The organism is Ensifer sp., from assembly GCF_035999135.1.
Lineage (GTDB): Bacteria > Pseudomonadota > Alphaproteobacteria > Rhizobiales > Rhizobiaceae > Ensifer.
On record NZ_DASYGZ010000144.1, the window covers coordinates 113927 to 170272 of the forward strand.

General features: G+C 63.5%; 55 protein-coding genes and 1 pseudogene (2 of these 56 only partly in view). 31 read left to right on the forward strand and 25 right to left on the reverse strand.

Features of this window, described 5'->3' with window-relative positions:
* From VGO12_RS17860 to VGO12_RS17885, 6 genes are all read right to left on the reverse strand, one after another.
* Positions 1 to 141 carry the beginning of an IucA/IucC family protein gene (locus VGO12_RS17860; RefSeq protein ID WP_327514082.1) on the reverse strand. The gene continues 1554 nt to the left of window position 1, outside the view, so the window shows 141 of its 1695 coding nt (coding positions 1-141); its start codon is at positions 139 to 141; its stop codon lies beyond the left edge, outside the window.
* A gap of 194 nt (positions 142 to 335) precedes the next feature.
* Complete coding sequence (locus VGO12_RS17865) at positions 336 to 626, reverse strand: DUF2218 domain-containing protein (protein ID WP_327514083.1); 291 nt, start codon at positions 624 to 626, stop codon at positions 336 to 338.
* A 152-nt stretch (positions 627 to 778) separates the two neighbouring features.
* The gene (locus tag VGO12_RS17870; RefSeq protein ID WP_327514084.1) at positions 779 to 3061 is read right to left on the reverse strand and encodes a TonB-dependent receptor domain-containing protein; all 2283 of its coding nucleotides are present in this window, start codon (positions 3059 to 3061) and stop codon (positions 779 to 781) included.
* 137 nt (positions 3062 to 3198) lie between these two features.
* Positions 3199 to 4212: a FecR family protein gene (locus VGO12_RS17875; RefSeq protein ID WP_327514085.1), complete on the reverse strand. Its 1014-nt coding sequence runs from the start codon at positions 4210 to 4212 to the stop codon at positions 3199 to 3201.
* A gap of 103 nt (positions 4213 to 4315) precedes the next feature.
* A complete protein-coding gene (locus VGO12_RS17880) occupies positions 4316 to 4834 on the reverse strand; it encodes an RNA polymerase sigma factor (RefSeq protein WP_327514086.1) in 519 nt (172 codons plus the stop codon).
* A gap of 139 nt (positions 4835 to 4973) precedes the next feature.
* Positions 4974 to 5933 (reverse strand): LysR family transcriptional regulator, encoded by a 960-nt coding sequence (locus VGO12_RS17885; protein WP_327514087.1) that lies wholly within the window; start codon positions 5931 to 5933, stop codon positions 4974 to 4976.
* Between the two features lie 96 nt (positions 5934 to 6029).
* Here VGO12_RS17885 and VGO12_RS17890 point away from each other — a divergent pair, with 96 nt between their 5' ends.
* Entirely contained in the window at positions 6030 to 7445 is a 1416-nt protein-coding gene (locus tag VGO12_RS17890; protein WP_327514088.1) for an aldehyde dehydrogenase family protein, read from the forward strand.
* Between the two features lie 103 nt (positions 7446 to 7548).
* On the opposite strand, the gene VGO12_RS17895 is transcribed toward VGO12_RS17890, so the two are convergent.
* On the reverse strand, positions 7549 to 8517 hold the full coding sequence (locus VGO12_RS17895) for a TerC family protein (RefSeq protein WP_414650743.1): 969 nt from the start codon (positions 8515 to 8517) through the stop codon (positions 7549 to 7551).
* 220 nt (positions 8518 to 8737) lie between these two features.
* On the opposite strand from VGO12_RS17895, the gene VGO12_RS17900 reads away from it, so the two are divergent.
* From VGO12_RS17900 to VGO12_RS17910, 3 genes are all read left to right on the forward strand, one after another.
* A complete protein-coding gene (locus VGO12_RS17900) occupies positions 8738 to 9145 on the forward strand; it encodes a GNAT family N-acetyltransferase (protein WP_327514090.1) in 408 nt (135 codons plus the stop codon).
* Positions 9146 to 9274: 129 nt separating this feature from the next.
* A complete protein-coding gene (gene yghU / locus VGO12_RS17905; protein ID WP_327514091.1) occupies positions 9275 to 10189 on the forward strand; it encodes a glutathione-dependent disulfide-bond oxidoreductase in 915 nt (304 codons plus the stop codon).
* A 10-nt stretch (positions 10190 to 10199) separates the two neighbouring features.
* The gene (locus tag VGO12_RS17910) at positions 10200 to 10577 is read left to right on the forward strand and encodes a hypothetical protein (RefSeq protein ID WP_327514092.1); all 378 of its coding nucleotides are present in this window, start codon (positions 10200 to 10202) and stop codon (positions 10575 to 10577) included.
* Between the two features lie 128 nt (positions 10578 to 10705).
* Here VGO12_RS17910 and VGO12_RS17915 read toward each other — a convergent pair whose 3' ends face one another.
* Both VGO12_RS17915 and VGO12_RS17920 read right to left on the reverse strand, forming a co-directional pair.
* Positions 10706 to 11443 carry a glutathione S-transferase family protein gene (locus VGO12_RS17915; RefSeq protein WP_327514093.1) on the reverse strand — a complete coding sequence of 246 codons (738 nt, stop codon included), beginning with the start codon at positions 11441 to 11443 and terminating at the stop codon, positions 10706 to 10708.
* A 142-nt stretch (positions 11444 to 11585) separates the two neighbouring features.
* Entirely contained in the window at positions 11586 to 12344 is a 759-nt protein-coding gene (locus tag VGO12_RS17920; protein WP_327514094.1) for an SDR family oxidoreductase, read from the reverse strand.
* A 238-nt stretch (positions 12345 to 12582) separates the two neighbouring features.
* Between VGO12_RS17920 and VGO12_RS17925 the strand changes: the two genes are divergently transcribed.
* Positions 12583 to 13056, forward strand: a complete 474-nt coding sequence (locus tag VGO12_RS17925) for a VOC family protein (RefSeq protein WP_327514095.1) — start codon at positions 12583 to 12585, stop codon at positions 13054 to 13056.
* A gap of 96 nt (positions 13057 to 13152) precedes the next feature.
* Here the strand turns inward: VGO12_RS17925 and VGO12_RS17930 are convergent.
* Positions 13153 to 13785: pseudogene (locus tag VGO12_RS17930) on the reverse strand (type 1 glutamine amidotransferase domain-containing protein); the annotation flags it as partial.
* Between VGO12_RS17930 and VGO12_RS17935 the strand changes: the two are divergent.
* A complete protein-coding gene (locus VGO12_RS17935) occupies positions 13764 to 14666 on the forward strand; it encodes a LysR family transcriptional regulator (protein ID WP_327514096.1) in 903 nt (300 codons plus the stop codon). The pseudogene VGO12_RS17930 and the gene VGO12_RS17935 sit on opposite strands and share 22 nt — an antisense overlap.
* A gap of 56 nt (positions 14667 to 14722) precedes the next feature.
* On the opposite strand, the gene VGO12_RS17940 is transcribed toward VGO12_RS17935, so the two are convergent.
* Entirely contained in the window at positions 14723 to 15364 is a 642-nt protein-coding gene (locus VGO12_RS17940; protein WP_327514097.1) for an HD domain-containing protein, read from the reverse strand.
* 108 nt (positions 15365 to 15472) lie between these two features.
* On the opposite strand from VGO12_RS17940, the gene VGO12_RS17945 reads away from it, so the two are divergent.
* Complete coding sequence (locus VGO12_RS17945; protein ID WP_327514098.1) at positions 15473 to 16459, forward strand: GlxA family transcriptional regulator; 987 nt, start codon at positions 15473 to 15475, stop codon at positions 16457 to 16459.
* A 17-nt stretch (positions 16460 to 16476) separates the two neighbouring features.
* Here VGO12_RS17945 and VGO12_RS17950 read toward each other — a convergent pair whose 3' ends face one another.
* From VGO12_RS17950 to VGO12_RS17965, 4 genes are all read right to left on the reverse strand, one after another.
* Positions 16477 to 16692, reverse strand: coding sequence for a hypothetical protein (locus VGO12_RS17950; protein WP_327514099.1), 216 nt, complete (start codon positions 16690 to 16692; stop codon positions 16477 to 16479).
* Positions 16693 to 16738: 46 nt separating this feature from the next.
* Positions 16739 to 17149, reverse strand: a complete 411-nt coding sequence (locus tag VGO12_RS17955) for an SRPBCC domain-containing protein (RefSeq protein WP_327514100.1) — start codon at positions 17147 to 17149, stop codon at positions 16739 to 16741.
* Positions 17146 to 17469, reverse strand: a complete 324-nt coding sequence (locus VGO12_RS17960) for a metalloregulator ArsR/SmtB family transcription factor (protein WP_327514101.1) — start codon at positions 17467 to 17469, stop codon at positions 17146 to 17148. The genes VGO12_RS17955 and VGO12_RS17960 overlap by 4 nt, the downstream gene beginning before the upstream one ends.
* Positions 17470 to 17630: 161 nt before the next feature.
* On the reverse strand, positions 17631 to 18146 hold the full coding sequence (locus tag VGO12_RS17965; protein ID WP_327514102.1) for a flavin reductase family protein: 516 nt from the start codon (positions 18144 to 18146) through the stop codon (positions 17631 to 17633).
* A 347-nt stretch (positions 18147 to 18493) separates the two neighbouring features.
* On the opposite strand from VGO12_RS17965, the gene VGO12_RS17970 reads away from it, so the two are divergent.
* Positions 18494 to 19690, forward strand: a complete 1197-nt coding sequence (locus tag VGO12_RS17970; RefSeq protein WP_327514103.1) for an aromatic ring-hydroxylating dioxygenase subunit alpha — start codon at positions 18494 to 18496, stop codon at positions 19688 to 19690.
* Positions 19691 to 19800: 110 nt separating this feature from the next.
* Here the strand turns inward: VGO12_RS17970 and VGO12_RS17975 are convergent, their stop codons facing one another.
* Complete coding sequence (locus tag VGO12_RS17975) at positions 19801 to 21213, reverse strand: aminotransferase (RefSeq protein WP_327514104.1); 1413 nt, start codon at positions 21211 to 21213, stop codon at positions 19801 to 19803.
* A gap of 182 nt (positions 21214 to 21395) precedes the next feature.
* Between VGO12_RS17975 and VGO12_RS17980 the strand changes: the two genes are divergently transcribed.
* From VGO12_RS17980 to VGO12_RS17990, 3 genes are read left to right on the forward strand one after another with little or no spacing between them, the layout of a single operon-like run.
* A complete protein-coding gene (locus VGO12_RS17980; RefSeq protein ID WP_327514105.1) occupies positions 21396 to 22382 on the forward strand; it encodes an ABC transporter permease in 987 nt (328 codons plus the stop codon).
* The gene (locus tag VGO12_RS17985; RefSeq protein ID WP_327514106.1) at positions 22379 to 23203 is read left to right on the forward strand and encodes an ABC transporter permease; all 825 of its coding nucleotides are present in this window, start codon (positions 22379 to 22381) and stop codon (positions 23201 to 23203) included. Before VGO12_RS17980 ends, VGO12_RS17985 begins: the two co-directional genes overlap by 4 nt.
* A 7-nt stretch (positions 23204 to 23210) precedes the next feature.
* Entirely contained in the window at positions 23211 to 24284 is a 1074-nt protein-coding gene (locus tag VGO12_RS17990; RefSeq protein WP_327514217.1) for an ABC transporter ATP-binding protein, read from the forward strand.
* Positions 24285 to 24332: 48 nt separating this feature from the next.
* On the opposite strand, the gene VGO12_RS17995 is transcribed toward VGO12_RS17990, so the two are convergent.
* Genes VGO12_RS17995 through VGO12_RS18005 form a run of 3 tightly spaced genes read right to left on the reverse strand, consistent with a single transcriptional unit; the run spans position 24333 to position 26966 of the window.
* Positions 24333 to 25415: an extracellular solute-binding protein gene (locus VGO12_RS17995; protein WP_327514107.1), complete on the reverse strand. Its 1083-nt coding sequence runs from the start codon at positions 25413 to 25415 to the stop codon at positions 24333 to 24335.
* A gap of 41 nt (positions 25416 to 25456) precedes the next feature.
* On the reverse strand, positions 25457 to 26116 hold the full coding sequence (locus VGO12_RS18000) for a TetR/AcrR family transcriptional regulator (protein ID WP_327514218.1): 660 nt from the start codon (positions 26114 to 26116) through the stop codon (positions 25457 to 25459).
* Between the two features lie 40 nt (positions 26117 to 26156).
* Positions 26157 to 26966: a class I SAM-dependent methyltransferase gene (locus VGO12_RS18005; protein ID WP_327514108.1), complete on the reverse strand. Its 810-nt coding sequence runs from the start codon at positions 26964 to 26966 to the stop codon at positions 26157 to 26159.
* Positions 26967 to 27111: 145 nt separating this feature from the next.
* On the opposite strand from VGO12_RS18005, the gene VGO12_RS18010 reads away from it, so the two are divergent.
* Genes VGO12_RS18010 through VGO12_RS18025 form a run of 4 tightly spaced genes read left to right on the forward strand, consistent with a single transcriptional unit; the run spans position 27112 to position 31768 of the window.
* Positions 27112 to 28734 (forward strand): NAD(P)/FAD-dependent oxidoreductase, encoded by a 1623-nt coding sequence (locus tag VGO12_RS18010; protein ID WP_327514109.1) that lies wholly within the window; start codon positions 27112 to 27114, stop codon positions 28732 to 28734.
* Complete coding sequence (locus VGO12_RS18015; RefSeq protein WP_327514110.1) at positions 28721 to 30271, forward strand: NAD(P)/FAD-dependent oxidoreductase; 1551 nt, start codon at positions 28721 to 28723, stop codon at positions 30269 to 30271. The genes VGO12_RS18010 and VGO12_RS18015 overlap by 14 nt, the downstream gene beginning before the upstream one ends.
* A complete protein-coding gene (locus VGO12_RS18020) occupies positions 30271 to 31494 on the forward strand; it encodes an aminomethyltransferase family protein (protein WP_327514111.1) in 1224 nt (407 codons plus the stop codon). Before VGO12_RS18015 ends, VGO12_RS18020 begins: the two co-directional genes overlap by 1 nt.
* 10 nt (positions 31495 to 31504) lie before the next feature.
* Positions 31505 to 31768, forward strand: coding sequence for a hypothetical protein (locus tag VGO12_RS18025; protein ID WP_327514112.1), 264 nt, complete (start codon positions 31505 to 31507; stop codon positions 31766 to 31768).
* Between the two features lie 27 nt (positions 31769 to 31795).
* Here the strand turns inward: VGO12_RS18025 and VGO12_RS18030 are convergent, their stop codons facing one another.
* Positions 31796 to 32338 (reverse strand): invasion associated locus B family protein, encoded by a 543-nt coding sequence (locus VGO12_RS18030; RefSeq protein WP_327514113.1) that lies wholly within the window; start codon positions 32336 to 32338, stop codon positions 31796 to 31798.
* Positions 32338 to 35370: an autotransporter domain-containing protein gene (locus VGO12_RS18035; RefSeq protein ID WP_327514114.1), complete on the reverse strand. Its 3033-nt coding sequence runs from the start codon at positions 35368 to 35370 to the stop codon at positions 32338 to 32340. The genes VGO12_RS18030 and VGO12_RS18035 overlap by 1 nt, the downstream gene beginning before the upstream one ends.
* Positions 35371 to 35411: 41 nt before the next feature.
* On the opposite strand from VGO12_RS18035, the gene VGO12_RS18040 reads away from it, so the two are divergent.
* The 4 genes from VGO12_RS18040 to VGO12_RS18055 all read left to right on the forward strand — a co-directional run bounded on the left by VGO12_RS18040 (position 35412) and on the right by VGO12_RS18055 (position 38759).
* A complete protein-coding gene (locus tag VGO12_RS18040) occupies positions 35412 to 35819 on the forward strand; it encodes a hypothetical protein (protein ID WP_327514115.1) in 408 nt (135 codons plus the stop codon).
* On the forward strand, positions 35801 to 36715 hold the full coding sequence (locus tag VGO12_RS18045) for a sensor histidine kinase (protein WP_327514116.1): 915 nt from the start codon (positions 35801 to 35803) through the stop codon (positions 36713 to 36715). Before VGO12_RS18040 ends, VGO12_RS18045 begins: the two co-directional genes overlap by 19 nt.
* 149 nt (positions 36716 to 36864) lie before the next feature.
* On the forward strand, positions 36865 to 37959 hold the full coding sequence (locus VGO12_RS18050) for a sensor histidine kinase (protein ID WP_327514117.1): 1095 nt from the start codon (positions 36865 to 36867) through the stop codon (positions 37957 to 37959).
* A complete protein-coding gene (locus VGO12_RS18055) occupies positions 37956 to 38759 on the forward strand; it encodes a LytTR family DNA-binding domain-containing protein (RefSeq protein WP_327514118.1) in 804 nt (267 codons plus the stop codon). The genes VGO12_RS18050 and VGO12_RS18055 overlap by 4 nt, the downstream gene beginning before the upstream one ends.
* Positions 38760 to 38788: 29 nt before the next feature.
* Here the strand turns inward: VGO12_RS18055 and VGO12_RS18060 are convergent, their stop codons facing one another.
* Positions 38789 to 39682 (reverse strand): LysR family transcriptional regulator, encoded by an 894-nt coding sequence (locus VGO12_RS18060; protein WP_327514119.1) that lies wholly within the window; start codon positions 39680 to 39682, stop codon positions 38789 to 38791.
* Positions 39683 to 39827: 145 nt separating this feature from the next.
* Between VGO12_RS18060 and VGO12_RS18065 the strand changes: the two genes are divergently transcribed.
* The 3 genes from VGO12_RS18065 to VGO12_RS18075 all read left to right on the forward strand — a co-directional run bounded on the left by VGO12_RS18065 (position 39828) and on the right by VGO12_RS18075 (position 43855).
* Positions 39828 to 40439, forward strand: coding sequence for a glutathione S-transferase (locus VGO12_RS18065; protein ID WP_327514120.1), 612 nt, complete (start codon positions 39828 to 39830; stop codon positions 40437 to 40439).
* A gap of 60 nt (positions 40440 to 40499) precedes the next feature.
* Positions 40500 to 42566 (forward strand): pyridoxamine 5'-phosphate oxidase family protein, encoded by a 2067-nt coding sequence (locus tag VGO12_RS18070; RefSeq protein ID WP_327514121.1) that lies wholly within the window; start codon positions 40500 to 40502, stop codon positions 42564 to 42566.
* 68 nt (positions 42567 to 42634) lie between these two features.
* Entirely contained in the window at positions 42635 to 43855 is a 1221-nt protein-coding gene (locus VGO12_RS18075; protein ID WP_327514122.1) for an adenylate/guanylate cyclase domain-containing protein, read from the forward strand.
* An 11-nt stretch (positions 43856 to 43866) separates the two neighbouring features.
* Here VGO12_RS18075 and VGO12_RS18080 read toward each other — a convergent pair whose 3' ends face one another.
* Entirely contained in the window at positions 43867 to 44295 is a 429-nt protein-coding gene (locus tag VGO12_RS18080; protein WP_327514123.1) for a DUF6074 family protein, read from the reverse strand.
* A gap of 207 nt (positions 44296 to 44502) precedes the next feature.
* Between VGO12_RS18080 and VGO12_RS18085 the strand changes: the two genes are divergently transcribed.
* The 3 genes from VGO12_RS18085 to VGO12_RS18095 all read left to right on the forward strand — a co-directional run bounded on the left by VGO12_RS18085 (position 44503) and on the right by VGO12_RS18095 (position 48753).
* Entirely contained in the window at positions 44503 to 46221 is a 1719-nt protein-coding gene (locus VGO12_RS18085; RefSeq protein ID WP_327514124.1) for an ABC transporter ATP-binding protein, read from the forward strand.
* A gap of 99 nt (positions 46222 to 46320) precedes the next feature.
* Positions 46321 to 47898, forward strand: a complete 1578-nt coding sequence (locus tag VGO12_RS18090; RefSeq protein ID WP_327514125.1) for a D-aminopeptidase — start codon at positions 46321 to 46323, stop codon at positions 47896 to 47898.
* 63 nt (positions 47899 to 47961) lie between these two features.
* Positions 47962 to 48753 (forward strand): pseudouridine synthase, encoded by a 792-nt coding sequence (locus tag VGO12_RS18095; protein WP_327514126.1) that lies wholly within the window; start codon positions 47962 to 47964, stop codon positions 48751 to 48753.
* Between the two features lie 24 nt (positions 48754 to 48777).
* Here VGO12_RS18095 and VGO12_RS18100 read toward each other — a convergent pair whose 3' ends face one another.
* A complete protein-coding gene (locus VGO12_RS18100; RefSeq protein WP_327514127.1) occupies positions 48778 to 50631 on the reverse strand; it encodes an ABC transporter ATP-binding protein in 1854 nt (617 codons plus the stop codon).
* Positions 50632 to 51020: 389 nt separating this feature from the next.
* On the opposite strand from VGO12_RS18100, the gene VGO12_RS18105 reads away from it, so the two are divergent.
* The 6 genes from VGO12_RS18105 (at position 51021) to VGO12_RS18130 (ending at position 55858) form a co-directional block, all read left to right on the forward strand.
* The gene (locus VGO12_RS18105; RefSeq protein WP_327514128.1) at positions 51021 to 51998 is read left to right on the forward strand and encodes a tripartite tricarboxylate transporter substrate-binding protein; all 978 of its coding nucleotides are present in this window, start codon (positions 51021 to 51023) and stop codon (positions 51996 to 51998) included.
* A 229-nt stretch (positions 51999 to 52227) separates the two neighbouring features.
* Positions 52228 to 52689: a tripartite tricarboxylate transporter TctB family protein gene (locus VGO12_RS18110; protein ID WP_327514129.1), complete on the forward strand. Its 462-nt coding sequence runs from the start codon at positions 52228 to 52230 to the stop codon at positions 52687 to 52689.
* 12 nt (positions 52690 to 52701) lie between these two features.
* Complete coding sequence (locus tag VGO12_RS18115) at positions 52702 to 54207, forward strand: tripartite tricarboxylate transporter permease (protein WP_327514130.1); 1506 nt, start codon at positions 52702 to 52704, stop codon at positions 54205 to 54207.
* A gap of 190 nt (positions 54208 to 54397) precedes the next feature.
* The gene (locus VGO12_RS18120) at positions 54398 to 54805 is read left to right on the forward strand and encodes a hypothetical protein (RefSeq protein WP_327514131.1); all 408 of its coding nucleotides are present in this window, start codon (positions 54398 to 54400) and stop codon (positions 54803 to 54805) included.
* 79 nt (positions 54806 to 54884) lie between these two features.
* Entirely contained in the window at positions 54885 to 55589 is a 705-nt protein-coding gene (locus VGO12_RS18125; RefSeq protein WP_327514132.1) for a helix-turn-helix domain-containing protein, read from the forward strand.
* Positions 55590 to 55642: 53 nt separating this feature from the next.
* Complete coding sequence (locus tag VGO12_RS18130; RefSeq protein ID WP_327514133.1) at positions 55643 to 55858, forward strand: hypothetical protein; 216 nt, start codon at positions 55643 to 55645, stop codon at positions 55856 to 55858.
* Between the two features lie 45 nt (positions 55859 to 55903).
* On the opposite strand, the gene VGO12_RS18135 is transcribed toward VGO12_RS18130, so the two are convergent.
* On the reverse strand, positions 55904 to 56346 hold the 3' end of the coding sequence (locus tag VGO12_RS18135; protein WP_327514134.1) for an RHE_PE00001 family protein. 715 nt of this gene lie beyond the right edge of the window; the window shows 443 of its 1158 coding nt (coding positions 716-1158); its start codon lies off the right edge, out of view; its stop codon occupies positions 55904 to 55906.

Below are 56346 nucleotides of genomic sequence, written 5' to 3' on the forward strand. Positions count from 1 at the left end.
CGAGACGCCCCGACCCCAGACCCTGCCGAAGTGGTGCGGGCCGCAAAGGGACGACGATGTCACTTCAGCACGCAGGATCATGTGCTGGCGAGGGAGCGACCACTCGATGCAATCAAATGCACCGGCTAAGCTGCGATGCATGGCCCGGATGCCTGGGTTCACTTCGCGCAGATAGCAGTTTGCGAAGCTCTGGAACGTTGCGATTTCTGCGATTTGCCTGGACGTTTGCATCCTGTGATCCTCGGCTTGGCCCTGGGCGCAGCCGTGCAATGGCGTTGGTCTTTTCGGCCAACACATCGAATTTTCGTATCGGGACTGGTCTCGGTGTGGTCTGTTCAGCCGGCGGGTTGCCAGTCGAGCTGGCGCGGCTCCTCACGGAATGCGAAGCGCAGAAGATGGCTCTCGATGACCGATTTCGTATCCGTAAGGTTGGCGTCGTCGGGTGAGCGGGCGCGGATGCTCAAACCGCCCGGTGTGGCGTGCAGGTAACCGGTGCCGCAGGAAAATCTGAGCTCGGCGCGGGCGCCCTCCTGTTCGACGTCCACCTTGTGGGCAAAATGCTTGCAGAGCTGCGTCAGGTATTTCTGGCCGTCTTCCGTCGCAAAATGGGTTGTGGCTTCTTGCATCTGGAACTCCTGTTTCGGCTTTCGCTGCGTGGCGGCCCTTGGGCAGCCGCCTCCGCTTGTTGAGGCAACGGCCACCGGGAGGAGGCGGCCGTCGCGGTCGCGGACCGTCAGGCTAGAGCGCCGTGCGTTCATCCGAACGCACAATGCACGCTCTAGAACGTCGCCTTGGCGGTCAGGATGAAAGAACGGCCGGGCTCATAGAGCGGCGTCACCGTTCCGAACTCCTGACCGTAGGTCGCCCGGTCCGAATAGGTCTCATCGAAAATATTCTTCAGTTCGGCGCGCAGCGACAGGTTGGGTCGTTCCGGCGGCACGTATTCGACGAATGCGTTGAAGACCTGGTAGCCCTCGAAGGGCTTGCTGCCGTCGGCAACGTCGTCATAGTCGAGCGCGATTTCCGCGTCGGCGCCGAACGTGACGCCCCAGTCCGTCAGCGTATGGACCGCTTGCAGCGTGATGATCTGGCCGGCCGGGGCGGCGAGATAGGTGCCGAGATCGGAATCGGCAGGCTTCCCGTCGATCTCGACGTCGATATTGGCATATTTCACCTTGAAGAAACCATCGCCCCAGCTGTAGCCGGCGCCGATCTCGAAGCCGCGCGAACGGACGTCATGCGCTTCGATCCCGAGGTCGGCCCGGTAGCGGGGCGTGCGCGCGTCATCGATATCGGTCTGGAAGACGCTACCCTCGACGGTGAAGTCGTTGTAGTTCGCCTCCAGGCCCAGGATGTAGTTGTCCGCCGTCACCGGCTTCGGACCGCTGCCATAGTTCCAGTTGGGATTCATGATGAAGTTTTCGGCGAGCGGAATGCCCGCCCAGACGTGCGAATAGCCCGCCTTGGCGATCAACAGGTCCTCGATGAGGTCGTACTCACCCGAGACGTTGCCGCTGAGGCCCGAATTGTTCCACTCTTCGCCGGTCGTCCCGGTAAACTGCTGCGTGTCGCCGCGCGCACCGAAAGAGAGGCGCGTCCTTTCCCAGGGCTCGAGCCGGGCCTGGGCATAGATGCCGACATTGCGCGCCTTCTCGGTGCTGGCATCGAACATGTCGTCGAGGTCAGCCTTGTCGTCGTAAAAGTCGACGCCGGCAATCACGTTGCCGATGTCGAACGAAAACTTGTTCTCGAACTTGCCGTTGAAGCTGCTGGTGGTGCCGGTGGCGGGATAGGGCGGAATGGCGAGGCGCGGCGGCAGAGTGATCGGAATTTCGACCTCTGTCCTGGAGTAGGCGAGCATCAGCGTCGGATCCCACCAGCCCTCCGGCGTGCTGTCGGTGTAGGTAAACACCGTGTTCTGCCGGTCGAGCATGTAATCGCGCACGCGCGGTTCCCATGGCGGCCGTCCGTCGATAAAGCCGACATTGGCGCGGAACGGACGCGGCGCGTCGTCGCGAATGCGGTCGTGGCTGATCTCGAAACGGTCGCCGCTGTCGAACTCGTAGGCAAGCTTGCCAAGCCCGCCCAACACGTCTGTCGAGGTGCCGTCCACGTCCTGCCCGTTGCCGGCGGTGAAATCGTTGCCGTTACCGAGATTGAAGTAGCCGAGGAACTCAAGCCCGTCGCGCATGCCATACGCGGAAATACCTGTCGTCACGGTATCGCTGTTGAAATTGTAGCTCGACGTGACAAAGCCGCCAAAGCCGTCGCCATTGAGGAGGTCGCGCGCGTCAATCGTCTCGTAGGCGATCGCGCCGGCAAGCGCCCCCGGGCCGGCATCGGCCGGCGCGACGCCGGCATCGACGTTAACGGCCTTGAGCAGGCCGGGGTCGATGAGGTTGGTGCCGTTGTGGTGGAAGACCTTGTTGTTCTGGCGGCCGCCGTCCATCGTGACTGCAAGGCTGGTCTCCTCGATCCCGTGGACATAAACCTTCTGCGACATCGGCAGCGAGCTGCCGACCGAAATGCCGGGCTCACCGGAGAAGACGTCGGCAATGTTGGCCGGATTCTTGCGTTTGAGGTCTTCAGACGAAATGACGATTTCGCCGGGCCCGAGCTGGCTGCTCCCGAAGGAGGAGATCGGATCGAGCATCGTGGCGCCGGGGACGCCGACAGCTGCGCCGCCAGCCGCCGGTTCGGCCGAACCGACCAGGGCCGTTCCGCCAGAGATCCTGAAGGGAATGCCGGTGCCCGCGAGAATCCGCGCCAGCGCCTGGTCAGGGTCCAGCGTTGCGTTGACGGCGGTCGAACGCAGTCCTTGCGAGGTCGTTGCGGCCAGCGTGACCTGCAGTCCGGACTGCCGGGCGAAGGCGTTCAAGGCGGCGGCAAGCGGCTGCGACGGGATATTGTACGTCCGGGCGCTGCTTGTGCGCGCCGTCGTTTCCTGGGCGGCGGCCGAACGAGGTACAAGGGCAAGGGAGGACACCCCGACGATCGCCGTCGTCGCCAGCAGCCACCGTGCCTTGCGGCAGTGGCCTGCGTTGAAAGAAAGCTGTCCCATGCGGCATTTCGGCGAACTCATTGTACCCCCGTCCCGGTGTTGCGCTGAGCCTTTGGGCCCGCGTTTCCAACCAAAGACGACCGCCTCCGGATTTTTTTTCACCGGGCAGCGAATTTTTCCTGATTTTTTGACTCAAATTAAAACTGGGTCAGAACGCGGCCGTAGGGCGTCACGGCGTGAACCCTGCCGCCAAAGGGTTGCACCAGCGCCTGGAGCGCGTGATCTGGGTCGCTCAAATCGTAGACGCCGGTCACCCTTTTCTCGGCTAGACCCGATTGCGGGATGGTGATCCAGGCGGCGTGGTAGCGCTGCAGGCGCTCGACCGCGGCGGCAACCGTGACATTGTTGACGAACATCTTGCCGTCCCGCCACCCGCCGATTTCATCAGGCGCAATTGCGCTGCGGGTCACAGCCCCGGTCGCATGCGCCACGGTTGCCGTTTCGCCCGGCGCCAGTTCGAAATTCTGCTTGTGGTCGGATCCGCTGTAGGACACAGCCACCGTTCCGTGCGCCAGCTCGACCGTCGTTTCCGTGCTCGCGAGCGCTACGTCGAAGGCGGTTCCGAGGACCGAGACCTCGACGCCGGCGGCATCGACGACGAAGGGACGGGAGGGGTCGCGCGCCACCGTGAAGAAGGCCTCGCCCTTCAACAGCCTGACATGCCGCACGCTGGCGCCGATCTCCGTCGCGATCGCGCTCCCGCCGGCCAATTCGATGATCGTTCCGTCCGCAAGCGCAATCGTGCTTTTTTGCCCAGTCCCGGTCACATGGTCTGCTTGCCACCAGACCAGGAGCGAAGGAAGCGAGACCAAAACGACAAGGCAGGCCGCAAGCGCCACAACCGTCGCACCAATGGCCAAGCTCCTGGCCGCCCGGCCGCTGGCCGTCCTGTGCGCCCGGCGGCTCGACGGCTGATGCGCGGCCGGCGGTCTTGCGCCGCGCCAGAGATCCTCGTGAACCGGAGGCACCTCGCCCAGCAGTTGCCACGTCTTCAGCGCCGCCTCCCAGGAACGGGCATGCAGGTCGGACCGTCCGAGCCAGGCCTGGAACGCCGCCTGCGTATCCCGACAGTTCGGGCGTGCCTTCAGCTCGAGGAACCAGTCCATCGCCTCTTCAAGCAACGCTTCGGGAATGTGGTTGTCCTTGGTCAAAGTGCGGCCTGATGGTTGCGTGGTCGGCGAAAGAGGTACGGATACGCATGGTTTGTCACAAAGACGAATAGCGCAGGATTTTTTTTCACCTGCCCCCTAATTTTTAGGAGGCATCTCTCGCCAGAGTTGTCGCAACGCGCATCATGGCGGTGCGCACGTGGCGATGCGCGGTCGCCACGGAGATGTCGAGATGGGCTGCGACCTCCTCGAGCGTGTAGCCGCCGAAGCGGTGCATTTCGAGAGCGACCCTGACCTCTTGCGGAAGATCGGCGAGAATGTCGGATACGCGGCGGATCTCGTCGGTCACGAGAACGACGTCCTCGGGTGTGGGCATTTCGATCGGCATCGACCAGTAAGGCGGCTCGCCGTCCCGCGTCTCGATCCTGCGTCTTTTGATGAGATCGAGCGAAAGGTTGCGGACAATGCGGTAAAGATAGGCGAGTGACAGGCCGGACGACTTCTCTGCGGAGGCGCCGTTGGTGTTTGCCGGCGCAAACCGGATGAACGCCTCCTGCACGATATCTTCGGCCGTTTCGCGCGATCCGACGATGCGCGTCGCATAGGCGACCAGTGCGGTACGATTGGCGAAATAGACCTGATGGCGCGTTTCCATGTCGACCATGGGGATCCGATCAAAACAACCTCGGTTTGGCGCCCAGCTCCATGTGCGCTGCGCGCCGAGACGCGATCGACGGCCGGTCGGCTCCACGAACGCGGCGATCTCTTAGCACGCGGAAATAAACTTGTCTTTAATACTCATGTTATTTTTTCACGGCTGCGGTGCCGGTGGACGCCAGGACCTCGGAAGCCCCGGCATCTGCGCGGCTGCGGCCAGAGCGCATCTCTCGCGCTAGATCGATCAAAGCCCTGAGCATGGCCGGCACATGCCGGCGACCCGGGAAATAGAGGCATAGGCCGTCATAGGGCGGTGTCCAGTCGTCCAGCACCTGCAGGAGCCGCCTGGTCGTGACGTGCTCGCGCACCGCATGTTCGGACAGATAGGCCAGTCCCACGCCTGAGAGCGCCGCTTCGAGCATGAGATCGCTGTCGTCGAGGATGAGCGGACCCGGCACATCGATTTCGACGCTTTCGCCGCGGCGGCTGAACTCCCAGTGGTAGATCCGGCCGCTTGCCATGCGCGCGCGGATACAGGCGTGCTGCAGGAGGTCACCCGGCCGCCGCGGCACCGTTCTGTTCCGGAAATAATCTGGCGACCCCACGACCACCATCTGCGACTGGTCGAACACCGGAACGGCGATCATGTCCGGCGGAACCGCTTCGGCCAGCCGGAAGCCGGCGTCGAAACCCATCGCAACGATATCGACTAGCGCGTTGTCGGTCGCAACCTCCAGGCTCATCTGTGGATGGCGCCGCAGATATTCGACGAGCAGCGGCCGCAACACCATCCTTGCCGCTCCGGGCGACGTATTGAGCCTCAGTGTTCCGGACGGCTGCGCCTGGGATTCCGCCACGCGCTCGACTGCGCCCTCGATGGCCGCGAGCGCCGGCAGGATCTCCGATACGAAAGCCTCACCCGCTGCCGTCAGCGCCACCGACCGCGTCGTCCGGTTAAACAGGCGCACGCCGAGCCGTTCCTCCAGCGCCAGCACCGCATGGCTCAACGATGACGACGAAACGCCAAGTTCCCGCGCCGCGGCACGAAAGCCGCCGAGCCGCGCGATCGCCGTCACCGCCTCCAGTTCCGACAGACTGGCTTTCATTGCGCGATTTTCCTTATCAAGCTGTCTAGGATTGATGATCTTAACCTGACGATCGTCCGGATGCATATCCCTGTCATCGCAACAGGAACCCGCACGATGAAGTATATTGAACAGATTTACGTCGATGGTGTCTTTGCCACGCCCCACGGCAGCGAGCGCTTCGACCTCTTCAATCCGGCGACCGAGGAGAAGATCGGCGAGGTCCGCCTCGGCGACGAAGAGGACGCTCACACCGCGGTTGCGGCGGCCAAAAGGGCTTTCCCGGCCATGCGGCGCACGGGGGTGGCCGAGCGTGTGGCCATGCTGCAGGCGCTGCGGGATGCCGTTGCCGCCAGATCCGAAGCGCTGCACGCGGCCATGTCCGCAGAATACGGCGCGCCGCAGTCCTTCCTGGCCTTCTCCGTGCCCCACGCGTCGAACGTGTTCGACGTGGCGGCAAGGACGGTGGCCGACTATGCCTTCACGCGCAGGATCGGCAACGCCGACGTGATCATGGAGCCGGTGGGGGTGGCCGCCGCGATCACGCCTTGGAACAGCAATATCGGCTTCATCTGCACCAAGCTCGCCACCGCGATTGCCGCCGGAACAACGATCGTGATCAAGCCGTCGGAAATGAGCGCGATCCAGACCCAGACGCTGCTCGAAGCCATCCACGAAGCCGGCCTGCCGCCCGGTGCCCTCAACGTCGTCAACGGCACCGGCCACGTCGTCGGCGCTGAACTCAGCCGGGACCCGAGCATTGCCAAGATCACCTTCACCGGCTCGACCACGACCGGACGGACGATCCTGCGCAGCGCCGCCGAGACCTTCAAACGCGTGACGCTCGAACTCGGCGGCAAGGGACCGCAGATCCTGCTCGACGATGCGGACCTTGATCACGCCATGCCGCGCATTCTCGCCTCGGCCTTTCGCAACAGCGGACAGGCCTGCATTGCCGGAACGCGGCTGCTGGTTTCGAAAAGACGATACGCGGAAGTCACCGCGCGTCTCGCAGAGGCCGTCGCAGCACTCAAGGTCGGCCCCTCCAGCGATCCCGCCGTCGATATCGGTCCGATGGTGAGCGCCAGGCAGTGGGAGCGGGTCCAGTCCTATATCCGCCTTGGGAGCGAGGAGGGCGCGACGATTTTGGTCGGAGGCGAGGGCCGGCCGGAGGGACTGGAGCGCGGCTGGTTCGTTCGACCGACCGTTTTTTCCGGCGTCACCAACGACATGCGGATCGCGCGCGAGGAGATCTTCGGCCCGGTGCTCAGCGTCCTTGCCTATGAGGACGAAGACGATGCGATTGCCCTTGCCAACGACACGGACTACGGGTTGCAATCCTATGTGCTCGGCGCCGACCATGATCGCCTGCGCGCCGTTGCCCGACGGCTCGAGGCCGGGCGGGTGGTGATCAATGAAACGCCGGCGGACGCCCAGGCACCGTTCGGCGGTTTCAAGCATTCCGGCATCGGGCGCGAGTTCGGTCCGTTCGGGCTCGAAGCCTTCCTCGAGCCGAAGGCGATCATCGGGTAGCGACCGTACCCGCGTCCTGGCGCGTGGTCCCGCGCGACGCCGAAACGAAAACGGCGGCCCGTTTGGGCCGCCGCATTCTCAGGTCATGTCTCCGGGGAGGGTGTTATGCGGGCTGCTGCTCGTCGCGCGTCTTCACCAGGCTCCAGACCACACCCGCCGCGATGATCGCGAAGGTGACGCCCAGCGAGAGGGCAGCCGGGAACTTTTCAAGGCCAAGCAGGTCGGCGACGAAGATCTTCGAACCGATGAAGATCAGGACGACAGCAAGAGCGGGCTTCAGGTAGCGGAAGCGGTGGATCATCGCAGCAAGAGCGAAGTAGAGCGCGCGCAGGCCGAGGATAGCGAAGATGTTCGACGTGTAGACGATGAACGGGTCGGTGGTGATCGCAAAGATTGCCGGTACCGAGTCGACGGCGAAGATCACGTCAGCGACCTCGACCATGACCAGGGCCATGAAGAGGGGCGTGATGAACCAGGTCATCTTGCCGGTCTTCGGGTTGACGAGCTTCACGAAGAAGCGCTCGCCATGGTGCTCTTCGGTGACGTTGAAACGGCTGCGCATGAAGCGGACAAGCGCATTGTCGGAAACGTCGGGCTCGGCTTCCTTCATCACCAGCATCTTGATGCCGGTGAAGACGAGGAAGGCGGCGAAGATATAGAGAACCCAGGAGAATTCTGCGACCAGAGTCGCGCCGACGCCGATCATGATCGCACGCAGCACGATGACTCCGAGGATACCCCAGAAGAGCACGCGGTGCTGGTAGATGCGCGGGACAGCGAAGAAGGAGAAGATGAGCGCGATGACGAAGACGTTGTCGAGCGCGAGCGTCTTTTCGACGACGAAGCCGGTCATGTAGGCAAGGCCGGACTCGGCACCGAGATACCACCACACGAAGCCGCCGAAACTCAGGCCAAGCGCAATGTAGAAGGCGGAAAGCTTGACGCTTTCGGCAACGTTGATCTCCTTGTTCTCCTTATGGAGAATACCAAGGTCGAACGACAGGATAGCGATCACGAGGGCGAAAAAGCTCGCCCACAGCCACAGTGGCGTTCCCAGCCACACGTCAGACATGAAGGAAAAGTCCACAGACGGGTCCCCAATCGGCACATGTTGTCGGAATAAGGTCCGACATCGCAAGAGTGCCGAAGCTCTCGCCAGAGGGGCCCGGACCAGCGGGTTAGGCGGCAGATAGGCGTTCCCGTTTGCGAGATCAAGTGCGCCGTTGCGATTTTTTTCGTGTAACAATCCGAGACGTTGTCCGACCATTGGCGCGCAACCCGCGGGGGTAAGAATGCAAGAGTGCGATGCACGCTTCGCCTGGCGTGGACCGTTTGAAAACAAGGAGTTGAACGCTTTGCACGCCGCGTGCTTCGAGCATGCCGTGAGCGACGACGACTGGTGGAACCAGGTCAACCGCTTCAGCCTCGGCTGGGTCTGCATGCGAAGGTCAGGCGTGCTCGACGGCTGCGTCAACGTCGCCTGGGACGGCGGCGTTCACGCTTTCCTGCTCGACACAATGGTCGCTGCGCCATCGAGGCGGAAGGGCTACGCCACGCGCCTGGTCGAAGAAGCGGTGGCCCATGCCAAGGCTTCGGGATGCGAGTGGCTGCATGTCGACTTCGATCCGCACCTTCGAAATTTCTATTTCGGCAGCTGCGGCTTCGTCGCGACGGACGCCGGTCTCATCCGCCTCGGATAAAAAATCCTCCAGCACCCCGTCATTGAGAATGGCCGTGCTCGCTGCCTGGGTGATGTGGTGGCTTGATGAACTTCCTATATAAGGCGAACACGACCGTTCGACGTATCCGTCAAGACAAGGACAGATTTGATGACCGAAAAGTCCCCCGCTGACAATTTTCCCGCTGGCTACGACGTTCCAAAAGTGTGGACCTGGGACACGAGCAATGGCGGCGCATTTGCCAGCATCAACCGCCCGATCGCCGGCCCGACCAAGGACAAGGATCTGCCGGTCGGCAAGCACCCGCTGCAGCTTTATTCGCTGGCGACGCCGAACGGCGTGAAGGTCACGATCCTGCTCGAAGAGCTCCTGGCTGCCGGCCATAAGGACGCCGAGTACGATGCCTGGCCGATCCGCATCGGCGATGGCGACCAGTTCGGCTCCGGCTTCGTCGACGTCAATCCGAACTCCAAGATCCCGGCGTTGTCAGACCACGCGCCCAAGGGCGGCGGCGCGCCGGTCCGCGTCTTCGAATCGGCGTCCATCCTGCTTTATCTGGCTGAAAAATTCGGCGCCTTCCTGCCGAGCGAGCTTCGCGCCCGTACCGAGACCTTCAACTGGCTGTTCTGGCAGATGGGTTCGGCACCGTTCCTCGGCGGCGGCTTCGGCCATTTCTACGCCTATGCGCCGATGAAGATCAAATACGCCATCGACCGTTACGCCATGGAAGTGAAGCGCCAGCTCGACGTGCTGGATCGCCACCTCGCCAACAACCGTTACCTGGCCGGCAGCGAATACACGATCGCCGACATGGCCACCTGGCCGTGGTATGGCAATCTGGCACTTGGCCAGGCCTATGGTGACGCCGGCACCTTCCTTGAGGTACAAAGCTACGAGCACGTCCAGCGCTGGACGGCTGAAATCGCTGCCCGGCCGGCCGTCAAGCGCGGCCGCATGGTCAACCGGCTGAGCGGCGATCCATCAGAACAATTGCATGAGCGGCACGACGCCTCCGACTTCGACACGAAGACTGAGGACAAGATCGTCGAGAAGCAGACCGCGTAAGGAGAACGGAATGGCCAAGTTGGCTGATATGACGAAACACCGGGGTTTTCCCTACGCCATGCCGGGCACGGGCATCCAGTTCGTCATCCGTCGGGCCAATCCCAAGGGGGCAACGCCGATCAAGGCGTTGCCCCGTCATGCCCGGCCAGGCTCAGGGGCGCACCGCATCGACGCGGCCTTCCTCCACGCCCTCTGGCATCATTTCGGCGCCGAACCCTTCGAGCGCGGCAATCTCGATGCCGCCCGGCTGAACCTGCTGTTCGGACGCGAGGTGCTGCCGGTCGACAAGGATTTCGATCCCGTGTCCTATGAGGCGATGCTCATCATCAACGAGAAGGTTGCCCGCCAGAGCTTCCCGGAATCGTTTGCGGACGTCTTCGAGGTCTGAGGCAATTCCAGGAACCGTGTGTAACGGTTTTCCGTGCGGAAGTGCGTGACAGAGGGCTCAGGCCGCCTCGTGGCGGCAGGCATTTGAGGAGGCGCACCGCGTTCGTCGGTGCGCCTTTCTTTTTTAGGTCACGCTCCGAGCGCGCCCGTCATCTTCAGCACGTCGTTCAGCGGGACGAGGCCTTTCATCGCGCCGCTGCCCTTGGCGGGCTCGCCATCCTCGATTGCCAGCGCAAAGCGGAACGCCGGGTCGGCCTCGATGCGCCGACGCAGGGCATTGATGCGTGGATAGTCGCGTGCGTAGTCCTTGGGATCGATCGCCTCGTGAAAATCGACCCAGCGGGCGACGCCGGCAAAAACCGCATCGGCAAGCGTCGGACGGTCGCCCATGAGATAGGCGCTTTCGCCCATCATCGCCTCAAGCTGCTCATGGCGCTTGGCGACAAATTCGCGGCCGAAGGCGCGCAGCGTTTCACGATAGTCCTCGCTGGCCCCTTCCGCTTCCAGGGCCACCCACATCGAAAAGAACGCGCCGGTGAAGCCGGTGTTGAGGAAGGCGATAAACTGATGCATCCGGTCCGCTTCGACGCTGCCGGGAGCGAAACTGATGCGGCGCTCGTGATCGCGCGCCTCGAGCCACAGCGCGATGGCCATCGTCTCGGTCAAGACGTGCCCTTCGTCGCTGACCAGGACAGGTGTTTCCACCCGGCCGTTGAACCGCGCATAGGCGTCGGTGCGCATGTCGCCGAGCATGTCGACCCGGGTCAGGCGATAGGGCTGGCCGAGCCATTCGAAGGCGGTGACGAGGCCAGCCGAGCTGCCGAGCGGAAAGCCCGAGGTGAAGATCGGTTCAGAGATGCTGTGCATGTCGTTTCTCCATTGTTGATGTCATGGATATATCGACGTGGACGTTGGCTCTGTAGTCCGTGAAATATAGACCCATCGTCTATGTCTGCAGACGATGGGTCATTGTCGGCGCCGCGCTGACGCAACAGCCCGGGCGGGCGGGCTAAACGGCGGATGCGGGGAAGAGGCCGCCTTCGTCCGCGTCGACCGTGATCGACAACGTCACGTGCCGCGGCCGCGTCAGGGCAAACAGCACGGCCTCTGCGATGTCCCGGTTGGTTGCCGCCTCGCCCTTTTGCCGTTCGCCCGCGGCATCCCATGCGGCATCGAGCGGCGAGACGTCGTCGAGATAGGGCGGATGCACGGCCAGCGAGCGCACTGGCGTGCCGGAGAGCTTCTGGCGAAGACCGTCCGCGAGCGCCGCCTGCGCTCTCTTGGCGGCATAGAACGGCACGGACGCGGTCTGAAGTGCTGCGTTCGGCAGCCCGCTGATCGACCCGATGGTGACGATATCCGGGCGAGAGGAACGGTTCAGCAGAGGCATCAATCCCTGGGTGAACAGGAAGGTCCCGGTGACGGCGGCGTTGATGACGCCAAGCACCTCGGCGACCTCATGGTCTTCGCCCGTGTCTTCAAGCCACATCGCGCCGTTGTTGACGAGGATGTCGATGCGGGGATTGGCGGCCTTGATGCTGTCGATGGCCCCGGAAACGCTTTGGGCGTCCGCCAGATCCAGCGCGATGGTCTGCACCTGCCGGCCAAGCTTGCCGGTGATCGCGTCTGCGACGTCGCCGAGCGCCTTTGCACTGCGCCCGCAAAGGACAAGGTCGCATCCCGCTTTGGCGAGGACATAGGCCAACGCCGCCCCGAGACCGCGGCCGGCTCCGGTGATCACCGCGACAGATCCATCCAATTGCATCATGTGTATCCTCTGAATATGTGCGCCCTGGGCGCGGGTCTGCAAGCGGCACAGTTAGGTATCGTCGGTTGAAATTCCAACCGCACTTCACGGTGAACGATTGGCATTTCATCCGGGGCCCCGGGCGACCCGCCCGCCGAATGGCGTCAATTGGGGGTGGAGAAATGGGATTTCCGACCTATCTGCGCAGGTCAGGTTGGGCGAACGGAGCCGGACGGCTCCAAAGCGAAAGGAACCCGCAATGGCAAAGAACACGATTTGCGTCTGGTACGACAAGGACGCCGAAGCCGCCGCCCGCTTCTACGCCGAGGTCTTTCCCGACAGCAAAGTCCTTGCCGTGCATCGGGCGCCGAGTGACTATCCGTCCGGCAAGGAAGGCGACGTGCTGACGGTCGACTTCATCGTTGCCGGTATTCCCTGCCTCGGCCTCAATGGCGGGCCGATGTTCAAGCACAGCGAGGCTTTCTCGTTCCAGATCGCCACGGACGACCAGGAAGAAACCGATCGCTACTGGAACGCCATCGTCGGAAACGGCGGAAAAGAAAGTGCCTGTGGCTGGTGCAAGGACAAGTGGGGCATTTCCTGGCAGATCACCCCCCGTGTGCTGACGGAAGCGATGGCCGCCGGCGGGGCCGAGGCAAAGCGCGCCTTCGAAGCCATGATGGACATGGGCAAGATCGACGTCGCTGCGATCGAGCGGGCGCGACGCGGCTGACCGTTTGTCGCCGTCTGCCTGTCATATTCGGGCTTGCGGCCAGCGATGCATCGCCGGCTGCAAGCCACTGGTTTCGTGCCGGCACGCGGCCAAAGCTCAGGCGGCAAGGACGTCACGCAGCGCTTCCCCGACAGCGGTTGCCGACTGCGGGTTCTGGCCTGTAATCAGCCGGCCGTCGACCACCACCTTTGACGTCCAGTCCGTGGCCGGATGATGTGTCGCGCCCCGCGCGACGAGCGTGCTCGCAAGCAAGAACGGCACCGTCTGGTCGAGCCCCACGGCACGTTCCTCGGCGTCGGTAAAGGCGCTGACATTGCGGCCGGCCACCAGATAGCTGCCATCCGACAGTCTGACATTCACCAGCGCCGCCGGGCCGTGACAAACGGCAGCGACCGCACCGCCGGCTTCGAAAATCTCACGTGTGACGCGGTCAACCGCAGCGCTTTCGGGCAGGTCCCACATGGCGCCATGGCCACCGGCAAAGAAAACGGCTGCGTAGCGCCAAGCCTCGACATCCTCGAGCTTCGCCGTCGTGCGGATCGCGGCGCGGAACGTTTCGTCGTTCCAGTAGCGGGCATTGGTCTTGTCTTCGAGATCGAGCCCGTCGACCGGCGGTTCCCCGCCCTTGATCGAGGCGAACTCGACGGTTGCCCCAGCCGCTTCGAGCACGGCGAGCGGATGGGTGACTTCGCCGAGATAGAAGCCGGTTGGCTTGCCGCCATCGCCCTTGCTTCGATCACCTCGCCGACGTCGAGGCCTTCATCACGGTCATCGACAAGGGCTCGATGACATCAGGAGCGGTCGCGCTGGCGACCACGCCTTCCGTGCTGAGCCGGGCGATCACCCGGCTGGAAACGAAATTGGGCACCCAGCTGGTAAGACGGACGACGCGGCGCATCAGCCTGACGGAGGCAGGGCGCATCTATCTCGATCAGGTCCGCGCGGCGTTCGAGACAATCGAACAGGCCGAACGCGCCGTTCAGGGCGAAGGCGCCGTTGCCGGTCGGGTGCGGCTCAGCGCGTCCACGACCTATGGCCACTACCAGCTGCCGGAGAAACTGACGCGCTTCGCGCTCAAACATCCGTCGGTTGCCGTCGAACTGTCGATCGCCAACCGCAACGTCGATCTCGTCGCCGAAGGTTACGACCTCGCCATCCGCCTCGGCCAATTGCCCGACAGCGGGATGATCGGCAGGAAGCTCGGGGATGCGCCGCTGCGGTTAGTCGCCTCTCCCGGTTACATCGCGCGACGCGGAATGCCGGGTTCGCTCGAGGAGCTCGCGGCGCACACGTGCCTGCCCTTCATCATGCCCAGCACCGGCCGTCCGGCACCGTGGCTGTTTCGCGTCGACGGAGCGTATCTCGACTGGATGCCCCATGGACCGATCCGGGTGGCGGACGATGTACTCGGTACCGTGTCCCTGACGGAAGCCGGGCTCGGTATTTGCCAGACCTATGATTTTGTCGTGCGCGAGCGCCTGGCGCGCGGCAGTCTGGTCGAGCTCCTGCCGGAGTTCGGTGGCCGCTCGCGGCCCTTCTCCCTCATCTATCCGCCGCACCGCAACCTCTCGGCAGCGACGCGCGCGTTGATCGATTGCCTTTTGGAGTAGGCAGTGCCCGAGGGTTTACCGCGCGCTGCGCGGCAGGCCCTCCCGCCAACTGCGCGTCAGCCATGCCAGTGTGAGCAGCGAATGACGCTGCAGAAATTGCCGCGATGGAAGTGCGGTTCCTTGTCGGCGATGACATCGGCCTTGACGTTGCCGAAGGTGGTGTTCGGCTTGTGCCGGATGCCGTCATAGAAGGCCTGGATAATATCCTCCTTGAAGTCGGGTGTACGCGGGAAGGCGCTGACCACCGCCTCGCGTTCGGCATCGGAATATTGCCTGTAGGTGAGCCCCAGCACGTCCATCTCGACGCCGGCGGTCACGAGCGCCACGACCGGATGCATGTGTTCGGGCACGCCCGGTGTCGTGTGCAGGGCAATCGCCGTCCAGACCGTGTAGGCGTCGTTCTCCGATATGCCGTGGCTTCGCAGGAAATCGCGGGCGGCATGGGCACCGTCGACTTCGAAGCGTTCATGCTTGCTGCTGTGGCTCGGCATCAGACCGATGTCATGAAACATCGCACCGGCATAAAGTAGCTCCCGGTCGAAGGTCAGGCCACGATGGATGCCTGCAAGTGCGCCGAAATGGTAGACGCGGCTCGAGTGGTTGAAGAGCAGTTCGGTCTCGGTATCGCGGATATACTCGGTGATTGCCTTGGTCAGCTTGCTGTCGGGAATGGCGGCGTCTACGGCGATAAACGGCATTGCTTTCTCCTGTGTTCTCATCTCGCCAACAGGTTAGAAATCGCCTAGACTGGCTGCAATCGACGTGACACGTCAAAAACGGACAATGCCGGATCGAGGCGGACGCAGATGCAGGCGAAGACGAGAACGGTCGTAATGGTGGCACCGCCGGGCGTGCAGCTTCTCGACGTATCGGGCCCGCTCGATGTCTTTGCGGAAGCGAATGCGCAAGTCGGCCGCGCGGCCTATTGTCTCCTCGTCGCCACCGCTGAGCCGGGACCGCTCCGCAGTTCGTCAGGCATCCGGCTGATGCCGGACCGCGTCATCGATCGCGACTTTGTCGATCCGATCGACACTCTGCTTGTCGCCGGGTGTCCCAATGCAGCGGTGGTTCCGGCGAACGAGGCCGTGCTCGGGTGGCTGCGACAGCGGGCGCCCACGGTCCGGCGCGTCGGATCGGTCTGCAGCGGCGCCTTCTTTCTCGCCGCCGCAGGCCTGCTTGAAGGAAGACGCGTGACCACCCACTGGTCCGTGGCCGCAGAGCTCGCACGGCGCTTTCCCGAAGTGACCGTCGAGGCGGATGCAATCCATGTCAGCGATGGACCGTTGCGCACGGCGGCCGGCGTCACCGCCGGGCTCGATCTTGCGCTCGCGCTGGTCGAGGAAGATCTCGGCCACGAGATCGCCATGCGGGTCGCAAGCCAGTTGGTGATGTTCTTCAGGCGTCCCGGCGGGCAGATGCAGTTCAGCCGCAAGGGCCAGGCCGTGCCGGCCGGTCGCTCGGCACTTCAGGCGCTTCAGCGCTGGGTGGCGGCCCATCCGGCCCTTGATCACAGCGTCGCAAACCTCGCGCAGCGGATGGAGATCAGCCCGCGCCATTTCTCCCGGCTGTTTCGCAGCGAAGTCGGGATCACGCCGGCAACATGGGTCGAGGAGGCGCGCATCAACGCCGCACGCCAACTTCTCGAAGGGGAAAATGCAGCGCCCAAGCAGGTCGCCGCCCGCTGCGGCTTTGCCGATGCCGATACGCTGCGCCGCGCCTTCGTCCGGCATGTCGGCGTTACGCCGGCTGAGTATCGCCGGCGCTTCGCCAATCCCGCCATTCTCGCTGATTAGCTTTCTGCCGACGCCGGTTACCCGGCCGCCTGAGCCCTGCCCCGCTGCTTTCCCATATAGGGAAGCGCAAAGAGATAGAGGCCGGTCGGCACAAGCACGGCCAAAGGCGGCAGCGGCGTCAGATAGACCCATTCGGGCAGCGTCGTCAGGGCCATGCCTGCGAAGATCGCCGCAACGGCGAGCGAGAAAATCAGCGACGTCCAGCGATGGATCGTCCGGATAAGAGAGGTCATTGTTGCACCCCGTTGTGTGAGAAACGGTCCTGAAGCCAGGCGCTGATCAGTCGAGCCTTGCGACGACCTCGGAAAGCTGGTCGATGAAGCGCCGCCATCCGACGGTTGCCCCCTGATAGTAGGACTTCTGGTCCGCCTTGAAGCCGCGCTGCTCCATGCGCAGGCTGGTCCCGCCGGCCGTCGGAATGAGCGTCCAGGTAACGACGCTCGAGAGATCCTTGGTGTCCCAGCGATAGGCCAGCGCGCGATCCTTCTCGATCGTCTCGACCTGACAGTCGACATGCCCCCAATCGGCCGACAACGTGAACCGGCGGCCGACTTCAGGCACGAAATCGTTGCGCATCAGCCATTCGGCGATCAGATGCGGTTGGGTCAGTGCGCGCCAGATTTTCTCCGGCGCATGCGAAAATTCGCGTTCGACGACGACGGAGCGTGCTGTTTCCATTGTTTCGGTCATTGATCCATTCTCTTCAAAAGGTCATCGAGATCGTCGAAGCGGTCCTGCCAGAATCCGGCCATTTCGGTCGTCCAGTCGACCAGAGTGGAAAGCGCTTCGCGTTTGGCACTGTAGTAGGTGTAGCGGCCCTGCTGTCGATCGTGCACGAGCCCCGCGGATTTCAGGATCTTGAGATGCTTGGAGACCACCGGCTGCGAAACGCCAGCCTCCGCCAGCAGTCCGACGACCGTTGTATCCCCCTTCCGGCACAGGCGCTCGAAGAGCCCGCGCCGGGTGGGATCGGCCAGCGCCCTGAACATCGCGTCCTGTCGTTCCGACATATCTCATACCCAAATGACTATGAGATAATGCATAGCCATTTGGGTATGAGTTGTCAAATGCGTTCTCGAAGGCGTGCCGAGAGGTCGATCGAAGGCAGGCTACTTCGTGGCTACGTCGATCGCTTCGCCGATGGCATAGAAATGCCCGCCGGCGACATAGTCTAGGCTGCGCAGTGCCGGATCGGCATCTTCGAAACCCAGCGTCCGTCGCGGAAGACGCGATCGTCGGCCCAGGCGGCAACCACTTCGGCAACGAAAAGGTCATAGCGGCTTTGAATGGATTGCTCGGGGATCATCCGGCACACGAGCCAGGCGGAGCAGCCGGCAACGAAAGGCAGGTCATGGCCGGCCATGTCGAAAAGCTCGACGCCAGCCTTGCCGAGCTTGTCCGGCTCGTCGTTGAGGCTTGTCGTGCCTACCGCGTGCGTCAGCGTCGCCTGAACTGCGGTCGGAACCTGGATGACGAACGTTCCCGCCCCTTCGACAAGGCCGCGCGTGCGCGTGGCGCTGTCCAGAACGACCGTCAGCTTCGGCGGATCATAGTCGAGCGCGCAAGCCCAGGCCGCCGCCATCACGTCCTCGACGCCGTCGTGGCGGGCAGAGACCAGAACCGTCGGACCGTGGTTCAGCAGGCGATAGGCCTTTTCAAGAGGTACAGGACGAATGCTTGCGACCATCAAAACTGTCCTTCCATCGCGGTGACCGCCGATCGGTTCTGCTCTTCTATAGTAACGCGCCATTTCGCCAACAAGGGCCGCGGCCCATCGCGCGCCATGCCTTCACCAGGACCCAACCCGCCCCCCCCCCCCCCCCGCAGCGACCGGCCCCAGGGGCGTGCCGCGCCCAGGGCTGAGCAAGCGCCTGCCGCCTCGTCCGCCGCAACGACCAGCCCACGCAGGCGTTTGCATGGCCAGCCGGGCTGCCATCGGCGCACGGACACGCCTTCGCTGCGAGTTCTCCAGTCTTCCCTTTGGTCAAAAATCTCGCTATATTGAATGAACGTTCAGCAAAAATGGAGAGCATGATGAACGAGCTGGTTCGCGACATTTCCGTTCCAAACGACTGGGATCGCCGCGGGCTGCCCGGATGGTGCTATCACAGCGATGCCCTGCTGGAGCTGGAGAAGGAACATGTCTTCAGGCAGCATTGGCAGATCGCCTGTCACGTCTCCGACGTTCCAGAACCGGGAAACTACGTCACCATGGACGTGGTCGGCGAACGGGCGCTGATCCTGCGTGGCCAGGATGGCGCGATCCGCGGCTTCCACAACATCTGCCGACACCGCGGCTCTCGGGTCGTGGCAGACGACAAAGGCACCTGCCGCAATGCGCTGGTCTGTCCGTTTCACGGCTGGGTCTACAATCTCGACGGAACACTGCGCGGTGCGGCGCGCCCCCGCTCCTTCCCACCGCTCGACAAGCACGCCTTCGGGCTGATCCCGCTCGAGCTCGAAGTCTGGATGGGCTTCGTCTTCATCCGTTTTCGCCCCGGTCCGCAGCCGTCCGTCGCCGAGCTCATGCAGCCCTTTGCCGACGAACTCGGGCAGTACGGGACCGAAGCGATGGTGCCGACCCATGGCATCTGGACGCAGGACAGCCCGGTCAACTGGAAGTCCGTGCGCGACGTCGACAACGAAGGCTACCATGTCGCCATGGCCCACCCGGCGCTGCAGGACCTTTACGGCTCGACCTACTACGACGAGCCCTTCGTCAACGGCCTTTGCCGGTCCTTTGCCACCTACAACCCGCATGCGGGCCGGCGCTGGAGTGTCCGTCAGTATGTTAAGGTCGCACCGGAAGCCACCCATCTGCCCGAACGGCTGCGCAAGGCCTGGATCTATTTCGGCCTGTTTCCGAACGCCGTCATCGCGGTGACGCCGGAAAGCGTGCAGTTCTACCAGGAATTTCCGCTGTCGACCGGCGAGACGCTCTTGCGCGGCGCGATCTATCGCTACCCTGATGAGACACGTCAGCAGCGGCTCGCCCGCTACCTCGCCTTCCGCATCGACCGCGACACCCAGTCCGAGGATGTGCAGCTGACGATCTGGTCGAACGAATCGATGACGTCGAAAGCCTTCGGCGGCTTCTATCTTTCCGACCTCGAATATGGCGTGCGCACGCACCATGACCACCTGCGCGCCGTGCTACCGGTCATGACGCTCGAACAGGCGCCGCGCGAGGAGGAGATGGCCGCCGTCAACGCCACGCTGGCGAAGGGCTAGGCGGAGACAAAAAGAAGGGCCGGAGTTGATCCGGCCCCTGAAATCGACCCTGCCGGGGAATGCTGGCAGGGCCGAGGCAATTCTGGGATGGGTTTACGACGCCCGCCCGTTCAGCCCTTCCAGAGCCCTTCGCGCACGAGTTCGTCCATCGTCCGGCGAATGCTGACGTTGAGGATCTCGGCCATGTCGTCGATCTGGCCGGTGGTGATCGTCAGCGGCGGCGACATCACGCACATGTTGATCAGCGGCCGCACCAGCAGCCCGAGTTCCTGGCAATGCCGGTCGATGCGTTTTCCCACCTCGAGATCGAGCGTCAGCGGATTGTTGCTGACCCGATCGGCGACGCATTCGACGCAGGCCATCAGCCCCACGCCGCGCACCTCGCCGACAAGCGGCAGCGCTTCGAGCCGCTTCAGCGCGCCCTGGAAGTGTCCGGAAATGGCGCGCGCATGATCGAGCAGCCCGTCTTCGAGGATATCGAGATTCTTGAGCGCGACGGCGCAGCCGATCGGGTGGCTTGAATAGGTCAGGCCGTGGGCAAACATCGCGTCGGAATGGTTCGACTGGCGCAACGCTTCGAGAAGCCGAGACGAGATCATCACGCCGCCAAGTGGGAAATAACCCGAAGTGACCCCCTTGGCGAAGGTGATCATATCCGGCTCGATCGAAAACACGGTCTTCGAGGCAAAGACCTCGCCGAGGCGGCCGAAGGCCGTCACCACCTCGTCGGCGATGAAGAGGATGTCGTTTTCGGTGCAGAGCGCCCGCATGCGCTGAAGATAACCCGCCGGCGGCACGATGACGCCACCGGACGCCATGACCGGTTCGGCGATGAAGGCGCCAATCTTTTCGGCACCGCGCGCTTCGATGACGGCCCGGAACTCGGCGACGAGGAAATCGCAGAATTCGGCCTCGGACTGGCCTGCCGGGCGGCGAAACGGGTTGGGACAGGTGAGCTTGATCACCTGATCCGAGGCGCTGTCCATCCAGTCATGATCGCGCGGGCGGCCGTTGAGCGAGGCCGAAAGATAGGTCGAGCCGTGATAGCCGCCCTGACGCGAAACGATCAGCTTCTTTTCCGGGCGGCCGCGCACATTGTTCATGAACTGCATGAACCGCAGCGCCGTCTCGACCGCCGAGGACCCGCCGGTCGTATAGAACACATGGCCGAGATCGCTGGGCGCGTGGCCGGCAAGCCTTTCGGCAAGTTTCACCGAGGGCGTGCTCGTCGTGTACCAGGGCGAATTGTAGGAAAGCGCCAGCGCCTGGTCGTGCAGCACCTCAGCGAGTTCCGCCCGGCGATGGCCGACATTGACGCACCACATGCCGGCCGGGCCGTCGATCAGCCGGCGCCCTTCGCCATCCGTCACATAGATCCCCTCGCCGCTCTCGATCGCGCCGCGGTGCTCGGCTCCGATGCTGCCGGCAACCGGCCAGGGCTGAACGAGATGCCGCGCGGCGATTTCAGAGATTTCGTCGGCCCCTTCATTGTGCATATCTGCCAGATCGCGTTTCGCAGCCATCACGAAATCTCCCATTAAATATGACGATAAAAGCCACTCAATAGCATGATATTAATCGGTAAATTGTCATTTTATTGAATGGCTGTTCAATCAATATTGCAGAAATTCCGCTTGCGTTCAATCCCGATTTGCGTTTTGCTAATCAATGGAACACGAGAAGGCGGATACCGCCACGGGATGGATTGAATGAAGCGATCGCTGCATTTCCAGTGTCCACGCTCGACGCACTGCGCGAGGGCACGCTGATGGCGGTATTGCCGGGCATCGAAGTCGAACACCGGCCCTCGGCCCCGCCGAAAAGCCGGACGCGCTGGATCGCCAGCGAAGAGGCCAGCGGCCTCGCTCTCATATCGCCGACACTGCTTTACGCGCTTGCCCTGCTCTTCCTGCCCGTCCTGATCGTCATCGCCTACAGTTTCTGGACCCAGGACTATCTGACGATCGACCGCACCTTCACCCTTCAGAATTACCGCACCGCCCTTGGCGAGCCGATCTACCAGGATCTGCTCCTGCGCTCACTGGTCATTTCGCTGGTCGTCAGCGTGGTGACCGTCACTGTTTCCTATCCGATCGCCTGGTTCATCTCCTTCCACGGCGGGGTCCACAAGAACCTCTGGCTGTTCCTGATCACCGTGCCCTGCTGGACGAGCTATCTTCTGCGCGTCATGTCCTGGAAGGTCATCCTCGGTTATGGCGGCGTCATGAACACCGGCCTTCTGTCCATCGGTCTGATCGACAAGCCGCTGACGACGCTGCTCTACAATTCCAATGCGGTGGTCATCACCCTCGTCCACAGCTGGGCGGCCTTTGCGATCCTGCCGATCTACGTTTCGCTCGAAAAAGTCGACCGGTCGCTGATCGAGGCGGCGCACGATCTCGGCGACAACAAGCTGATGAGCTTCCTGCGCGTCACCCTGCCGCTGTCGCTGCCGGGCGTCATCTCCGCCTTCTTGATCGTGATGATCCCGACCGTCGGCGACTACGTCACGCCAAAACTGGTCGGCGGCAAGGACGGGGTGATGATTGCGACCGCCATCCAGGCGCAATTCGGCAAGGGGGCCAACTGGCCGCTCGGCGCCGCCCTTTCGGTCACGACCATGGTGGTCGTGTCGGCGATGGCGGGGCTCGTCGTTCTCGGACTCAAGCTTTTGGTGAGGGTGAGCAAATGAGCGGACGTCACGGCATTCCGAAGTCGCGCTGGCTGCCGGCCTATGTCGGCCTCTACCTGCTCTTTCTCTATTTCCCGATCCTGCTTCTGCCGATCTTCTCGTTCAACAACGCCTCGACCACGACCTTCCCGCTCGCCGGCTTCACCACCAAATGGTACGCCTCGCTCTGGGGCAATTCGGCCATGCTGGAAGCGGCCCGCAACAGCCTGATCGTCGGCATATCGGTTGCGATCCTCAGCACCGTCCTCGGCATTTGCGCCGCCCGCGCGCTGACCCGCTATCGCTTCCGCGGCAAGAAGCCGGCGACCGGCCTGATCATGGCGCCGCTCTTTCTGCCCGAAATCATCGTGGCGGTATCGCTGCTGATGGTGCTTTTGCAGCTCGGGCTCGAACTCTCGCTCGTCACAGTGATCCTTGGCCAGGTGATCTTCTGCCTGCCCTATGCGATGTCGGTGCTGATTTCCGGCTTCGACGGCTTCGACCGGTCGCTGGAGGAAGCCTCGCTCGATCTCGGCGAAACGGCGATCGGCACCTTCCGGCGCGTAACGCTGCCCGTGGTTGCGCCGGCGATCGTCTCGAGCCTGCTCGTCTCCTTCACTGTGTCGCTCGACGAGTTCATCCTCGCCTTCTTCCTCTCGGGAACCGAGCCGACGCTGCCGGTCTATATCTGGGGCCAGCTGCGCTTCGCCGCCAAGCTTCCGGGCGTGCTGGCGCTCGGCAGCCTGATGCTGCTCATCTCGATCCTGCTTCTCACACTTTCGGAAATCATACGCCGCCGCGCCGAACACAGGCTCAGGGCACAGGGAGCGCAGCATGCCTGATAAACCGATGATCGCGATCGAAGGCGTCAACAAGTTCTACGGTATCTACAAGGCGCTCGACAACGTCTCGCTCGACATCGCCGCCGGCGAGTTCTTCTCGCTGCTCGGGCCATCAGGCTGCGGCAAGACCACGCTCCTGCGCTCGATCGCCGGCTTCGACACGCCGACCGAGGGCGATATCCGCATCGACGGCCAGTCGGTGATCGGCGTTCCGCCGAACCACCGCCCGACCAACATGGTCTTCCAGAACTATGCGATCTTCCCGCATCTCGATGTCGAGGAGAATGTCGCCTACGGCCTGAAGCGGCTGAAGCTCGATGCCAGCGAGGAGCGCCGCCGCGTCGCCTCGGCGCTTGAACAGGTGCGGCTCGGTCATCTCGGCAAGCGACGGGCGCACGAACTGTCGGGCGGGCAGCGCCAGCGTGTGGCGCTGGCGCGCGCGCTGGTCATGCGCCCGAAAGTGCTTTTGCTCGACGAACCGCTGTCGGCGCTCGACAAGAAGCTGCGCGAGGAGATGCAGGTGGAGCTGCGCACGCTGCAACGCGCCGTCGGCATCACCTTCATCCTCGTCACGCACGATCAATACGAGGCGCTGGCGCTTTCCGACCGCATCGCTGTGATGTTCGGCGGCCGGATTGCCCAGGTTGCCACGCCGAAGGAAATCTACCAGCGGCCCAACACCCGCCAGGTCGCCGATTTCCTGGGCGGCATGAATTTCATGAAGGCGCGCGTGACCAATGAGACCGCAACACGCATCTCCGTCGAGACCCCACGTTTCGGCGGCGTCACCGTCGACAAGCCGCTCGGCTTCGTCGCCCGCAACGGCGCGGCAACGATCGGTATCCGGCCGGAGCGGCTGCGCGTTCTCTGGGACGATGCCCGCTCCGATTTCGAGGTCGCGGGCAAGGTCGTCGACCGGCACTATTTCGGTGAAATCACCCACCTGATCGTCGATATCCCCGGCCTCGAACAGCCGCTTTCGGTTTCGGAAACCAACAATTTCGGCGCCGACGACATTCCGGTCGGCGATACCGTACGGCTCGCCTACGATCCGGACGCGCTGGTTGCGGTCGCCGACTGACGGAGTATCGATTGCGGGCCGTGCGACACGGCCCGCACATCAGCTGCCTCAATAACCCGACTTGATCTTCTCGAATTCCGCAATCATGCGCTGGCGCAGTTCGATCGGCATCGGTGACTGGAACAGCGTGTTGGCGAGGAACTTCGAGACATCCGCATAACCCTTGTCGGCAAGGATTTTTGGATCGACCTGCGCCATGCCGCGGGCGTTGGCGTGCCCGTAGCCCCAGGCGTCGACCATATAGGAGGTGATCGCCGGGTCGGAGATCGAATTGAGGAAATCATATTGCTCGTCGACGGGGGCCGTCGACCCCTTGAGCCGGACATAGCCGCAGACCCAGGTCGAAAGCCCCTCGGCCGTATCCTTCTTGATCGCCGCCGGAACGCCGTCGGCCTGAAGCGTCGTCGCCGTCTCGTTCCACGCCCAGGCGAGATCGACCTCGCCACTGGCGATCGCCTGGCTCAAATCGGTATTGTCGGTCCAGTAGAGACGGACGTTCTTGTGCACCTCACGCAGGAAATCGGAAGCCTGCTTGAACTGCTCGTCGGTCATCGTCGTCCAGTCCTTGACGCCAATCGCGAGGCTTGCCAGCGCATAGGCATCATCGACATTGTCGCCGATCGAGACCCGGTCCTTGAACTTCGGGTCGGCAAAGGCCTTGAGCGACTTGACCTCGTCCTCCTTCACCGTGTCGGTGCGGTAGGTGAGCACGGTGTTGCCCCATTCGAAGGGCAGCAGCCAGGCCTTTCCATCAGGCGTCGTCACCAGCCCCTTCATGGCGGCGATAGCGGGATCGATGTCGTTCCAATAGGTGAGCTTCGACGTGTCGAGCGGCTCGATCAGCCCGGCCTCGCGCCATTTCGCCACGCTCTGCGAACAGGGATGGGCGAGGTCGGCCTTGAAACCGGAACGGAGCTTCTGGAACGCCTCCTCCTCGTCGCCGAAGAAACTGAAGTCGGGCTCGTCGCCCTGTTTGGCGGTGTAGGACGGATGGAAGGCCGGGTCCTCGTAGCCCGACCAGTCGAAGATCGTGAGGTTCTCGGCAGCAAGCGCCGGCAGGGCGGTGGTTGAGACAAGCGAGGCGATGAAGGCGCCTCCCAGGATGTGCCTGCACGCGTTCACCAATGTCATTGCCAACCTCCTCTATCCGGCCATTCCGGCGTTATCGTTCCCTATTTCGGCCCTTCCCGGGTGAAATGCTTGGGGAAGGCAACGAGCAGATATTCGACAGCCGCCGCGAACGCCTTTTCGCGCGTCAGCCCGTCGCCCATCATCAGCCGCAGCCATAGCCCTTCCATCGATGCGCACAGCGCCAGCGTCATGCCGTCGGGGTCGTAGGCGTAGCCGCCTTCGTCCTTCAGCGTCTGGCAAAGCGCCAGGAAAATATCCTGATACTTGACGTCGCGCGCGCCGCAGAGCGCCTGATAGGTCGGCCGCGACTTCGCCTCGCCCCAGAACGCACACCAGGCGGCCAGCTTGCGCTTGGTGCAGATCTTGCGATCGAAGTCGCAGGCTACGAGCGCCCAGAGTTGCGCCGCCGCCTTGTCGCCGGCCTTCTCCAGTGCCGCGCCCCAATTGGCGGCATATTCATCCGCCATGAATTGCAGCGTGGCGATCAGCAGCTTTTCCTTGCTCTCGAAATGGAAATTGACGATGCCGCGCGACAGGCCGGCGCCATCGGCGACATCGGCGAGCGTCGTTTCCGAATAGCCGCGTTTGGCGAGCGAATCGATCGTCGCCTCGATCAGCTGCTGCCGCCGTGTCTCCTTCGACGCCTTGCGCCCACGCTTTTCCGTGTCCGCCGCTTCCCGCACTTCTGGGGTGAGTTTCATCCGTACCGCCGTCTCGTTCTTCTTCAGGCGCAGGTGCATGTCATGCGTCCCGCCGCATCGGCTTGATGCCACGCAGATGAGTGGGGCAATGCTCACCACTGTCAAGCACCTTCTGCATGGCCGTCCAGGTCCGGATATTCTTGGCGACATAGGCCTCGCCGACCGCCGCGACAGCGGCCGAATGCAGCGGTCCCTTGAGGCGTGAAAGCTCCTGGCGCGCGACGTCGCGATACCATGCATTGCGGCTTTCGGCGCGCGTTTCCACGAAGCCTGCCTCCTTCATGGCCGCGAGATAGGTTGCGGCGGACGCCATGCCGAAACTCAAGCCTTCGGCCGCAAGATAAGCCTTCATGTCGCCTGAGGGTTCGCCGTCATGGTCGATCAACCAGTCGGAGGCTGCAAAGGTGCCGCCCGGCGAAAGCACGCGAAAGATCTCGGCAAAAATCTCCCGCTTGTTGGGCACGTGAACCAGCGCATCCTTGGAAAAGACAAGGTCGAAACTGCCGTCGACGAAGGGCAGGCGGCCGGGCGGCGACTGGATGAAGGAGACACTGGCAAGACCGGCGCGGTCGGCGGTCTGCCGCGCATGCGCGATCACCGGCGCCTCGACATCGAAGCCTGCAATCGTCGCCGGCCGGTGGGTTCGGGCGATATGCAGCGTCACGCCGCCGGCGCCGCAGCCGAGATCAAGGACGCGCTTGCCGGCAATTTCGACCCCGGCGAGAACACGATCGACCTCTTCGGGCCCGCCAGGCGAAAGATAGCCTTCCCCCCACAGCACCTGAAGAAAACGGATTGCCGTATCGTCGTATTCGACGGCGTGCCCCGCTTCTTGATCGACCGACGACATCCCGTCTCCTTGCCATATCAACCCTTGCTAAAAATCCTATCGCATTATCAGAGGATTGCAACATATTTGCTGAACGCTCATTCAAAATAGATGGACAACATTCTGCTTTCCGTGTCATTTTTTGATCAACGACAAGGGGAGCCACATGAAAAAATACGACGTGGTGATGATCGGAGGAGGACATAACGGCCTGGTCGCCGCCTGCTATCTGCAGCGCGCGGGGCTGAATGTCGTCGTCCTCGAAAAGAACGACTGGGTCGGGGGGGCCGCCACCAGTCGCGAGCTGACGCCCGGCTTCCTTTATTCGAACTGTTCCTACGTCTGTTCGCTCTTCCGCCCGGAAATCATGCGCGACCTCGAGCTGCCGAAACACGGGCTGCAGGTGATCTCCTACGAAGGCGGCGCGGTCATGACCCGCGACGGCGACTATCTCGCCTCCTATCGCGACCACGAATCTCATCGGCGGGAATTCGCGCGCTATTCCAAGCGCGACGCCGAAGCCTATGAACGCTACGCCCGCGACGTCACCCGCCAGTGCCGCTTCATCCAGCCGCTTCTGATGCGCACCGCGCCCGACCCGTTCAGCTTCAAGCCGCGCGACATCTCCGAACTGATCTATCTCGCCAGGAAGTTCGGCGAGTTCTCGGCGGCCGAGATGGCGGCGACCCTGCGCTTCTGGACCATGTCGATCTCGGATTTCCTCGACGAATATTTCGAGACTGACGTGATCAAGGCCTATCTGGCGCTCTCGGGCATCATCGGCACGGCCCTCGGGCCGATGTCGCCGGGCACGGCCTATGTGCTCTTGCACCACTATATGGGTGAAGTCGACGGTTCGGTCGGCGCCTGGGGTTACGCCCGCGGCGGCATGGGCGCCGTCACAAAAGCGCTTGCCTCCTCGTTCCAGGCTTCCGGCGGCACGATCCGCACCGGCGCCGACGTCGCCAAGGTGCTGACGCGCGGCGGACGTGCCTGTGGCGCCGTCCTTGCCGACGGCGAAGAGGTTCACGGCCGCCTCGTCGTCTCCAACGCCGACGTCAAGCGCACCTTCCTGAAACTCGTCGACGAGGATGCCCTGCCGGAGCGCTTCGTCCACCGCGTCAAACATTTCAAGATGCGCGGCTCCTCCGGCAAGCTCAACATCGCGCTCGACAGCCTGCCGGAATTCCCGGCCCTGCCTGCCGGTTCCTCCTGCATCCGCGGCGACCTGCATTTCACCGACAGCGTCGAGCGCATGGAGCGAGCCTATGACGACTGGAAGGCCGGGCGCTGGTCGGCCGACCCCTTCGTCGACATGATGATCCCGACGACGCTCGACCCGACGATGGCGCCGCCGGGCAAACATTTCGTCTCCTGCTTCGTGCAGTACTGTCCGCCGAAGGTTGAGGGCCGGGACTGGACCGATGCCGACCGGGATGCCTTCGCCGAGACCGTCATCAAGCAGATCAGCGACTATTCGCCGGGTTTTCGCGAACGCATCCTGCACATGGAGGTGCGCACGCCGCGCGAGATCGAACAGGAAGTGGGCCTGACGGAAGGCAACATCTTCCAGGGCGAACTCACCTTCGACCAGTTGCTCTTCAACCGGCCGGTTCCAGGCTATGCGCAATATCGCAGCCCGGTGCGCGGCCTCTATATCTGCGGCTCCTCGACCCACCCGGGCGGTGGCGTCATGGGGGCGCCCGGCCGAAACGCCGCCGCCGAGATCCTGCGCGACCTGCGCCACACGCCCTCCGACAAGATGAGCCCGGCCCATGACGTCATTTGATGCCATCGTCATCGGCGGCGGCCACAACGGCCTGACTGCCGCCACCTTCCTCGCCCGCTCCGGCGCGAGGGTCCTGCTCGTCGAAGCGAGCGACACGCTTGGCGGCGCTGCGCGCGGCTATACCTTCCACCCGGGCTTTTCGAGCCCGGGTCTTGCCCATATCGTCAACCGCCTCGACCCGGAAGTGGCGGACGCCATTGCGCTCGACGGCAGCCGCGACACGCCGGCGCCGACCGTTGTTCTGTCCCTGAGCGGGCGTCACGCGGTGCTGCGCGGCGGCTATGGCGAGACCATCGACGGCGTATCGACGGAAGAAGCCAGGCGCTTCCAGGAGATGCGCGGCAAGCTGATCTTCCAGGCCGGCATTCTCAAACGGTTCCTCAGGCGGCGCCCGCCCGAGATCGGCGAGATGGCACTGACCGACCTCGCCGCGCTGGCCGGCGCCGGGCTCGGGCTTTTGCGCAAGGGGCGTGAGGAAAGCCGCGACTTCCTGCGCATGCTGTTGATGAATGTCGCCGATATCGCCGACGAGTATCTGACCGACGACCGATTGAAGGGGCTGATTGCCTTCGACGCGACGCTTGGCATCCACCTCGGCCCCCGTTCGCCGACTTCTCTTCTCGGCCTCTATTACCGCCTGACCGGCGAGATCGGCGGCGTGACCGGCGCCCAGCGGGTCGCCGGCAGCGGCGGACGCTCGACGATCGCGGCGTTCGAGACCGCAGCAATCGGTGCGGGCGTGACCGTTCGGGCCGGCACGCGGGTCGAGCGCATCGTTGCGGACCGGGGCCGCGCCACCGCCATCGTGCTTTCCTCCGGCGAAACGATCGAGGCTGGGTCAATCGTCTCGGCGATCCACCCGAAGACGACCCTCACAAATCTCGTCGATGCCGCCGAGATCGGCACCGGCTTTCGCCGCGCCGTCAGCAACATCCGCTCGAAGGGCAATGTCGCCAAACTCGACCTGGCGCTCGATCGCGTGCCCGAGTTTCAAGGCGTCGCTGCCGCCGATCTCCGCGGCCGGCTGGTGATCGCCCGTTCAGTGGACCATGTCGAGGAAGCGTTCAACCCGGCGAAATACGGCCGGTTCTCGGAGGACCCGGTGATGGAGATCACCCTGCCGAGCCTCGGCGACCCGTCACTGGCGCCTGCGGGCGGCTGCACCCTGTCGGCGCTCGTCGAGTTTGCACCCTATGCGCTCGCCGACGGCTGGGACAAGGGCAAGCCCGTCTTTGAGAAAATCGTCCTCGACACGCTGGAATGCTACGCGCCCGGCCTTGGCGAAAGCATCGTCGCGGCCAACCTGCTGACCCCCGCCGATATCGAGGAGTGCTACAACCTGCCGGGCGGGCACTGGCATCACGGCGAACTCCAGGCCGACCAGTTGCTCGTCAACCGCCCGGTCAACGCGGCTTCCGGCTACGCGACTCCGCTGCGCGGCCTCTATCTCGCCAGCGCCGGTTCGCATCCGGGAGGCGGCATCTCGGGCCTTCCCGGCCTGCTCGCGGCACGCCAGGTTCTTTCGGAGAAACGCTGATGACAATGCACCCGACCACCCTTCGCCGCGCAGCCCAGGCCCATATCCAGACACCCCGGCTGGAAACGCCGTTCCACGCGCGCCTTGCAGCACTCAGCGAAACCAACGACTGGTACAGCTGGGCGGGCTACAAGGCGCCGCACTCGATCTTCGACACGGAGCTCGAATATTTCGCGATCCGCTCGACAGCGGCGCTGTTCGACATCTCGCCGATGGTGAAATATCGCATCCGCGGCACGGATGCCGAGCGCTATCTCAACCGGCTGACGCTGCGCAACGTCGCCAAGCTGGGGATTGGCCGGGTGCACTACACCGCCTGGTGCGACGACCATGGCCACGTGCTCGACGACGGCACGCTGTTTCGCCTCGGACCCAACGATTTTCGCCTCTGCTGCCAGGAACGGCACCTGCCCTGGTTGCTCGACAGCGCCGCCGGCTTTGCCATCGAAGTCACCGAAGAGACCAGCGACATCGCGGCGGTGGCCCTGCAGGGCCCGACGTCCTTTGCCGTGCTTGAGGCTGCGGGATTTTCCGGCATCGAAGCCCTGAAGCCCTTCCAGCTCTCGACCTTCCCGCACCTTGACGGAACGGTCACCATCTCGCGCACCGGCTTTACCGGCGACCTCGGCTACGAACTTTTTGTCGATGCCAGGCAGTCGCTCAGCCTCTGGGACCGGCTGTGGGCTGCCGGCACCGGCTTCGGCCTGAAGGCAATCGGCTACGACGCGCTCAACCGGGCCCGTATCGAAGCCGGCTTCATCGTCGCCAATGCCGATTTCATCACCGCCGAGGCCGCCCTTCGCGCCGACCGCGAACGTTTGCCGGACGAAATCGGCCTCGACTGGCTGGTGGACGCGGAAAAACCCTACTTCAACGGCCGCGACGCGATATTCCGGGCGCGGGAGAAGAACACGCTGAAGCACATCCTTGTCGGCCTTGAGATCGAGGGCAACATCCCGGCAGAAGGCGCAATCGTCTATCACCGCGGCAAGAAGGAGGTCGGGCTGGTTACGGCCGCCATCTGGTCGCCGCTCGCCAAGCGCAACATAGCCATCGCCACGCTTTCGCGTCCTTACGGGAGCCGGGTCGTCGACGACCTCTGGGTCGAAATCTATGCGCTGCGGGAGTTGCAATACCAGAAGCTGATGAAACGGGCGCGCATTGTCGCCCGGCCCTTCGTCAAGCTCGATCGTCGCTCGGCCAACCCGCCCGGCCGCTTCTGAGGCGAACGGCATGGACGACGAGGAAAAACGGCACTGGGAGATGATCAGGCTGCCTGTCGGCACCGAATGGTCGGGCCGTGCCCGCTATGCGGCCGCCATGTTCTTCTACCAGCGCCGCCAGATGGATGCCGAAACGCTCGAAATCTATCGCATCTGCTCGCGCCTCGACCACGAGGACCCGGCCGACGTGTTGCGCCGGTACCGGATCGGTTCGGAGTGGCTGGCCCGCCCCGAAGCCAAAGGCGACGCACCTTCAGATGGCAGCGGGGACTGAGCCGCCGCCGGCACGAGAGGGAGCGCCTCAGGACTTTTCGCTGAGCGCGATGACCCGGTCGAGCGCGGTCGCAAAACCCTTCAGCGATACCGAAAAGGCAACGTCCTTCTCGCTGTCGCTGGCGAAGGCGCCGATCTTCAGCGCCTGGCCGTTGCGCAGCAACGTGACGGTCGCTTCGGTGAAGGTCAAAGGCACGACGCAGCCGAACGGCAGGCAGGTGCGGAACGCCGACGGCTTGCCGCCGCCCGCGTCGTCGACGCCAAGGGTCACACCCCTGCCGAGGTAAAGGCCGAAAGGAAGCGCGAGGCTGCCTTCGAGGCCGCCCTTGTCGGCCAGTCGAAGTTCCAGCGTCAGCACATGCTGGCCGCTCTTGTGGAACTGGCGCTGCGACAGCAGGCAGTGCTTCCGCCCTTCGATCTCGGCGCAGGCAACGCTCCAGTCATCGTAGCTCTCTGTCAGTTGAGAAGGGGCCGCGGCCGGTGGCCTGGCGGCCGCGTCTTCTCCGTAAACGGGACTGATGGCGACAAAGGTCGCCATCAGCAAGGTCGAAATCCAGACGAACCTTACCATCAGAAGCGGACGTCAAGCTTGGCGTCGACGGCATTCTGCGTCGTGCCGGAGCCGAACTGGCCGGTATAGGTGATGCCGAGGCTTGCCGTGCCGGTGAGCGCGAAGTCGATGCCCGCCTCGATGATCGCGGCATCCTCGGCGATCGGCGTGCCGGCGACCGAAAACGCGCTGCCCGTGCCGAAGCCGACCGTCGAAAACGGCGTCGTATCGCCAAAGGCATGCTGCCAGCCGAGCATGCCGCGCAGTTTTGCGTCCGTCGCACCGAGGCTGAGCGGCGCCGAGGCACGCAGACCGAGCGTCGTGAACGTCGTGTCGGTCGTGTTGCTCCGGCTCGCAAGCGCCGCCGCGCCACCGCGTTCAGTGAAGCCGTCGGTGTGCAGGCTGACATAGGCGAGGTTGGCGAAGGGTTCGAGCGCAACCGTCGGCAGGTCGATGCGGTAGCCGACTTCGCCGAAGGCCTGGAAGGTGCCAGCATCGTAGTCGGCCTTCAGGTGATCGGTAAACCCGGGGAAGGCGACGGTGCGCGACGTGTTGATCGAATGCCAGGTATAGGCAAGGCCCGACCGCAGCGCGACATCGCCCCAGCGGCTGCCGCTGTAGACGCCGAGGTGGTAGTTGTCGCTGTCGCCGCTCGCAGCCCGGTTGTCGACGTCGAAGTTGGTCCGGCTGTAGCCCGCCATGATGCCGACGAGTGCGTTGTCAGAGACTGCCGCATCGAAGCCGGTAACGAAACCGCCGGTCGATTGGTCAAGCCCCGCCGCATTGCCGTTGCTGTCGGTGTTGGTCCACGAGCCGAACACCTGGCCCCAACCGACCATCGCAGGCGGCGCGACGGGGACGGCGTTGACGGCGGCGACGGCGCCGGTCGTGAGCTTGTCCTCGGGACCGTAGGCGAGAACCGGAACGTTGGCGGCGCCCACGTCGCCGAAAGCATCGCGGATGCGGTCGTTGACGGCGTTGCGCAACAGGCTGCTGTCGTTGATCAGCGCGGTCTGCGCCGAGGCGTGAACTTCGCCCGACAGTTGATCGAAGGCGCTGCGTGCCGCCTCGCCGTCGAGCAGCGTCAGGGCGTTGTAGAGGCCGAGTGATGGGCCGCTCTGGGCGAGCGTGTTGAGCGCAAGCGCCGTCTGCCGCTGGTTGCCGGTGGCGGCTTCGCCTTCGAAGACGCCAGGCGTCGTCGGTTCGCCGGGTTTCGGTTCTTCGCCGGGCTTTGGCTCTTCACCCGGCTTTGGTTCTTCGCCGGGCTTCGTGCCGCCGTTCTTCACCTTGATCTTCAGATCGACCTGCTTTTCCTTCTGGTCGAGCGAGACCTCGAGGAACGCAGACTTCGAGATTGCCTCGGCAAATTTTCCCTCGATGGCGCGGTCGGCCGAAAGGATCGTATAGGTTTGACCGGTCTTGTAGCTCGTGTTCGGATCAAGCGCCGTGACCTGTACGTTGGTGCCGCTGCCGATCTTGGCGATGCCGGTGTTGTCGTTGGTGCCGATGCTCTTGACAACGATCCGGTCGGAACGGCCATCGCCGGCAACGTCGGCCTCGTAGATCGACCCGCCCGCCATATCGAGCCGCCCCATGATCGTCAGGGTGCCGGTCGAATTGTTGCCGGGCGAGATGATCGCGTTCTTGTCGATGTAGGTATCGCCGACCGTGCCGGAGCCGCCCAGACGGCCGAAGGAGGTCGAGTTCGGGTCGCGGGCGCGGTTCATCTCGCCGAACACGTTCACCTCGTTGGTGTAGAAGCGGTCGCCCTGCACCCGTCCGGTCTCGCCATCGACGATCAACGTGCCGCCGCTGACTTCAAAGCGGGTCTCGCTGAAGTCCAGCGGCCCGTTGTCCGGGTCGTTATCGATCGTATCAAGGTTGTTCTTCAACACCAGCTTGCCGCCGGAGACATTCACCTTGCCGTAGAATTTCGTCAGATCGCCGCTGACGATGGTTTCGCCCGAAAAATTGGTGATCGTGCCCTTGCCGACCATGGTGTTGGCGAACTGGTAACCGGTGTTGGTGTGGTTGAAATTGACGTAGCCTTTTCGCGGACCGAAATCGATCTTCGTCGCAGCGTCGACCGTGCCGGCCGCTTGCGCCTGGCCGGCAACCGGCTCGGCGATATTGTTGAGATGGACCTTGCCGCCGATCGTCAGGTTGCCCATGCCTTCATTGTTGATGCCGCCGATGTCGGACAGCACGATGCCGCCGCCTGCCGAGAGCTTGCCGCCGTTGGCAACGGAAAGGTTGACCCGTCCGGCCTCGCCGATGATCAGCGTGTCGGTAACCTTGAGCTCGCTGCCGACGCCATCGACGGTTGCCTGGATGGTGTCGACGCTTTCATCTTCGCGCAGGATGGCCGTGTTGGTCGAAACCACGGCGCCCTTCTCGATCGTGAAGCTGTCGCCGATCGTCAGTTCGCCGGTGTTGACCCAGCGCGAATTCTGGCCGGTGACCAGCACCGTGCCGTTTTCGAAATAGCCCGTCTTGGAGTTGACGAGGCCGCCGTCTTCGATCCGGACCGCCGCCGTGTTGAGCGTCAGGCCACCGGAAGCGACGCCCAGGAACTCGGTGTTGAGCATGGAACCGGTCCCGCGCACCACCAGCGTACCGTCGCCTTCCTGCAGCGAACCGACATAGGTTTCCTTGGCCGAGACCCTGCCGCCGTTCTCGACGATCAGTGTTCCCTTGCCGCCGTAGATGCCGTTCTCGAATCCGCCGACGAAGAGCGCGCGGTAGCCGTTCGGATTGGCGTCAACGATATCCCAGGACGAACCGGGGCCAGAGACGACCACCGTGCCGACGGAGCCGCGACTGTCGGCGATATAACCGTTCACGCTTTCGACCTTGGCGCCGCTGTTGATCGTCAGCGTGGCGCCGCCCGGCCCGCCGCGGACCACGAGATTGCCGTTGACCGTATGATCGCTGGACCACGTCGTGTCGGTCGGAACCAGCAATCCGGCCGCCTTTGCCGGCGATGCTCCAAACGGCGCGGCCGCCAGCAGCATCGAGACAAGGCCGGCCCGGCCGAGCGCGGTCGAGCTCAAAAGGTTGATCCTCAAAACGTCCGCCTTCGCACAGCTATTCAATGTCTGCCCCTTTTTCATTTGCACTGATCGGCGCACGGCATCCGGCTCAACCGGCGGCGCGCGGCTCATGGGGCGGCTATAGCAAGCTCGTGAAAGGGGAGAATTCGGCTTTCTGCAAACGGCAAATTGCAGCGCCGAAGGGCTGTGGCTTTCTGCAAGCCGCTCGATTTCGGCGACGAACGGCGATCGACAACCTTATCGCATTGAACGATAAAACCCGCATGGCGCGAGACGATGGCACGGTTTCACCCGAAGAGGCGGAGTATGTCGCCGGCGTTCGCCGGGCGACCCTGTTCCTCGGCCTGATTTATCAGTTCATGCAGTTCGTCATCAGCAACACGCTGTGGATCTTCCTCGGTTATGATCCGATCGCGATTGCGCCGATCACATGCTCAACGGCACGCTGATGTCCTACGGGATGGCGGCGGCGCTCTTTTGGTATCGCGACCGGTCGATCCTCTTCAAGCTGCTGCTCGGCTCCGCCCTCTCGCTCGCTGCCGCGGCGATCAACACCGGCCTCGACTTTCTCTGTCACGGTCTGATCGAACATGGTGACGGGAGCGCGATCAACTGGACCAATGTCGGCTACACCATCATCTATTGCGTGGCCCTGTTCCACGGATGGGCGTTTCTCTACATCGCGCTGCTTGCCAATTTCGAGTTGCGCGAGCGCGAGCGTCGCCTCGCCGTGATACGCGAGGAGGCACTGGCTGCGCAGATGCGGGCCTTGCGCTATCAGGTCAATCCACACTTTCTCTTCAACACCCTGAACTCGATCGCCGGGCTTATCGAGGAGGGTTCGTCGACGGTGGCCGGTCGCATGGTGTTGTCGCTTTCCTCGTTCCTGCGCACGACCCTCGAGCTCGACCCGATGCAGGATGTCTGTCTCGCCGACGAACTGGCGCTGCAGCTTGGTTATCTGACCATCGAGGGCGAGCGCTTTTCGGACCGGATCCGGCTGAATATCGATATCGCGCCCGGTCTCGAACAGGCGCTCGTCCCGAGCCTCATCTTGCAGCCACTCATCGAAAACGCGGTCAAGCACGGCGTCGGCTGTTCGGCGGACGTGGTCGAGATCCTCATCAAGGCGGCAAGACAGGGAGAGACCCTGGAGCTTTCGGTCGAAAACGATTTCGCAGACGAGACCGGGCGTGCGAGACGCCCTTTGGGAACGGGCACCGGCCTCAGGAACGTCGCCGACCGGATCAAGGCGCGTTTCCCCGATGTCGGCGCCTTCATTTCCGGCCTCGTTGCGCCGCGCCGCTTCCGGGCGTCGATCACCATGCCCTTGAGGCTCGCCTAGGCCGGTCGGCCGTCAAACGACATGGCTGCGGTTCCCGCCCGCTCGACCGCATGAGGTTGCGGTCGAGCGAACGGGGCTTTCTGCGAACCGCTTGAAATGACCGACGAACGGTAATCGACATCGGCAACCGGTTGAACGATAAAAAGGCTATGAAACCCAGGGACGACGCGAAATCAGTCGACGAAAGCGCCTACGTCGCCACTGTGCGGCGCACGACGCTATGGCTCGGTTTCCTCTACTGGTTCGTCGAGTTTCTGGTCAGCAGCATTCTGTGGGGCATTCTCGGGATAGACCCCGTCATGTCGGCGCCCGGCAAGCTGCTCTTGATGTCCTGTGGCATGACCTTCTCCTATGGCATCGCCGCGGCCATGTTCAGCGCCCGGCACCAGCATATCGCGGTCAAGATCGTCGTCGGATTTGCATGTTCGCTGATCGCTGCTTTCGCCAACACCGGCGTCGACTTCCTGCTCTACCTGTTCATCGTGCGTCCCGATCCGATCGTGGCCGACTGGACCAGCATCGGCTATACGCTCGTCTACAGCATGGCCACGTTTGTCGGCTGGTCGTTCTTCTTCGTGGCGCTGCTCTACAGCTTCGAACTGCGCGAGCGTGAACGGCGCTTAGCGGTGACCCGCGAGGAAGCACTTGCGGCGCAGATGCGGGCGCTGCGCTATCAGGTCAACCCGCATTTCCTGTTCAATACGCTCAACTCCATCACCGGCCTGATCGAGGAAGGCGAGACCGATGCCGCGACACGCATGGTGATGTCGCTGTCCAGCTTTCTGCGCACCACGCTGGAACTCGACCCGCTGCACGACGTGCGGCTTGCCGACGAGCTTGCGCTGCAGACCGGATACCTGCACATCGAAGGCGAGCGCTATTGCGACCGGATGAAGCTTCGGATGGATATCGGAACCGGCCTCGAGGAGGCGCTGGTGCCGAGCCTGATCCTGCAGCCGCTCATCGAGAACGCGGTCAAACATGGCGTCGGCGGCTCCGCGGACCAGGTCGAGATCGTCATCAGCGCCGCCAAGGTCGGGGAGACGTTGCAGCTTTCCGTCGAAAACGACATCGCCACGGAAACGGTGGCTGCGCGCCCTCGGTCGACAGGCACCGGCATCGGTCTCAAGAACGTGACCGATCGCGTTCAGGCGCGCTTTCCAGGCGTCGGGGCATGCGTATCCGGTCTCGTCTCACCGGCGCGCTTCAGGGCCGCCATCACCATGCCGCTGAGGCTCGCATGAACGACGTGATGACAGCCCCACTTTCCGTGCTCGTCATCGACGACGAACCGCTCGCCAGGCGCCGGCTGCTGCGTCTTCTGGGCGCCATACCGGCAGTGGAGGTGGTCGGGACGGCCGGCAACGTGCAGCAGGCTTGTGCGCTCGTCGCCGAACTTTCGCCGGACGCCATCCTGCTCGATATCCAGATGCCCGGCGGCACCGGCTTCGACATCCTGGAGCAGCTTGGCAACAACGCACCGGCCGTTGTCTTCGTGACCGCCTTCGACCACTACGCGCTCCGCGCCTTCGAAGCCGAAGCCATCGACTACGTCACCAAGCCGATCGAGGCCAGCCGGCTGCGCACCGCGATCGAGCGGGCGCGCGTGGCGATCGCGGCGCGCACCAGCACCGAACGCGTGCTTGAGCTCAACGAGACGGTGCGCGCACTTCGCCAGGCGCTTCGCAAGCACGAAACCCAGGCGGCCGATCTCTGGATCAAGTCCCGCGGCGAGTTCGTCCGCATCACCCTTGAACGGGTCGTGCGTTTCCAGGCGGAGCGCGATTATGTTCGCATTCACGTCGACGGCCGTTCCTATCTGCACCACGAAAGCCTGGCTTCGCTCGAACGCCGGCTCGACCCGGCGGAGTTCCTGAGGCTTCACCGAAGCTCGATCGTGCGCCGGGACTGTATCGTCGGCCTCAAGCAGGCCCCTTTCGCAGCGCTGATCGCCCTTCTGTCCGACGGCAGCGAAATCCGCGTCGGACGAACCTATTCCCGCCATGTCCGCCCGATGACGGGCGAGCGCAGCCAACAGGACTAGCAAAGCGCGGGACGCCGCCGGCCCCGGTTCTAACGCAAGACCGCGCGCAATCGCGGCACGGCGAAATCGACGAAAGCCCTGAGCTTCATCGGCACCAGACCCTGCGGCGGATAAACCAGCTGCACCGGCAGCGGCGGATGTTCGAACGCCTCCAGCAGGGGAACGAGCAGGCCATCGGCAACAGGCCGGGCGACCTGGTAGGAAAGCACCCGCGTCAGGCCGAGCCCGGCGATGGCGGCGTCGACGGCCGCTTCCGCCGTGTTGACGACCAGTCGCGACCGGATGGGCGCCACCTGCTCGCGACCGTCTTCGAGAAATCGCCAGACATGGGCCGCCGTGACGTTTTCGAAGGTGATGCAATCGTGGTCTGCAAGGTCGCCGGAAGAGGCCGGCGCGCCGTGACGCGCGATGTAGCCGGGGCTGGCATAGACCACCCGGCGTACCGTGCCCAATTTCGCGGCGATCATGTTGCTGTCCGGCAGGTTGCCGATCCTCAGCGCCACGTCGATGTGGTCGTCGACGAGATTGGCGAACCGGTCGCTCTGGGCGAGCCGCAGATCGATGTCCGGATAAGCCTTGAGGAAGTCGACGACGACAGGCAGCACGTGCAGGCGTCCAAAGACGATGGGTGCGGACACGGTCAGCTCGCCCTTCACCGCACTGTATTCGCCGGCCGCCACCCTTTCCGCTTCCTCGACCCGCGCGAGAATTTCCCGGGCGGCCCCGACATAGGCGCGGCCGGTTTCGGTGAGCAGGATCCGGCGGTTCGTCCGGGTGACGAGCTGCGCGCCGAGATGTGCTTCAAGCTCCGAGACCTTCCGGCTGACGGTCGCCAGCGGCGTCTTCAACTGACGTGAGGCCGCAGACAGGCTGCCGCTTTCGACGACCGCGAGCAGAACCCCCATGGCATCGAGACGATCCATCCACCCTTCCAATAAATGAGAATCAAGCTATCAAAATGCCAGTCTACTGCCAAAAACCGGAAAGTCATAGATTGATCTCGAAGGCGGCTCATCCCGAACCGCCGGGGACCGCAACGGTTCTCACTCTCTTTCAGGGACGTCTCCGATGAAACTCTATCGCCATCCGCTGTCCGGTCACTCCCATCGGGCCCAGCTCTTCCTGTCGCTGCTCGGCGTGCCGCACGACCTCGTTGACGTCGATCTGAAGGCCCGGGCGCACAAGGAGCCGGACTTCCTGGCGCTCAACCCCTTCGGGCAGGTTCCGGTGCTCGACGACGACGGCATCGTCGTCTCCGACTCGAACGCCATTCTCGTCTACCTCGCCAAGAAGCTCGGCCGCATCGACTGGCTGCCGGAGGACGCGGCGTCGGCCGCCAGGGTGCAGAAATGGCTTTCGGTCGCCGCCGGCGATATCGCCTTCGGTCCGGCCGCGGCACGACTTGTCACCGTCTTCGGCGCTAATCTCCATGCGGAAGACGCAATCGCCCGCGCACATCGCGTCCTGGCTCAGATCGATGCCGCACTCGCTGACCATGACTTCCTGCTCAGCGCCCGGCCGACCATCGCCGACGTCGCCCTCTACAGCTACGTTTCGGCAGCACCAGAAGGCAATGTCGATCTTTCCGGCTACGACAGGGTCCGGGCCTGGCTCGCCCGCATCGAGCGCCTGCCGGGGTTCGTCGGCTTCCAGAAAACCGCCGTCGGCCTGGCGGCCTGATCCAACGGCCGGGGCGGACGGCACCGCCCCGGCCCTCTCCTGCAATCGAGGCGCGCCACCATGTCGGACCATGCACAAGCGAAACAACCAGCCTCCCCCTGGCACGAGGGTGAGCTTGCCATCCAGCGCAGCCTCGGCGTCGTCGAGCGCATGGATGCGACCGGACGCAATTTCGTGCGCAGCTTCATGCCGGAGCAGCATCAGCAGTTCTTCCCGATGCTGCCTTTCGCCGTTTTCGGCGCCGTCGATGCCAGGGGTGATGTCTGGGCGACGATGCGCGCGGCGGAGCCGGGCTTCATGCAAGCACCCGACGCCTTTTCCCTCGACGTTCAGCTGCCGCGCGAGCCTGACGATCCGGCCGATTCCGGCATGGACGACGCCCAGTCGATCGGCATGCTCGGCATCCAGCTGGAAACCCGCCGCAGGAACCGGCTCAACGGCGCGATCCAGCGCGAAAGCGACGGCGGTTTCACCATCCGCGTCCGCCAGAGCTTCGGCAACTGCCCGCAATATATCCAGCTGCGCCAGTTCGCATTTTCCCGCGACCCGCGGCAGCCTGCGTCCGCGCGACCGTCCCGTCATTCCGCTCTGAACGACCGTGCACGGGCGATCATCGCCAACGCCGACACCTTCTTCGTCGCCTCCTATGTCGACCTCGGTACCGGCGAGCGGCAGGTCGACGTCTCGCATCGCGGCGGCAAGGCCGGCTTCGTTCAGGTTGGCGACGACGGCGTGCTCACCATCCCGGACTTTTCCGGCAACCTGTTCTTCAACACGCTCGGCAACTTCATGGTCAACCCGAGGGCCGGCTTGCTGTTCGTCGACTTCGCCACAGGCGACATGCTGCAGATGAGCGGCAGCGCCGAGGTCATTCTGTCCTCGCCGGAAGTGTCCGCCTTTCAGGGCGCCGAACGGCTGTGGCGCTTCCGTCCGGAGAAGGTCATTTATCGCGAGGACGGCCTGCCGCTTCGCTGGGCCTTCGAGGAGAGCGGCTGGTCTCCCAGCCTCAAGCCCACCGGCGACTGGGATCAGGCGAAGGTCCGGCTTGAGGCCGCAGCGCTTGCAGATGCATGGCGCCCGTTCCGCGTCGCCCATGTCGAAGACGAGAGCACGACGATCCGCTCGCTCTATCTCGAACCGGATGACGGTGTCGGGCTCATGGCCTACCAGGCCGGCCAGCACCTGCCGATCCGCATCAACATCGAAGACGGCGGAAGGCCGCTCGTGAGGAGCTATACGCTGTCCTCGGCGCCGACGGATGGTCTCTACCGTATCAGCGTCAAGAAGGACGGCGTGGCCTCCCGCCACCTGCACGGACTGAAGCCCGGAGACCGGATCGAGGCGCGGGCGCCTGCCGGCAGCTTCACGATCGACGGAACCGAGCGACGGCCCGCCGTGCTGATCGGCGCCGGCGTCGGCATCACGCCGATCCTTGCCATGCTCAAGCACATCGTCGCGGAAAGCCGCCGCAAGCGGCGCACGCGCCCGACCTGGGTCTTCCAGGCCGCCCGCTCGCCGGAAGAGCGCGCCTTCGATCGGGAGATCGCCGACCTGGTCGCGGAAGGCGAGGGCAGCATTCGTCTGGTGCGGGCGCTGAGCCAGCCGGCAACGGCCATCGAAAGCCAGGACTACGACATTGCCGGTCGCATCGACCTCACCCATCTCAAGGCCACCCTGCCCTTCGACGACTACGATTTCTATCTCTGCGGCCCGGCGACCTTCACCCAGTCGCTTTACGACGGCCTGCGCGCGCTTAACATCGCCGACGCCCGCATCCATGCGGAAGCCTTCGGCCTGTCGTCCCTCACGCGCCGGCCGGATGACGGTTCGGCACGGGTGATGGCGCCCGCCGCCCAAGCGCCCGTGCACATCGTCTTTGCGCAATCCGCCAAGGAGGCCCGCTGGCAGCCCGGCGATGGCAACCTGCTCGAACTCGCCGAAGCGCGCGGCCTGACGCCCGAATATGGCTGTCGCAACGGCAGCTGCGGCTCCTGCAAGGTCGCGGTGATCGAGGGTAGCGTGACCTATCCCGCGCAGCCGTCCTTCCCGGTCGGCGAAGGCGAGGCGCTCATCTGCTGCGCGGTGCCCGCCGAAAGCGAGGAGCGCAAACTGCATCTTTCGCTCTGAGCCCTGGTTCGGTTATGGATGATGCACCACATCATCAGGCAGTCGACCTCGGCCGAGCGGGATGCGCCATGAACGACCAACAGATACGCGATATCGTGCTCTGGCTTTCCGAGCAGGGCCTGAAGGGACTGGACGAGCCGGAACTGTTTGCCGGCTTCTGCGAGCAATGTCGTGCAGCCGGCCTCGACCTTGCCCGCGCGCTCGGCCTGATCGACACGCTGCATCCCGAGTTCGAGGGCCGCGCCTTCCAGTGGAACGACGAGAGCGAGATCACCCCGGAGGTCATCCAGTACGGGTCGACGACCACGGGCGAGGCGCTGCTGAACTGGCAGAACTCGATCTTCTACCACATGCTGTGCGACCGCACGGCAGAACGCCGCATCCGGCTATCGGCGGATGAAGGCACAAGCTACAACATCATCAACAAGCTGAAAGATGAAGGTCATACCGACTGCGTCAGCATGATCCATCACTTCACCGACCAGGGCCGCGTCGGCGAGATGGACTGCTTTTACTCCTACTGGACCACACGCCGCGACAGCGGGTTCAGCGACGAGGACGTTGCCGCGCTCCGGATCCTGCTGCCGACCCTCGCATTGGCGGTGAAGGCCGGCTCGTGCGTGCGCATCATCGGCACGCTCGCCGACGTCTACCTCGGCGCCGACGCCGGCCAGCGCGTGGTCAAGGGCAGCATTGCCCGCGGCTCGGCCGAGCGGATCGAAACCGTCATGTGGTTTTCAGACCTGCGCGGTTACACGCGCATTTCCGACACCGCCTCCCCCGACGAGATCATTCCGCTCCTCAACGACTATTCGGGAACGGTAATCACGGCCGTGCACGATCATGGCGGCAGCGTGCTGAAGCTGATCGGCGACGGCGTTCTGGCGATCTTCAATGCAGAGGACCCGGCGACGGCCTGCGCCAACGCGATCGGCGCGGAGCGGCAGTTGCGGCGCATGCTCGCCGAACTCAATCTGCGCCGACAGGCGGCCGGCAAGCCGGTGACCGACGTCTATCTCGGCCTGCACATCGGCGAAGTGTTCTACGGCAACATCGGCAGCCAGACCCGCCTCGATTTCACCGTCGTCGGACCGGCGGTCAACGAGGTCAGCCGCATCTCGTCCATGTGCCGGTCGGTCGAGCGGCACATGATCATGTCGTCGGAATTCGTCGCGGCATGCCCTGCGGAAGAACAGGCCCATGCGGTTTCGCTCGGCCGGTTCGCGCTTCGCGGAATTGCCAGGGCGAAGGAGCTCTTCACCTGGGACCCGGAGCTGCCATTGCGTTGAATAGGCGGGGCTTACTGGCTCATCACGCCGGCCGAAAGCCGCGACAGATGGCGGTGCTGCAACTCCGCCTGCACCTCGTCCTGGAAGACCATCACCTGATGCCGAACTTCATCTTCCGAACATCCACAGGCAAGAAGTTCATCCGCAAGTGCGCGGCAGCGGCGACGCCAGAACTGCAGCGCTTCGGCGCCATGCAGATCCTCAAGCTCGGCGGCAGCGCCGCGAATGGCATGCAATCTCCTGACCACAGGAAACGGAACGACGGTGTTCGCGTTGGTTTCCGCGGCTTCCACTGATTGATTGCCTGCCATCGTCTCGTTTGCCCCCTGGACTTCATGCATTGACGCGAACGCACGAAGACGCCCCACGCGTATCGATATCGAACATTCGATCCGTTCCCGGTGTCCCCAACCGAACGCGAACCGTTCTGCTGATTCCATTTCTACGAAGCCTATGGTTAACGTTTCCTTCCCTTCGGTACCGAAGTGAACCGATTGCGTCTCGCCGTGGCGAAGACAGCGGTTGCGTCACGCGCAAGACACGGTTTTCGAGCTTTTCCGGGTTGGTTTCGCCTAAAAAACATGACATTGAAAATCATCTTTCTTTGAGCGCCCCTGAGCGCCCCCGCCCCCAGTGAGTGCACGTGCATGCTGAAGCGCTTCTTTTCGTTCTACCGCCCCTATCGCGGCCTCTTCATTCTCGACTTTTCCTGCGCCGTGATGTCCGGCCTGCTGGAGCTCGGCTTCCCGATCGCGGTGAAGCTGTTCGTCGACCAGCTGCTTCCGAGCCAGGAATGGACCTTGATCCTGCTCTCCTCGGTCGGGCTGCTCGTGGTGTACCTGCTGAACACCGGCCTGATGGCCACGGTCACCTATTGGGGCCACATGCTCGGCATCAACATCGAGACGGACATGCGGCGCATGGCCTTCGATCACATGCAGAAGCTCTCCTTCTCGTTCTTCGACAACCAGAAGACCGGCCATCTCGTCGGGCGCCTCACCAAGGATCTCGAGGAAATCGGCGAGGTTGCGCATCACGGGCCGGAAGACCTGTTCATCGCCATCATGACCTTCATCGGCGCACTGGCGCTGATGCTGATGGTGCATTGGCAGCTGGCGCTGATCACGGCGGCCGTGGTGCCGCTGACGGCCTGGGTCACCAGCCGCTACGGCGGTCGCATGACGCGCAACTTCCGCAACCTCTATGGCCGGGTCGGCGACTTCAACGCCCGCATCGAGGAGAATGTCGGCGGCATGCGCGTCGTCCAGGCCTTCGCCAACGAAGAACACGAACGCAGCCTGTTTGAAACAGACAACCAGAACTATCGCCGTACCAAGCTCGAGGCCTATCGCATCATGGCGGCGAGCACGTCGCTGAGCTACATGAGCATGCGGCTGACGCAGCTGATCGTGATGATCACCGGCTGCTACTTCGTCCTGACCGGCGAACTCACCAATGGCGGCTTCGTCGGCTTCCTGCTGCTCGTCGGCGTGTTCTTCCGGCCGGTCGAGAAGATCAATTCGGTGATCGAGACCTATCCGAAGGGCATTGCCGGCTTCAAGCGCTTCCTCGAACTGATGGAAACCGAGCCCGACATCGAGGATCGCCCCGGTGCGACCGCCGTCGCCGGTCTCAAGGGCGACATCGTCTATCGCAACGTTTCCTTCGGCTACAGCGCCGAGAAACCGATCATCCAGAACATCGATCTTTCGATCCATGCCGGCGAGACCATCGCCTTCGTCGGGCCGTCTGGGGCCGGCAAGACGACGATCTGCTCGCTGCTGCCGCGCTTCTACGAAGTGAGCGACGGCGCCATCACCGTCGACGGCACCGATATCCGCGACATCACGCTTTCGTCGCTGCGCGGCCAGATCGGCATCGTGCAGCAGGACGTCTTCCTGTTTGCCGGCAGCATTCGCGACAACATCGCCTATGGACGCCTCGGCGCAAGCGATGCTGATATCCTCGACGCCGCGCGACGCGCGAAGCTTGATGGCATGATCTCAGCCCTGCCCGAGGGCATGGATACCGTGATCGGCGAACGCGGCGTCAAGCTGTCCGGCGGCCAGAAGCAGCGGCTGGCGATCGCCCGTATGTTCCTGAAGAACCCGGCGATCCTCATCCTCGACGAGGCGACCTCGGCACTCGACACGGAGACAGAACGGGCGATCCAGCAGTCGCTCGCCGAACTTTCCAAGGGGCGCACGACGTTGATCATCGCGCACCGGCTGGCGACGATCCGCGACGCCGACCGAATTGTCGTCGTCGATGGCAGCGGCATTCGCGAACAGGGGCCGCATGCAACGCTTTTGGCCGCCAAGGGCGCCTACAGCCGCCTTTACCACGCCCAGGCGGCAGCCGTTTGAGCCAAGTCGACCGGCGCGCAAGCATTGCATGTATGAGAGGGGGACGGTACGAACGGGGCGTGCCCACCCTCACCCTTTCTTGATTGACCTACCTACGCCATGAACACCCCTGATCTTTCCGCTCTCGAACGCGCCATCGAAACCCTTCCGCGCCACTATCCGGGACCGGGCGGGGTCGTCGGTGTCGTCAAGGACGGCGCGGTGCTTTTCAGCCATGCCTGGGGCTATGCCGACCTGACGGCGCGCAAGCCGATGACGGCCACGACACGGATACCGATCTGCTCGATCACCAAGCAACTGACCTGCGCCGTTCTCCTGGACACGGTCGGCGATCCGGCGAGGCTCGATCGCGCACTCGACGCCTACCTGCCTCTGCTTGAAGGCAGGCGGCCGACCGTCGCACATCTTTGCCACAACCAGTCCGGACTGCGTGACTACTGGGCGCTGACGGTCCTCCAGGGCGCCAGGCACGACGGCGTCTTCCGCCGCGAAGACGCGCGCCCCCTCATCTCCCGGGCGCGCTCCACCCACTTCGATCCGGGCACGCGCTATTCCTATTCCAACGGCAATTTCCGCATTCTCGCCGACCTCATCGAAGAGCACACCGGCCGCTCAATGGCGGAACTCTATCAGCGCTCGGTCTTCGATCCGGCCGGCATGCAGACGGCTGCGCTGACGGCGGACACCAGCCTCCCGCCTGATGGCCTCGTCGGCTACGAAGGCAACGAGACGGTCGGCCACTTCGAAGCGCTCAACCGCATCTACTGGGCCGGCGATGCCGGCGTCTCGGCCTCGCTCGACGACATGCTGGCCTGGGAGTGTTTCATCGACCGGACGCGAGAGGATGCCGGGAGCCTTTACCGTCGGCTGTCGGCGCCACAGTCCTATATCGACGGCCGCCCGGCCCACTACGGCTTCGGCCTTGCCCACGACCTGATCGGCGATGTCGCGATCACCGGCCATGGCGGCGCCCTTAGGGGGTTCCGCAGCCGCCGGCTTTACGCGCCGGCCGCCCGCCTTTCGGTCGTCGTGATGTTCAACCACGAGGCCGATGCGCATGCGGCCGCGACGGACCTGATGAAGGCAGCGCTTGGCCATAGGGATCACGACCCCGCGCCGGCAACCTGGGAGCCGAAAGACTTCGGCACCTATCTCGACGAGGAGACGGGTCTTGCCCTCGTCGCCAAGCCGATAGGATCGTCCCGCGTCGCGTTGCAGTTCGCCACCTCCCATGAAACGCTCGCGATCGGCACGGACCGTGTTGCCCGCTCAGCGGCGGTAACCCTCTCGGCCGACAGGGGCAGCGACACGCTGCGAATGGAGCGGCCGAGAGAAAACCTGTCGGTCACAGGGCAACGCATTGCCGGCACCGCGCGTGCCGACATCGCCGGACGCTTTCATGCGCCGGAACTGGGCGCCCGTCTGGATATCGTAGAAACGGACGGCGTCTTCTATGCCGGCTTCGACGGCATGCTGGGCACGGGTGCCATGCACGCCATACGGCCACTCGCAAGCGATGTCTGGTTTCTGCGCTGCAAACGGTCGATGGACGCGCCTGCACCGGGAGACTGGACCGTGCTCGTCCGCCGCGACGCGGAAGGCAAGGTGGTTGGCCTGACAGTCGGCTGCTGGCTTGCCCGCAGGGTCGATTATGCCAAGCTGACGGACGCCACCTGACCCCTTTGATAGCCTCGAAGCCGCAGAACTGACGTAGACCTCCACGATCCGAAAGACACGAGCTTGAAGCAAAAGCAACCGACAGCCATCCGAACCGCGAGCCGCAGCAACGGCGCAGATGCCGATGCCGGCAAGCGTGTGACGATAGCCCGCGCGCTCTCCAAGCTTGGATACTGTTCGCGCACGCAGGCCGAAAAACTGGTGCGGGAGGGCCGCGTCAGCATCTCAGGACGCAGGACGAGCGATCTTTCGGCCTGGGTCGACATCGACAAGGATCGCATCGCCGTCGACGGCAAGGCCGTGCTTGCCGAAGCGAAGATCTACCTGATGCTGAACAAGCCTCGGGGCCTGGTCACCACACGCCACGACCCGGAAGGGAGGCCGACCGTTTTCGACTGCCTCGAAGGCATCGATAGCACGCACCTGTCCCCCGTCGGACGCCTGGACAAGGCGAGCGAAGGATTGCTGCTCTTCACCAACGACACCGTGCTTGCCCAGCGACTGCTCGATCCCAAGACCCATCTCGGCAAGATTTATCATGTGCAGATACAGGGGCAGATCGAAGTCGATCAGCTCGCGCGAATGGTTGCCGGTGTGGAAGAAGGCGGTGAGACGCTTCGCGCCGCGCGCGCCGTCCATTTGCGCGGCGGCGACAAGAACAGCTGGGTCGAAATCGAGCTCGAAGAGGGACGCAACCGCCAGATCCGGCGCATGCTGGATGTTCTCGGTTTTGAGGTGCTGCGGCTCCTGCGGGTCTCGATCGGCGCCATCGCTCTCGGTGATCTGCCGAAGGGCGCGACCCGCGCCCTGACCGCCGGCGAAATCGCCTATCTGAGGCAGCGTACGGGAGTTTGACGGCAGCCCTACGCATGCGGTGTCTCAGTCGAGATCCTCCGGAATGAAGCCGCCGGTCTGCCGCTTCCAGAGGCGGGCATATAGCCCGCCTTGCTCCAGAAGGACGTCCGGTGCGCCTTCCTCGACGATACGGCCACGATCCAGAACGATGATCCTGTCCATCCGCGCGATCGTGGAAAGGCGATGGGCGATGGCAATCACCGTCTTGCCCTCCATGAGCAGGTTCAGTTTCTCCTGGATCGCCGCCTCGGCTTCGCTGTCGAGCGCCGACGTTGCTTCGTCAAGGATGAGGATCGGCGCATTCTTGAGCAGCACGCGCGCGATCGAAACCCGCTGGCGCTGACCGCCCGACAACTTGACGCCGCGATCCCCGACGAAGGCGCCGTAACCTGTGCGACCTTCCCCATCGGACAGGTCTGCAATGAACGCATCGGCTTGCGCCGCCTGTGCTGCCTGCTCGATCTCGGCCGTTGTCGCATCCGGGCGGCCATAACGAATATTGTCGCCCACGGAACGGTGAAGCAGCGCGACGTCCTGAGCGATCACGCCGATGTTTCGCCGAAGGCTCGCCTGACTGACGGCGCGGATATCCTGATCATCGATGAGGATGGCGCCATCCCGGATTTCATAGAACCGCAAGAGCAGGTTGACGAGTGTCGTCTTGCCGGACCCAGACAGTCCGACCAGGCCTACCTTCTCACCGGGATGGACCGTCAGGGACAGATCGTCGAAGATCGACCTGTCCGACTTGTACGCGAAACGAACGTGTTCGAATCGGATTTCGCCGCGCCGCACGACGAGTTTCTCAGCGCCCGGCCGATCCGTGATCGTCGGCGGCGTCGTCATGACCGGCATTGCATCCTTGATCGTGCCAAGCGCCTTGAAAATCTGCTGGCCCATCTGCAGGAACGTAAACGATCCTGCCGACAGCCTCTGGAGGATGTAGACCGTCGCCACGAAGTCGCCCACGGTCAGGAACCGCTCGAAGAGGCCCCAGAAGCCGATGCCGAGCATGACAAGCCACAGCAGCATGTTGAGGCTGATGACGACCAGCTCTGTCGTGCGATAGATGCGCTGTTCATGATGCAGCGTCCCGACAGCCTTCGACATGATCTTTCTCAGCGCGCCCGCCTCGCTGTCTTCGGCAGCGAATTGCTTGACCATCTGGATGTTGCCGTAGAGGTCCGTCATTGCCCCGGATATCAGGCTATTCTGTTTCGCCGAACGGCGCGCACGCTCGACAAAATCCGGTACGACCTTGATGGTGAACAACACGTTGATGATCACCCAGGCGACAACGGGAAGTGCCAGTTGCCAGGACAAGGCGAGCAGGAGCAGCACCGAACCGACAATCTGGAGCAGGAAGCGGGGTGCTGTCTGAAAAGCAACCAGGATCTGCTGCTGGACAGCATTGGCGACCTGCCCGAGGCGCGAGGCCACCTGGCCGGCGAAGAGTTCATGGAAGAAGGCCAGGTCCTGCCGTTCGATGGCCTTGTGCCCCTGCCATTGAACGGCAACCGGGATGCTGATCCCGATCGTATGCGAATTCAGGATATTGGTGACGTAAAAGACGATCGGCATTACCGGAAAGATCAGAACCGCCAGGAACGCCAACAACCAGAAGCGGCTTGCGACGAACTGCTCGACACCTTGTGTCGCCACCCCATCGACGATCACGGAAAGCCCCCAGATAATCGTCAGATTGATCGCTTCCACGGCCATCGACGTCAATGCCATGGCGATGACGACACCTCGAAACATTCCGATGAAATGCAGGAGCACCGTGACCGGGCCATCGGTGGGAAAAGGTCGATAGGGTATGTCGAGCGGCCGGATCAACCTTTCGAAGGGACGGTAGATCGCATCTGAAATCGACATGGGGCGCTCGGTAGTTCATCGGGGAAAAAACGAGTGACGCAGCTGCGCATCGCCCATAGCACCATCTTCTCTTCGCGTTCTCAACCACAAGTTCTTGGAGGGTATCCGGAAAGATGTCGCAAGATGATCGCCCTCCCCGGGCCTGTCCCTTGGGAGACGTGTCGGTACAGCGCCGGCGACCGGCCTCGCGTAATGGGTGGAAACCCACCCACGCGAAAGGGCGCATGTTTCCATTTCCACCCAAACCCTCCCTGCGCGGCTGACAAATCCGCCGGGCGGCATGCGTAGGCCGTTGTCTCAGCCGCGGTTGCGTTTGCAAATGGGGCACCCAGAACCGGCGCGGGAGGAAACCTTGCCGGCTGGCGGATATTTCATCCGGGAGGATAAAGATGAAAACCCTTAATGCATTGCTCGGCGCTGTCGCCGCCCTTTCCCTTTTTGCTGCTTCGGCAAATGCTCAAGGCTATCCCGAGCGTTCGATCACCATGGTGGTGCCCTTCTCCGCCGGTGGGCCGACCGACACGGTCGCGCGACTGGTCGCTGAATCCATGTCCAAGGATCTCGGCCAGCAGATCATCGTCGAAAACGTCGGCGGTGCCGGCGGCACGCTCGGCGCGGGCCGCGTGGCCCAGGCCGACCCGGACGGCTACACGGTTCTGCTGCACCATATCGGCATGGCGACCAGCGCCACGCTCTACCGCAAGCTCGCCTACGACACACTGAACGCCTTCGAATATGTCGGCCTCGTCACCGAAGTGCCTATGACGATCGTCGCCCGCAAGGACCTCGAGCCGACCGACCTCAAGGGTCTCGTCGAATACGCCAAGGCCAACAAGGACACCGTCACCGTCGCCAACGCCGGCATCGGCGCTGCCTCGCATCTGTGCGGCATGATGTTCATGAGCGCTATCGAGACGCCGCTCACGACCGTACCCTACAAGGGCACGGGCCCCGCGATGACCGACCTTCTCGGCGGCCAGGTCGACATCATGTGCGACCAGACGACCAACACGACGAAGCAGATTCAGGGCGGCACGATCAAGGCCTATGCCGTCACCTCGCCCGAGCGCCTGAAGGTCTTCCCGGATCTGCCGACCACCGCCGAAGGCGGTCTCTCGAACCTTCAGGTCGGCATCTGGCACGGCGTCTACACGCCCAAGGGCACGCCCGCCGAAGTCAACGAGCGCCTGTCGAAGTCGCTGCAGGCAGCACTGAAGGATCCGAACGTCGTTGCGCGCTTCGGCGAACTCGGCACCGAGCCGTCCTCGGAAGCCGATGCGACCCCTGCCGCGCTGAAGGCCAAGCTTGAGGCTGAAATCGCCCGCTGGAAGCCGGTGATCGAGGCGGCCGGTCAGTACGCCGACTGACATCCATTGCCCGTTTCGCCGCGCTCCGACCCTGTCGGGGCGCGGCTGTTACGATTTTGGGCAACGGTCTCGACGGTACCCTCAAGGGATCGAGCCCCCTGCCATCTGTTGACAGCTGTCAACAAGACCTTGCCCAATGAGCGAACCCGGCCCGGGCCGGGCATGCCAATGCGGGAAGCCGTGCGTCACGCCTCGGCCGGACACCCCGCCAGACACACATGGGGATACGATGAAATCACTCTCCTTCGACACCACCAATGCGCTTTGCGGCGGCATCCTGACGGTCGTCGGGCTGTTCTTCGCCTGGCAAGCCTTCAATCTTGAGCTCGGCACGGCCTTCCGCATGGGTCCCGGCTATTTCCCGTTGGTGCTGGCCATCATCCTGACGCTGCTCGGCATCGTGATCCTCGTGCAATCCACCCGCGTCCAGGGCGAGCCGATCGGCGCGATCGCGTTGCGTGGCATGCTGTTCATCCTGCCGGCACCGGTCTTTTTCGGCCTGACCGTGCGTGGACTCGGCTTCGTCCCGGCGCTGTTCTTCACCGCACTCATCGCCTGCTTCGCCTCGGGACGGATGACGCCGCTGATGGCGCTCGCGATTTCAGCGGGCCTGACCGCCTTCTCGGTCGCAGTGTTCAGCTACGGTCTTGGCCTGCCTTTTCAACGCTTCGGCCCCTGGGTCCAGTTCTAGGAGACCGGAAAAATGGAACTCTTCAACAATCTCGCACTCGGTTTTGTCACCGCCGGCTCACCCGCCAATCTGCTCTTCTGCCTGATCGGCGTTCTGCTCGGCACCCTGATCGGCGTGCTTCCCGGCATCGGCGCCACGGCGACGATCGCCATGCTTCTGCCGATCACCTTCCAGCTCGAGCCCGTGTCCTCGCTGATCATGCTTGCCGGCATCTACTACGGCGCGCAGTACGGCGGGTCGACCACGGCAATCCTGATCAACATGCCCGGCGAATCCTCGTCCGCCGTCACCGCGATCGACGGCTACCAGATGGCACGCAAGGGACGAGCGGGAGCGGCACTCGCCATCGCGGCCCTCGGTTCGTTTTTCGCCGGAACCGTCTCCACCTTCCTCGTCGCGGTCTTCGCGCCGCCCTTGACCGAGATCGCCCTCAAGTTCGGTGCCGCCGAGTATTTCTCGCTGATGATCGTCGGTCTCGTATCCTCTATCGCGCTTGCCCATGGATCGATCGTCAAGGCGCTGGCGATGGTGGCCCTCGGCCTGCTGCTTGGCCTTGTCGGTACGGACATCTATTCCGGCACGCCACGCTTCACGCTCGGCATTCGCGAATATGCCGACGGCTTGAACTTCGTCGCCCTTGCCGTCGGGGTCTTCGGCATTGCCGAAATTCTGCGCAACCTTGAAAACGAGCGCACCCGCGAAGTCCTGATGGCCAAGGTCACCGACCTGATGCCGACCCGCGACGATTTCAAGCGCATGTTCGCGCCGGTCGTTCGCGGCACGATCATCGGCTCGGCTCTTGGCATCCTGCCCGGCGGCGGAGCGATCCTTGCGGCCTTTGCCTCCTACACCGTGGAAAAACGCGTGTCGGATCACCCGGAGGAATTCGGCCACGGCGCCATCGCCGGCGTCGCCGGTCCGGAAAGCGCCAACAATGCCGGGGCGCAGACCTCGTTCATCCCGCTGCTCACCCTCGGCATTCCCGCCAACCCGGTGATGGCGCTGATGATCGGCGCGATGATCATTCAGGGCATCGTGCCCGGGCCGAACGTCGCCACCGAGCAGCCGGCCCTCTTCTGGGGCATCATCGCCTCGATGTGGATCGGCAACCTGATGCTGGTCGTCTTGAACCTGCCGTTGATCGGGCTCTGGGTAAAGCTGCTCAAGATCCCCTACTACGTGCTGTTTCCGATCATCATGGCCTTCTGCTCGATCGGGGTCTACAGCGTCAACTCCAACGTCTACGACCTTTACGCCGTCGCCTTCTTCGGCCTTGTCGGCTACCTGCTCCTGAAATTGCGCTGCGAGCCGGCACCGCTGCTGCTCGGCTTCGTGCTCGGGCCGTTGCTGGAGGAGAACCTTCGTCGGGCCATGATCCTGTCTCGCGGAGACCCGACAACCTTCGTCACCCGGCCGATCAGCGCCATCCTGCTTCTGATCGCAGCCCTGGTGCTCATCGTCGTGTTCCTGCCAAGCGTAAAGGCCAAGCGCCAGGAAGTCTTTGTCGAGGAGGATTGATCGCTGCCCGCCAATTTCTCGACATTATACAAATAAATCAATACCTTAATTAACCGCACGCCCACCGGGACGTGCGGTTCTTTTTTGACTGCGGCATTCTGACCCTGCGCGGTTTGCCACATTGAGATTTATCAAGCCGTCCGCCTATCTCTGCTTTATCGAAAACGCGGCGACAGGCAGCTGAGGGGCAATGACCCGACGGACGAAAGCGAGATGGACTGGAGCTCTGCGCACCCTGTGCGCGGTGGCGCTCTTCCTGCTCGGCTTTGCCCATCTCGGGCAGGCCTTTGCCGCCCCGCCCTCCCCATCGGACTATGCGCTCTACGCCCTCCCCGACGGTTCGCTGCCGGACTTCTGCCTGACGACCTCAGGCGAGGATGGCAATGGGAAGCCGGCCCACAAACACGTGTGTAGCGCCTGCCGATTCTTCGCGGCGTTGATCGCTCTCCCGAACGACACGATCGGGGAACGGATGCGCGACAAGGCGATCTTCGCGCCGATCATCGCAGCCGTCTCGCCGAAGCCGCTGTTTCAATCGCCAAATTCAAGCCCGCGCGGCCCGCCACGCGCCACACCCGCTGCCCTCAGTCTCGGTTGACAGCAGTCAACATTCTTCCTGGACGCGGGATCGCGGCGAGGCTTGACGCCTCCCTGCCACCGCCATGCGGACATCTCTTATGCCTGAAACCCTTTTATCGGCCGCGTCCAACGCGGCAGTGCATCGCCCAGCCGTAATCCGGTCGCCACGCCCTGCGGTGCGCAACCGTGTCGTCGGCGAGAACCTCACCCTTCTTTACGAAGGCGGGCGCAACCGCTCGCTCTATCGCCTCGTCGACGGCTGCGTCGTCCTGTCCCAGCTCCTCAATGACGGACGCCGACAGATCACCGATGTGCTCGGACCTGGCCGGCTCTTCGGCTTCACGGTCGACGGGCGCAACATCGCCACCGCCGAAACCTTGAGCATCGTGCGCGTCGAGCCTCTCGGAGAGGCGGAGCTCAATGGGAGCGACCCGATCATCGCCCGCGAACTGAAGACCACACTTCATCGGATGCAGGTCCATGCCACCCTGCTTGGGCGCAAGACCGCGAGCGAAAAGGTGGCCAGCGCCCTGGTCGAGTTGTCGCGCCTGTTCAATCGTGCGGGCCGCAATGGCGCCCCTGCCCGGCTAAGCTTCCACCTTCATCTGACGCGAGCCGACCTCGCCGACTGGCTCGGCCTCACCGTCGAGACCGTCAGCCGCTGTCTCAACCGCTTCAAGCGCGAAGGACTGATCGACTTCAGCCATCCGAAAACCATGCGTGTCCTCGACCCGGACCGCCTGGAGGCGACCGCCGGGCTGCTTCGCCGCCAGGCTCGCGAGAACCGGTCATCGCAAGTTTGACCGCAATAGCGCCTCGCCCGGCATTCTTCACATCCCTCGATTCAGGAAATCACATGATCGCAAGACTCGTTTATCACGTCCCGCTGTTTGGCTGGATGCTGAAGGAAGCCGTCCAGGGATCGCAGACCGCCAAGGTGCTGTTTCTCGTCAACTGTGCCTTGATCTGGCTGCTCGCCATCGTCGCCTTTGGTTATCCGGCGATCATCATTCCGGCATTGACCCTGGTGCCGGTAATCTTTGTGCTGCTGGTGCTGATCACCATGGGCTGACGATACAAACCCGTGTCGGCATCACGATCCGGCACCGGGCAGAATTCAGAGCACACCCCAGCCGCGGTAGCGTCCGCGGCCGGTCATTTCGCGAATGCCCAGTTCACGCACGAGATTGAGCGCGCCGCGCGGCGTCACGCCCACATGCCGCGCCACCAGCCCGGCTGAAACGATCGGCCGCGACAGCACAAGCTCGATCAGGGCCGGCAGACTGCTGTTGGAGCGGCGGTCGCGGATGCGCATTTCCATCTGTGTCCGGGCGAGAGAAAGCCGGTCGAGCTCCTTCAGCCCGAGCTCCGCCGTCATCGTCATCGCCTCAAGCAAGGCGCTCCAACGGACCAGAGGGTCTTGAGAACGCCGCCGTTCGTGACGCACGGTCTTCAGGCCGGTGTTGAACGAAAGCAGGTGTGAAAGAACCTTGCCGCGCGACCGTAGATAGGCGCCGACCATCAGCGAACCAAGCCAATGCTGGCGGCGTAGCGGCTCCG

Coding starts and splice junctions, on each gene's coding strand:
- VGO12_RS17865 (WP_327514083.1), bottom strand. CDS start 626: ATGCAAGAAGCCACAACCCATTTTGCGACGGAAGACGGCCAGAAATAC.
- VGO12_RS17870 (WP_327514084.1), bottom strand. CDS start 3,061: ATGGGACAGCTTTCTTTCAACGCAGGCCACTGCCGCAAGGCACGGTGG.
- VGO12_RS17880 (WP_327514086.1), bottom strand. CDS start 4,834: ATGGTCGACATGGAAACGCGCCATCAGGTCTATTTCGCCAATCGTACC.
- VGO12_RS17885 (WP_327514087.1), bottom strand. CDS start 5,933: ATGAAAGCCAGTCTGTCGGAACTGGAGGCGGTGACGGCGATCGCGCGG.
- VGO12_RS17890 (WP_327514088.1), top strand. CDS start 6,030: ATGAAGTATATTGAACAGATTTACGTCGATGGTGTCTTTGCCACGCCC.
- VGO12_RS17895 (WP_414650743.1), bottom strand. CDS start 8,517: ATGTCTGACGTGTGGCTGGGAACGCCACTGTGGCTGTGGGCGAGCTTT.
- VGO12_RS17900 (WP_327514090.1), top strand. CDS start 8,738: ATGCAAGAGTGCGATGCACGCTTCGCCTGGCGTGGACCGTTTGAAAAC.
- yghU (WP_327514091.1), top strand. CDS start 9,275: ATGACCGAAAAGTCCCCCGCTGACAATTTTCCCGCTGGCTACGACGTT.
- VGO12_RS17910 (WP_327514092.1), top strand. CDS start 10,200: ATGGCCAAGTTGGCTGATATGACGAAACACCGGGGTTTTCCCTACGCC.
- VGO12_RS17915 (WP_327514093.1), bottom strand. CDS start 11,443: ATGCACAGCATCTCTGAACCGATCTTCACCTCGGGCTTTCCGCTCGGC.
- VGO12_RS17920 (WP_327514094.1), bottom strand. CDS start 12,344: ATGATGCAATTGGATGGATCTGTCGCGGTGATCACCGGAGCCGGCCGC.
- VGO12_RS17925 (WP_327514095.1), top strand. CDS start 12,583: ATGGCAAAGAACACGATTTGCGTCTGGTACGACAAGGACGCCGAAGCC.
- VGO12_RS17940 (WP_327514097.1), bottom strand. CDS start 15,364: ATGCCGTTTATCGCCGTAGACGCCGCCATTCCCGACAGCAAGCTGACC.
- VGO12_RS17945 (WP_327514098.1), top strand. CDS start 15,473: ATGCAGGCGAAGACGAGAACGGTCGTAATGGTGGCACCGCCGGGCGTG.
- VGO12_RS17950 (WP_327514099.1), bottom strand. CDS start 16,692: ATGACCTCTCTTATCCGGACGATCCATCGCTGGACGTCGCTGATTTTC.
- VGO12_RS17955 (WP_327514100.1), bottom strand. CDS start 17,149: ATGACCGAAACAATGGAAACAGCACGCTCCGTCGTCGTCGAACGCGAA.
- VGO12_RS17960 (WP_327514101.1), bottom strand. CDS start 17,469: ATGTCGGAACGACAGGACGCGATGTTCAGGGCGCTGGCCGATCCCACC.
- VGO12_RS17965 (WP_327514102.1), bottom strand. CDS start 18,146: ATGGTCGCAAGCATTCGTCCTGTACCTCTTGAAAAGGCCTATCGCCTG.
- VGO12_RS17970 (WP_327514103.1), top strand. CDS start 18,494: ATGAACGAGCTGGTTCGCGACATTTCCGTTCCAAACGACTGGGATCGC.
- VGO12_RS17975 (WP_327514104.1), bottom strand. CDS start 21,213: ATGGCTGCGAAACGCGATCTGGCAGATATGCACAATGAAGGGGCCGAC.
- VGO12_RS17985 (WP_327514106.1), top strand. CDS start 22,379: ATGAGCGGACGTCACGGCATTCCGAAGTCGCGCTGGCTGCCGGCCTAT.
- VGO12_RS17990 (WP_327514217.1), top strand. CDS start 23,211: ATGATCGCGATCGAAGGCGTCAACAAGTTCTACGGTATCTACAAGGCG.
- VGO12_RS17995 (WP_327514107.1), bottom strand. CDS start 25,415: ATGACATTGGTGAACGCGTGCAGGCACATCCTGGGAGGCGCCTTCATC.
- VGO12_RS18000 (WP_327514218.1), bottom strand. CDS start 26,116: ATGAAACTCACCCCAGAAGTGCGGGAAGCGGCGGACACGGAAAAGCGT.
- VGO12_RS18005 (WP_327514108.1), bottom strand. CDS start 26,966: ATGTCGTCGGTCGATCAAGAAGCGGGGCACGCCGTCGAATACGACGAT.
- VGO12_RS18010 (WP_327514109.1), top strand. CDS start 27,112: ATGAAAAAATACGACGTGGTGATGATCGGAGGAGGACATAACGGCCTG.
- VGO12_RS18015 (WP_327514110.1), top strand. CDS start 28,721: ATGACGTCATTTGATGCCATCGTCATCGGCGGCGGCCACAACGGCCTG.
- VGO12_RS18020 (WP_327514111.1), top strand. CDS start 30,271: ATGACAATGCACCCGACCACCCTTCGCCGCGCAGCCCAGGCCCATATC.
- VGO12_RS18025 (WP_327514112.1), top strand. CDS start 31,505: ATGGACGACGAGGAAAAACGGCACTGGGAGATGATCAGGCTGCCTGTC.
- VGO12_RS18030 (WP_327514113.1), bottom strand. CDS start 32,338: ATGGTAAGGTTCGTCTGGATTTCGACCTTGCTGATGGCGACCTTTGTC.
- VGO12_RS18040 (WP_327514115.1), top strand. CDS start 35,412: ATGTCTGCCCCTTTTTCATTTGCACTGATCGGCGCACGGCATCCGGCT.
- VGO12_RS18045 (WP_327514116.1), top strand. CDS start 35,801: ATGCTCAACGGCACGCTGATGTCCTACGGGATGGCGGCGGCGCTCTTT.
- VGO12_RS18050 (WP_327514117.1), top strand. CDS start 36,865: ATGAAACCCAGGGACGACGCGAAATCAGTCGACGAAAGCGCCTACGTC.
- VGO12_RS18055 (WP_327514118.1), top strand. CDS start 37,956: ATGAACGACGTGATGACAGCCCCACTTTCCGTGCTCGTCATCGACGAC.
- VGO12_RS18060 (WP_327514119.1), bottom strand. CDS start 39,682: ATGGATCGTCTCGATGCCATGGGGGTTCTGCTCGCGGTCGTCGAAAGC.
- VGO12_RS18065 (WP_327514120.1), top strand. CDS start 39,828: ATGAAACTCTATCGCCATCCGCTGTCCGGTCACTCCCATCGGGCCCAG.
- VGO12_RS18070 (WP_327514121.1), top strand. CDS start 40,500: ATGTCGGACCATGCACAAGCGAAACAACCAGCCTCCCCCTGGCACGAG.
- VGO12_RS18075 (WP_327514122.1), top strand. CDS start 42,635: ATGAACGACCAACAGATACGCGATATCGTGCTCTGGCTTTCCGAGCAG.
- VGO12_RS18080 (WP_327514123.1), bottom strand. CDS start 44,295: ATGGAATCAGCAGAACGGTTCGCGTTCGGTTGGGGACACCGGGAACGG.
- VGO12_RS18085 (WP_327514124.1), top strand. CDS start 44,503: ATGCTGAAGCGCTTCTTTTCGTTCTACCGCCCCTATCGCGGCCTCTTC.
- VGO12_RS18090 (WP_327514125.1), top strand. CDS start 46,321: ATGAACACCCCTGATCTTTCCGCTCTCGAACGCGCCATCGAAACCCTT.
- VGO12_RS18100 (WP_327514127.1), bottom strand. CDS start 50,631: ATGTCGATTTCAGATGCGATCTACCGTCCCTTCGAAAGGTTGATCCGG.
- VGO12_RS18105 (WP_327514128.1), top strand. CDS start 51,021: ATGAAAACCCTTAATGCATTGCTCGGCGCTGTCGCCGCCCTTTCCCTT.
- VGO12_RS18110 (WP_327514129.1), top strand. CDS start 52,228: ATGAAATCACTCTCCTTCGACACCACCAATGCGCTTTGCGGCGGCATC.
- VGO12_RS18115 (WP_327514130.1), top strand. CDS start 52,702: ATGGAACTCTTCAACAATCTCGCACTCGGTTTTGTCACCGCCGGCTCA.
- VGO12_RS18120 (WP_327514131.1), top strand. CDS start 54,398: ATGACCCGACGGACGAAAGCGAGATGGACTGGAGCTCTGCGCACCCTG.
- VGO12_RS18125 (WP_327514132.1), top strand. CDS start 54,885: ATGCCTGAAACCCTTTTATCGGCCGCGTCCAACGCGGCAGTGCATCGC.
- VGO12_RS18130 (WP_327514133.1), top strand. CDS start 55,643: ATGATCGCAAGACTCGTTTATCACGTCCCGCTGTTTGGCTGGATGCTG.